At 31.5% G+C, this 57,671-nt stretch carries 41 protein-coding genes, 4 tRNA genes and 4 pseudogenes (2 of these 49 cut by a window edge); 28 read left to right on the top strand and 21 right to left on the bottom strand.

All coding sequences use genetic code 11. From position 1 onward, the window contains the following. Nucleotides 1-35, top strand: partial view of a hypothetical protein gene (locus tag EAG11_RS11280; protein WP_129539268.1) — the 3' portion only. The gene continues 448 nt to the left of window position 1, outside the view; only the last 35 of its 483 coding nucleotides appear in the window; the start codon falls outside the window, past its left edge; the stop codon is at nt 33-35. 77 nt (nt 36-112) lie between these two features. Here EAG11_RS11280 and EAG11_RS11275 read toward each other — a convergent pair whose 3' ends face one another. After that, nucleotides 113-1,207: a glycoside hydrolase family 18 protein gene (locus EAG11_RS11275; protein WP_129539267.1), complete on the bottom strand. Its 1,095-nt coding sequence runs from the start codon at nt 1,205-1,207 to the stop codon at nt 113-115. A gap of 282 nt (nt 1,208-1,489) precedes the next feature. On the opposite strand from EAG11_RS11275, the pseudogene EAG11_RS11270 reads away from it, so the two are divergent. Continuing rightward, nucleotides 1,490-3,501 (top strand): annotated as a pseudogene (locus tag EAG11_RS11270) (BCCT family transporter). A gap of 235 nt (nt 3,502-3,736) precedes the next feature. Here the strand turns inward: EAG11_RS11270 and EAG11_RS11265 are convergent. From EAG11_RS11265 to EAG11_RS11235, 7 genes are all read right to left on the bottom strand, one after another. Next, complete coding sequence (locus EAG11_RS11265; RefSeq protein ID WP_129539266.1) at nt 3,737-5,542, bottom strand: acyl-CoA dehydrogenase family protein; 1,806 nt, start codon at nt 5,540-5,542, stop codon at nt 3,737-3,739. A gap of 55 nt (nt 5,543-5,597) precedes the next feature. Then, nucleotides 5,598-5,948, bottom strand: coding sequence for a four helix bundle protein (locus EAG11_RS11260; RefSeq protein ID WP_129539265.1), 351 nt, complete (start codon nt 5,946-5,948; stop codon nt 5,598-5,600). A gap of 153 nt (nt 5,949-6,101) precedes the next feature. Next, entirely contained in the window at nt 6,102-7,283 is a 1,182-nt protein-coding gene (locus tag EAG11_RS11255; RefSeq protein WP_039118976.1) for an acetyl-CoA C-acyltransferase, read from the bottom strand. A 270-nt stretch (nt 7,284-7,553) separates the two neighbouring features. Next, on the bottom strand, nt 7,554-9,944 hold the full coding sequence (locus EAG11_RS11250) for a 3-hydroxyacyl-CoA dehydrogenase/enoyl-CoA hydratase family protein (protein ID WP_129539264.1): 2,391 nt from the start codon (nt 9,942-9,944) through the stop codon (nt 7,554-7,556). Beyond that, nucleotides 9,928-10,395, bottom strand: coding sequence for a MarR family winged helix-turn-helix transcriptional regulator (locus EAG11_RS11245; protein ID WP_129539263.1), 468 nt, complete (start codon nt 10,393-10,395; stop codon nt 9,928-9,930). The genes EAG11_RS11250 and EAG11_RS11245 overlap by 17 nt, the downstream gene beginning before the upstream one ends. A gap of 341 nt (nt 10,396-10,736) precedes the next feature. Then, on the bottom strand, nt 10,737-11,750 hold the full coding sequence (locus tag EAG11_RS11240; RefSeq protein WP_129539262.1) for a YafY family protein: 1,014 nt from the start codon (nt 11,748-11,750) through the stop codon (nt 10,737-10,739). A gap of 89 nt (nt 11,751-11,839) precedes the next feature. After that, complete coding sequence (locus EAG11_RS11235; RefSeq protein ID WP_129539261.1) at nt 11,840-12,454, bottom strand: hypothetical protein; 615 nt, start codon at nt 12,452-12,454, stop codon at nt 11,840-11,842. A 122-nt stretch (nt 12,455-12,576) separates the two neighbouring features. On the opposite strand from EAG11_RS11235, the gene EAG11_RS11230 reads away from it, so the two are divergent. The 11 genes and pseudogenes from EAG11_RS11230 (at nt 12,577) to EAG11_RS11185 (ending at nt 26,871) form a co-directional block, all read left to right on the top strand. Continuing rightward, nucleotides 12,577-14,094: a TROVE domain-containing protein gene (locus EAG11_RS11230; RefSeq protein ID WP_129539260.1), complete on the top strand. Its 1,518-nt coding sequence runs from the start codon at nt 12,577-12,579 to the stop codon at nt 14,092-14,094. Nucleotides 14,095-14,247: 153 nt separating this feature from the next. Further along, a tRNA-OTHER gene (locus EAG11_RS21740) sits at nt 14,248-14,381 on the top strand. Nucleotides 14,382-14,868: 487 nt separating this feature from the next. Further along, nucleotides 14,869-15,885, top strand: coding sequence for a T4 RnlA family RNA ligase (locus EAG11_RS11225; RefSeq protein ID WP_129539259.1), 1,017 nt, complete (start codon nt 14,869-14,871; stop codon nt 15,883-15,885). A gap of 1 nt (nt 15,886) precedes the next feature. After that, nucleotides 15,887-16,759, top strand: a complete 873-nt coding sequence (locus tag EAG11_RS11220) for an AAA family ATPase (protein ID WP_129539258.1) — start codon at nt 15,887-15,889, stop codon at nt 16,757-16,759. A gap of 472 nt (nt 16,760-17,231) precedes the next feature. Beyond that, nucleotides 17,232-18,032, top strand: a complete 801-nt coding sequence (locus EAG11_RS11215) for a TatD family hydrolase (RefSeq protein ID WP_129539257.1) — start codon at nt 17,232-17,234, stop codon at nt 18,030-18,032. Between the two features lie 153 nt (nt 18,033-18,185). Beyond that, nucleotides 18,186-19,337, top strand: a complete 1,152-nt coding sequence (locus EAG11_RS11210; RefSeq protein ID WP_129539256.1) for a hypothetical protein — start codon at nt 18,186-18,188, stop codon at nt 19,335-19,337. A gap of 68 nt (nt 19,338-19,405) precedes the next feature. Further along, nucleotides 19,406-21,058: a hypothetical protein gene (locus tag EAG11_RS11205; protein ID WP_129539255.1), complete on the top strand. Its 1,653-nt coding sequence runs from the start codon at nt 19,406-19,408 to the stop codon at nt 21,056-21,058. Nucleotides 21,059-21,463: 405 nt separating this feature from the next. After that, nucleotides 21,464-22,210 (top strand): nucleotidyltransferase domain-containing protein, encoded by a 747-nt coding sequence (locus tag EAG11_RS11200; protein WP_129539254.1) that lies wholly within the window; start codon nt 21,464-21,466, stop codon nt 22,208-22,210. Nucleotides 22,211-22,215: 5 nt separating this feature from the next. Next, entirely contained in the window at nt 22,216-24,087 is a 1,872-nt protein-coding gene (locus tag EAG11_RS11195) for a hypothetical protein (RefSeq protein WP_129539253.1), read from the top strand. Continuing rightward, nucleotides 24,087-25,808: a hypothetical protein gene (locus EAG11_RS11190; protein ID WP_129539252.1), complete on the top strand. Its 1,722-nt coding sequence runs from the start codon at nt 24,087-24,089 to the stop codon at nt 25,806-25,808. Before EAG11_RS11195 ends, EAG11_RS11190 begins: the two co-directional genes overlap by 1 nt. A gap of 5 nt (nt 25,809-25,813) precedes the next feature. Next, nucleotides 25,814-26,871, top strand: a pseudogene (locus EAG11_RS11185) (DNA polymerase beta superfamily protein). A gap of 62 nt (nt 26,872-26,933) precedes the next feature. Here EAG11_RS11185 and EAG11_RS22330 read toward each other — a convergent pair. Next, nucleotides 26,934-27,136, bottom strand: a pseudogene (locus EAG11_RS22330) (transcriptional regulator); the annotation flags it as partial. Between the two features lie 180 nt (nt 27,137-27,316). Between EAG11_RS22330 and EAG11_RS11175 the strand changes: the two are divergent. From EAG11_RS11175 to EAG11_RS11165, 3 genes are read left to right on the top strand one after another with little or no spacing between them, the layout of a single operon-like run. Next, a complete protein-coding gene (locus EAG11_RS11175; protein WP_129539251.1) occupies nt 27,317-28,657 on the top strand; it encodes a hypothetical protein in 1,341 nt (446 codons plus the stop codon). Then, nucleotides 28,624-29,238, top strand: coding sequence for a hypothetical protein (locus EAG11_RS11170; protein WP_129539250.1), 615 nt, complete (start codon nt 28,624-28,626; stop codon nt 29,236-29,238). Before EAG11_RS11175 ends, EAG11_RS11170 begins: the two co-directional genes overlap by 34 nt. Next, nucleotides 29,219-29,911 carry a hypothetical protein gene (locus EAG11_RS11165; protein ID WP_129539249.1) on the top strand — a complete coding sequence of 231 codons (693 nt, stop codon included), beginning with the start codon at nt 29,219-29,221 and terminating at the stop codon, nt 29,909-29,911. Before EAG11_RS11170 ends, EAG11_RS11165 begins: the two co-directional genes overlap by 20 nt. A gap of 280 nt (nt 29,912-30,191) precedes the next feature. Here the strand turns inward: EAG11_RS11165 and EAG11_RS22325 are convergent. Beyond that, nucleotides 30,192-30,305, bottom strand: a pseudogene (locus tag EAG11_RS22325) (transcriptional regulator); the annotation flags it as partial. 266 nt (nt 30,306-30,571) lie between these two features. Between EAG11_RS22325 and EAG11_RS11155 the strand changes: the two are divergent. From EAG11_RS11155 to EAG11_RS11145, 3 genes are all read left to right on the top strand, one after another. Further along, the gene (locus tag EAG11_RS11155) at nt 30,572-31,006 is read left to right on the top strand and encodes a hypothetical protein (RefSeq protein ID WP_129539248.1); all 435 of its coding nucleotides are present in this window, start codon (nt 30,572-30,574) and stop codon (nt 31,004-31,006) included. Between the two features lie 170 nt (nt 31,007-31,176). Beyond that, a complete protein-coding gene (locus EAG11_RS11150) occupies nt 31,177-32,499 on the top strand; it encodes a polymorphic toxin type 23 domain-containing protein (protein WP_129539247.1) in 1,323 nt (440 codons plus the stop codon). Then, complete coding sequence (locus EAG11_RS11145) at nt 32,496-33,194, top strand: hypothetical protein (protein WP_129539246.1); 699 nt, start codon at nt 32,496-32,498, stop codon at nt 33,192-33,194. The genes EAG11_RS11150 and EAG11_RS11145 overlap by 4 nt, the downstream gene beginning before the upstream one ends. A 281-nt stretch (nt 33,195-33,475) precedes the next feature. Here EAG11_RS11145 and EAG11_RS11140 read toward each other — a convergent pair whose 3' ends face one another. Then, the gene (locus EAG11_RS11140; RefSeq protein ID WP_129539245.1) at nt 33,476-33,880 is read right to left on the bottom strand and encodes a helix-turn-helix domain-containing protein; all 405 of its coding nucleotides are present in this window, start codon (nt 33,878-33,880) and stop codon (nt 33,476-33,478) included. Between the two features lie 311 nt (nt 33,881-34,191). Between EAG11_RS11140 and EAG11_RS11135 the strand changes: the two genes are divergently transcribed. From EAG11_RS11135 to EAG11_RS11125, 3 genes are read left to right on the top strand one after another with little or no spacing between them, the layout of a single operon-like run. Continuing rightward, nucleotides 34,192-35,133 carry a multicopper oxidase domain-containing protein gene (locus EAG11_RS11135; protein WP_242499148.1) on the top strand — a complete coding sequence of 314 codons (942 nt, stop codon included), beginning with the start codon at nt 34,192-34,194 and terminating at the stop codon, nt 35,131-35,133. A 17-nt stretch (nt 35,134-35,150) separates the two neighbouring features. Beyond that, complete coding sequence (locus tag EAG11_RS11130; RefSeq protein ID WP_129539244.1) at nt 35,151-35,576, top strand: hypothetical protein; 426 nt, start codon at nt 35,151-35,153, stop codon at nt 35,574-35,576. Between the two features lie 40 nt (nt 35,577-35,616). Then, nucleotides 35,617-37,080, top strand: a complete 1,464-nt coding sequence (locus tag EAG11_RS11125; RefSeq protein ID WP_129539243.1) for a tyrosinase family protein — start codon at nt 35,617-35,619, stop codon at nt 37,078-37,080. Between the two features lie 239 nt (nt 37,081-37,319). Here EAG11_RS11125 and EAG11_RS11120 read toward each other — a convergent pair whose 3' ends face one another. Next, nucleotides 37,320-38,648: an SWIM zinc finger family protein gene (locus tag EAG11_RS11120; protein ID WP_129539242.1), complete on the bottom strand. Its 1,329-nt coding sequence runs from the start codon at nt 38,646-38,648 to the stop codon at nt 37,320-37,322. 6 nt (nt 38,649-38,654) lie between these two features. Then, nucleotides 38,655-41,747, bottom strand: coding sequence for a DUF6493 family protein (locus EAG11_RS11115; protein ID WP_129539241.1), 3,093 nt, complete (start codon nt 41,745-41,747; stop codon nt 38,655-38,657). Between the two features lie 916 nt (nt 41,748-42,663). On the opposite strand from EAG11_RS11115, the gene EAG11_RS21735 reads away from it, so the two are divergent. The 4 genes from EAG11_RS21735 (at nt 42,664) to EAG11_RS11105 (ending at nt 45,695) form a co-directional block, all read left to right on the top strand. Next, nucleotides 42,664-42,734, top strand: a tRNA-OTHER gene (locus EAG11_RS21735). 21 nt (nt 42,735-42,755) lie between these two features. Continuing rightward, nucleotides 42,756-42,828, top strand: a tRNA-Asp gene (locus EAG11_RS21730). 1,174 nt (nt 42,829-44,002) lie between these two features. Continuing rightward, nucleotides 44,003-45,100 (top strand): slipin family protein, encoded by a 1,098-nt coding sequence (locus tag EAG11_RS11110; RefSeq protein WP_129539240.1) that lies wholly within the window; start codon nt 44,003-44,005, stop codon nt 45,098-45,100. Nucleotides 45,101-45,149: 49 nt separating this feature from the next. After that, nucleotides 45,150-45,695 carry a 3'-5' exonuclease gene (locus tag EAG11_RS11105; protein ID WP_129539239.1) on the top strand — a complete coding sequence of 182 codons (546 nt, stop codon included), beginning with the start codon at nt 45,150-45,152 and terminating at the stop codon, nt 45,693-45,695. A 211-nt stretch (nt 45,696-45,906) separates the two neighbouring features. Here the strand turns inward: EAG11_RS11105 and EAG11_RS11100 are convergent, their stop codons facing one another. The 3 genes from EAG11_RS11100 to EAG11_RS11090 all read right to left on the bottom strand — a co-directional run bounded on the left by EAG11_RS11100 (nt 45,907) and on the right by EAG11_RS11090 (nt 48,426). Then, entirely contained in the window at nt 45,907-46,377 is a 471-nt protein-coding gene (locus EAG11_RS11100; RefSeq protein ID WP_129539238.1) for a hypothetical protein, read from the bottom strand. A 255-nt stretch (nt 46,378-46,632) separates the two neighbouring features. Further along, entirely contained in the window at nt 46,633-47,025 is a 393-nt protein-coding gene (locus tag EAG11_RS11095; protein ID WP_129539237.1) for a hypothetical protein, read from the bottom strand. Nucleotides 47,026-47,043: 18 nt separating this feature from the next. Then, nucleotides 47,044-48,426: a hypothetical protein gene (locus tag EAG11_RS11090; RefSeq protein ID WP_129539236.1), complete on the bottom strand. Its 1,383-nt coding sequence runs from the start codon at nt 48,424-48,426 to the stop codon at nt 47,044-47,046. Between the two features lie 268 nt (nt 48,427-48,694). Between EAG11_RS11090 and EAG11_RS21725 the strand changes: the two genes are divergently transcribed. Together EAG11_RS21725 and EAG11_RS11085 are read left to right on the top strand one after the other, a co-directional pair. Continuing rightward, nucleotides 48,695-48,812, top strand: a tRNA-OTHER gene (locus tag EAG11_RS21725). Nucleotides 48,813-48,898: 86 nt separating this feature from the next. Further along, nucleotides 48,899-51,139 carry a hypothetical protein gene (locus tag EAG11_RS11085; RefSeq protein WP_129539235.1) on the top strand — a complete coding sequence of 747 codons (2,241 nt, stop codon included), beginning with the start codon at nt 48,899-48,901 and terminating at the stop codon, nt 51,137-51,139. A gap of 45 nt (nt 51,140-51,184) precedes the next feature. Here the strand turns inward: EAG11_RS11085 and EAG11_RS11080 are convergent, their stop codons facing one another. The 5 genes from EAG11_RS11080 to purL form a co-directional block, all read right to left on the bottom strand. Further along, nucleotides 51,185-52,309, bottom strand: coding sequence for an acyltransferase (locus tag EAG11_RS11080; protein WP_129539234.1), 1,125 nt, complete (start codon nt 52,307-52,309; stop codon nt 51,185-51,187). A 99-nt stretch (nt 52,310-52,408) separates the two neighbouring features. Continuing rightward, nucleotides 52,409-53,458, bottom strand: a complete 1,050-nt coding sequence (locus tag EAG11_RS11075; protein WP_129539233.1) for a proline iminopeptidase-family hydrolase — start codon at nt 53,456-53,458, stop codon at nt 52,409-52,411. A gap of 174 nt (nt 53,459-53,632) precedes the next feature. Then, nucleotides 53,633-55,408 carry a long-chain fatty acid--CoA ligase gene (locus EAG11_RS11070; protein WP_129539232.1) on the bottom strand — a complete coding sequence of 592 codons (1,776 nt, stop codon included), beginning with the start codon at nt 55,406-55,408 and terminating at the stop codon, nt 53,633-53,635. Nucleotides 55,409-55,603: 195 nt separating this feature from the next. Beyond that, nucleotides 55,604-56,041 (bottom strand): hypothetical protein, encoded by a 438-nt coding sequence (locus tag EAG11_RS11065; protein WP_129539231.1) that lies wholly within the window; start codon nt 56,039-56,041, stop codon nt 55,604-55,606. A gap of 270 nt (nt 56,042-56,311) precedes the next feature. Then, nucleotides 56,312-57,671: the end of a phosphoribosylformylglycinamidine synthase gene (gene purL, locus EAG11_RS11060; protein ID WP_129539230.1), read on the bottom strand. The gene runs 2,312 nt beyond the window's last position; the window shows 1,360 of its 3,672 coding nt (coding positions 2,313-3,672); its start codon lies beyond the right edge, outside the window; its stop codon occupies nt 56,312-56,314.

Genomic DNA, 57,671 nt, shown 5'->3' with positions numbered 1-57,671 from the left:
TTATAGGTGAAATTGAAAGATCTAAAGTGAACTAAAAAGGGTAATTTTAGTTTAAAGAAAATGCGTTAACAATTCAAGAAAGTGTTAACGCATTTTTATTTTTATAATGTTTTTATTTTTTTGTTTTCACTTCATAAATAGCATCAACCATTCCGTTTTTGAAAGTGTCTAAAGGTAATTCCCAGAACATGATACCTCCTAATTTTTTAGCTATAGCATATTTGGTTTTCTCTTTTATTGAAGGGAGATCATCTCCTGTAGCAAATTTTTGTTCTTTTTCATTATACCAATATCCTGCTTTTGCTGTATTGTCCCAAAAATATTTCCATCCATTAGCCTCAGTAAAAGTAGTTGCGTAATTTTTGAATGCAACACCTTCAATATGGACTCCCGGTTGATATAAACCATTATTTACATTTGCAACATCTTTCCATATACGAGTGTAAAATGCTCCACCAATTACTAATTTACTAGCTGGTATTCCTATTTTTAATAAATATTCTACTGCTCTGTCAGTAGATTGAGCATCTGGCGTTCCACCATATAAAGGAGCATGATGACCTGTTACAGTAGAGTATCCATTTACTAAATCATAGCTCATTATATTTACACGGTCTACTAATGGCATTACAATTTTCCATTCTATAGATTCATCTAGAAATTTTTGGAAACCTCCAGCAGCAAAACTAAGTTCATGTTTTTTTCCTAAAGCTGTACGTAGTGCTTTTACAAGTTCAGTAAAGTTTGGTTTATCTGCAGCTTGATATAAATGCCCCGGAAGACCTTCGATAGCTGGGTATTCCCAATCTAAGTCTAAACCGTCTGTTTTAAAATAATCATTAATTTCTTTAACTGATTTTGCAAAAACATTTCTTCCTTGTGCAGTAGAGAAAACTTCAGAACATGGTTCACATCCGCCCCATCCGCCAAGAGAAAGCATAATTTTAAGCTTTGGATATGTTTTTTTTAATCCAACCAAATGTTTGATTGCGATAGAATCTTTAGGAGTATCTACACTTAATTTACCATCTTTTAAATGACAGAAGCTAAAAATAATGTGCGTAAGTTTGCTTACATCATACTCGTTAATAAGTTTATCATCACCAGTATAGTAAGCAATAACGTCAATTTTTTTTGCTGATTGTGCAAATGTGTTTGTGGTAAAGCAGCATAGGAGAAAGAAAATAATGGGTTTTAATCTTTTCATGTTTAACATTTTTTAGTTTTTAATAGGTTTTTTTGAATGCTAAATATAAAACATTTCAATCGAAATAGTAATTAAATAGATACACAGTATTGAGCTTATTTGTTATAGTTTTTGTTTTGAGAAACAATTTTTACGGTGTTTTAGGGGGGGAATTATTTCTTTTTCATTAGATTTACAATTCTTCTGTATGAAATTATCAAAGTTATATTTATAAAAACTTCCTCAATCTGAATTTAAAATTTGGATTTACTTTAGATAATAACAGTGAAAAACCATTTTATCATGAATAAATCTAAAAGCTCAAGTGTCTTTAAAACCAATTTTACAAAATCAGTTGCATTACCCAGTTTAACTATAATTATTGCAATCTCATTGTTTTGTGTATTTTTTTCAAAGGATGCAGAGCAGGCACTTAATTTTGTAAAAGACATAATATTTAAAAACTTAAGTTGGCTTTATGTATTATTGGTAACTGTCTTTGTTTTGTTTTTAGTCACATTAGCAATTAGCAAATTTGGTAAAATCAAATTAGGAGCGGATGACTCTGAACCAGAATATTCATTTTTTCATGGATAGCAATGCTTTTTGCCGCAGGAATGGGAATAGGGTTGATGTATTTTGGGGTAGGAGAAACTATGGCGCATTATGCAACGCCAGCTAATGCTAATTTGGCGGATAATTTACGAGCAAAAGAAGCACAATTATATACTTTTTTCCATTGGGGCTTTCATGCCTGGTCTATATACGGTGTTGTTGGACTTTCATTAGCGTATTTTACTTACAGGCATAATTTGCCTCTTGCAATCCGAAGTGGGTTTTATCCGATTTTAAAAAATAGAATTCACGGAAAGTTTGGAAATATTGTAGATGTTTTTGGTTTGTGCAGTACTTTTTTTGGAATTGCAACAACTCTTGGTTTCGGTGTTGTGCAGTTAAGTGCCGGATTAGTAAGTCTTAATGTAATTCCAGAATCTAGTTTTAATTATCAAATTATTATTGTTTTGGTAGTAATGATAATTGCTGTTTCTTCGGCTATTTCAGGTTTAGGAAAAGGGGTTAAAAAACTAAGCGAGCTAAATATTATTATGGCCGTTTTATTAATGTTGTTTATACTTGTTTTCGGGCCAACTATTTATATTCTAAGCACATTTACTGAAGGCTTAGGCCACTATATAAGTCATTTTATTTCGTTGACATTTAATACGTATGCTTACGAAAAAGGAAGCCAGGAATGGTTTTCAAAGTGGACTATTTTGTATTGGGCATGGTGGATTTCCTGGGCACCTTATGTAGGGTTATTTATTGCTAAAATCTCTAAAGGAAGAACTATACGAGAATTTATTTTAGCTGTATTATTTATTCCTGCCTTTTTTAATTTTTTATGGATGACTGTTTTTGGAAGCAGTGCTGTATGGATTGATGAACACATAGCACATGGCGCTTTAAGTGAATTTGCTAAAAATCCAGATACACTTTTATTTGATTTCTTTACCTATTTTCCATTTACTACCTTTTTGAATATTTTATCGATTCTAATTATTTGCGTATTTTTTATCACGTCGGCAGATTCAGGAATTTTTATAATGAATGGTATAGCATCAAAAGGAGCTACAAGCTCACCAAAATGGCAAAGTATTTTTTGGGGAGTTTTATTATCGCTTTTGTCCTTGAGTTTATTACATTCTGGTGGTTTAGCTTCTCTACAGACAATGACATTAATTACCGCTTTACCCTTCGGAATAATTATGTTACTGTTATGTTATAATTTATGGAAAGCATTGGTTGTGGATAGTGAATACGGTGCTAAAAAATATTCGCATGGAAGTTTAAACTGGAATAATACCAACTGGAAGGAACATTTAGAAAAGATTGTGACAGTCTCTAAAAAGAAAGATATTCATGAATTTTTGAATAAAACAGTGAAAAAAGCTTTTGAAGAACTAGTAGTTGAATTGGCTAATAATAATATTGAGGCGCGTATAAATTCTTTTTCTTCACCCCAACAGGCTATCGAGTTAGAAATAGAATATGATGAGTTGCGAAACTTTAAATATGGCGTAATGGCTCAGGGGCAAGCAGTTTCAGAAACATTGCTAAAGGAAAAAAATACTCCAGATATGGATTTGGAAATCATTTTTCAACCAATTACTTATTTCGGAGATCATCGTAAAGGATACGATATCCAATATTTGACTAAAGATGGAATCATCTCAGATGTTTTGAGAGAATATGAACGCTTTTTAAATCTAAGTTCAGAAGGAGATCATGATTTGATTATGAAGCCAAATAGTTAATTAATAACTCAAGATTAAATTCTATCTAACTCTTTGTGAAAGGAACGCAGATGAAACGGATTCGCTAAAGTGAAAACACTGATGAAACGGATTTTATCTTTGATTATTTTTAAATTAGTTTTTAATCCGTGGCTTTACTTTTTTAAATCTGTAATAGCATTATAAAAAAAACCGCAGTGTTTTCGGGACAGCTGCGGTTTTGAACAAATTAAATTGACTAAAAACTATTTTTATTTTAGAAGCAGTATTCGTTTTCTGCAACTAATTTTGAAGTAATCGTTTCTCTAAGCGCTACTACATTTGGCATATTAGTGTATTTTGTAAAACGGCGTAATCCCATTAACATCATACGTTGTTCGTCACCTTCAGCAAAAGAAGCAATACCTTCTTTACCTCTTAGGTTTACGATATCAACAGCTTTATACAAGTATAATTTTGCCATTGCAATTTGCTCTTGTACTTTTGCTTCTCCTTCTTTTTTGGCTAATTTTTCAGTTCTAAGAATAGTACTTTCTGCCATATAGATTTCGATTAAAATATCAGATGCAGCCATTAATAATTGTTGGTGAGCATCTAAGTCTGGACCATATTTTTGTACAGCACTTCCAGCAACCATTAAGAAAACTTTTTTAAGGTTTGCAACGATTCCTTTTTCTTCAGCAAATAATTCAGAGAAATCAGGAGTGTCAAAAGAAGGAATACCCATTAATTCTTCAGATACTTTCATAGCAGGACCTAATAAATCAACATGGCCTTTCATGGCTTTCTTGATTAACATACCTACAGAAAGCATTCTGTTAATTTCGTTTGTACCTTCGTAAATACGAGCAATTCTAGCATCTCTCCAAGCACTTTCCATTGGAGTATCTTCAGAGAATCCCATTCCACCAAAAATTTGAATTCCTTCGTCAGCACAATTCTGAACATCTTCAGAAACAGCAACTTTAAGGATAGAACACTCAATTGCGTACTCTTCAACACCTTTTAATTCTGCTTCTTGATGAGAAGAACCTTCAGCTTCACGAGCGATAATTCTGTCTTCAATATCTTTTGCTGCACGGTAAGAAGCACTTTCTCCTGCGTAGCAATTTGTTGCCATTTCTGCTAATTTAGAACGAATTGCTCCAAATTGAGAAATTGCAGTATTAAATTGGATTCTTTCGTTAGCATATTTTACAGCTCCAGAAGTAACTCTTCTTTGTGCATCAAGACAAGCAGCTGCTAGTTTAATACGTCCAACATTTAATGCATTCATTGCAATCTTGAAACCGTTTCCTCTTTCAGAAAGCATATTTTCTACAGGAACTTTGGTATCATTAAAGAAAACCTGACGAGTAGATGAAGCACGGATTCCTAATTTATGTTCTTCTTCATTCATAGAAATTCCATTAGATGGATCATTTTCTACGATAAAACCTGTAATATTTTTATCATCACCAATACGAGCAAAAACGATAAATACGCTACAGAATCCTGCATTCGAAATCCACATTTTTTGTCCTGTAATAGAGTAGTATTTTCCATCTTCAGATAAAACTGCTTTAGTTTTTCCTGAGTTTGCATCAGATCCAGCTCCTGGTTCTGTTAAGCAATAAGCTCCAAACCATTCACCCGATGCTAATTTAGGAACGTATTTTTTCTTTTGCTCTTCTGTACCATATAAAGTAATTGGCATAGTTCCGATACCTGTATGAGCACCAAAAGCAGTAGAGAACGAACCTGTAGCACCTGAGATATAATCACATACCAACATTGTTGATACGAATCCCATTCCTAATCCGCCATACTCTTCTGGAACTGCAACTCCAAGAAGTCCTAGTTCACCTGCTTTACGCATGCTTTCTTCTGTAAAAGCGTAATCTTTTTTCTCGAAGCGATTTTTGTTAGGCCAAATTTCTTTGTCTACAAACTCTTTTACAGAGTCACGCATCATTAATTGCTCTTCCGAAAAATCTTCTGGTGTAAAGATGTCTTCGCACTTTGTTTCTTTTACTAGGAATTGACCTCCACGGGTTACGTTTTTTTCGATTGTATCTGCCATTTTGTTTTTGTTTTTTATGAAAGAAAATAGAATAAAGAGTATAGAAAATAGACTTTTACTTTAGTCCGTTTTGAAAACCCATTGTCATCCTTTGGAATTCTTCTATTTTAATTTCTAATTGGTTAAATTGTATCTCGTTTATATATTTTCTATGTTTCGCAATCAATAATTGTGTGATTAGTTCAAATGAAGAACCAAGAGAAATGTTTAAAAAATGACTGAAAGACTTATCTGTTCTTGAAGATCCTTCGGCAATATTACTAGGCATCGAAACAGAACATCTGCTTATTTGAGAACTCAAGTCATATCGTTCGTGTTTTGGAAATTCTATTAATACATCTGAAATTTCATTAGCAATTGCAATTCCAATCTTCCAAATCTTTAAGTTCTTATAATTATGTCTCATGTTTTTTGAGTCAAGTTAAGAAATTAAAATAAAAAAGTAAGATTAGTACTATTTTATTTGATTTAAAACATTTTGTCATTCCAAAAAGAGATTTCTTTATTCTCAAAAAACATCTATCTTCTTTATTCTGTTCTCTTTATTCTATTCTCTTTATTAAAGAACCTCGTAAATCCCAGCAGAACCTTGTCCTGTTCCTACGCACATAGAAACGATTCCGTATTTGCTGCCTCTGCGTTTCATTTCGTCGAATAATTGAACAGAAAGTTTAGCACCAGTACAACCTAGAGGGTGACCTAATGCGATTGCTCCACCATTTACGTTTACGATATCAGGGTTTAATCCTAACTCACGAACAACAGCTAATGATTGAGAAGCAAAAGCCTCGTTTAACTCCACTAAATCAATATCTTTTAATTGTAATCCTGCTTGTTTTAAGGCTTTCGGGATAGCTTTTACTGGTCCGATTCCCATGATTCTTGGTTCAACACCTGATGAAGCAAAGTTTACTAATCTAGCGATAGGCTCAAGGTTTAATTCTTTTACCATATCCTCGCTCATGATTAAAACAAAAGCTGCACCATCACTCATTTGAGAAGAGTTACCAGCAGTTACACTTCCGTCAGCAGCAAAAACAGGTCTTAAACCAGCCAAAGCTTCTTTAGAAGTTCCAGCACGTGGCCCTTCGTCTTTGTTTACAACATATGATTTTGTTTCTTTTTTACCATTTTCATTAATGAAAGTTTGCTCAACTGTAATCGGAACGATTTGTTTGTCGAATTTACCTTCAGCTTGCGCTTTTAATGCTTTGATATGAGAGTTGTAAGCAAACTCATCTTGATCTTCTCTGGAAATTTTATATTGGTTAGCAACCGCTTCAGCAGTTAATCCCATTCCCCAGTAATAATCTTCGTGACCTTCGGCAGCAAGTTTATAATCTGGAGTTGGTTTGTAACCTCCCATCGGAATAAAACTCATACTTTCGGCACCACCAGCGATGATACAATCTGCCATTCCTGATTGGATTTTTGCAGTTGCCATTCCGATAGTTTCTAATCCAGATGCACAGTAACGGTTTACGGTTACACCAGGAACATCTTCTACTTTTAATCCCATAAGAGAGATTAAACGACCAACGTTAAGTCCTTGTTCAGCTTCTGGCATGGCATTCCCTACCATAACATCATCAATACGTTTTTTGTCAAAATCAGGCAGTTCAGCCATCATATACTGAATGGTTTCTGCTGCTAATTCATCAGGTCTTTTAAATCTAAAAACTCCTTTTGGTGCTTTTCCTACCGCAGTACGGTATGCTTTTACTATATATGCTGTTTTCATTTGTTTTGTTTTTTAAGATCATAGAAAATAGATCATAGAAAATAGACTGTTACTTTGTCTCAAAATCTATATTCTTTTCTCTTTGTTCTATTTTTAAGAGTTTAGAAGATAGAGTATAGAAAATAGACTGTTATTTTGTCTCAAAATCTATATTCTATTCTTTTTGTTCTATTTTTAAGAGTTTAGAAGATAGATCATAGAAAATAGACTGTTACTTTGTCTCAAAATCTATATTCTTTTTTCTATATTCTTTTTTCTTTGTTCTATTTTCTAATTTCTAAGTGGTTTTCCTTTAGTTAACATATATTGAATTCTTTCCAATGTTTTTCTTTCAGTACAAAGGGATAAGAAAGCTTCACGTTCGATATCTAATAAATATTGCTCAGATACTAAAGTCGCTTCAGATAAATCACCACCAGCCATTACGTATGCCAGTTTGTTAGCGATTTTCTTGTCGTGCTCAGAAATGTATTTTCCAGCTTCCATTTGATCTGTTCCAACTAAGAACATTCCAAGAGCTTGTTTTCCTAATACTTTTACATCCGTTCTTCTTATTGGTTGAGTATAACCAGCTTCAGCCATTAACAATGCATGCTTTTTAGCTTCAGCGATCTGACGATCTTTGTTTACTACAATAATATCTTTACCATGTTGTAAAAGTCCAGTGTCAAAAGCTTCATAACCAGAAGTTGATACTTTTGCCATAGCAATAGTCAAGAAATATTCTTGAAGAACGTTTAATTCCACATCGTTTTTACGGAAAAGGTCAGATGCTCTTAAAGCCATTTCTTTTGATCCACCACCACCAGGAAGTACACCAACACCAAATTCAACTAATCCCATATACGTTTCAGCAGCAGCAACCACTTTATCAGCATGTAAGCTCATTTCGCATCCACCGCCAAAAGTCATTCCGTGAGGTGCTACAACAACAGGAATTCCTGAGTAACGTACGCGCATCATAGTGTCCTGGAACATTTTGATAGCCATATTTAACTCATCATATTCTTGCTCAACAGCCATCATAAAAATCATTCCGATATTAGCACCTACAGAAAAATTTGCTGCTTGGTTACCAATAACTAAACCTTGGTATTCTTTTTCAGATAAGTCAATTGCTTTATTGATAGCCTGTAATACATCGCCACCAATAGTATTCATTTTTGATTGGAATTCTAAGTTTAGGATTCCGTCTCCTAGATCTTGGATAATTGCACCACTATTGCTCCAAACTTTTTTGCTTTCGCGAATGTTGTTTAGGATAATGAATGCATCTTGTCCTGGAACTTTAGTTTGTGATTTTGTTGGAATGTTGTAAAAATAAGTAGCGCCTTCTTTTACAGAGTAGAAGCTTTTGCTTCCAGAAGCTATCATATCGTTTACCCATGCAGCTGGAGCTAAACCTTCAGCTTTCATGATTTCGATTCCGTTTTCGACACCAATAGCATCCCAAATTTCGAAAGGACCATTTTCCCATCCGAAACCAGCTTTCATGGCATCGTCAATTTTATATAATTCGTCTGATATTTCAGGAATTCTGTTTGACACATAAGCAAACATTCCAGCGAAACTCTTACGGTAAAATTCTCCTGCTTTATCTTTTCCTTTCACCAAAACTTTAAAACGATTGATAGGTTTATCAATTGTTTTAGTTAATTCAAGCGTAGCAAAATTTGCTTTTTTAGCAGCACGATATTCTAAAGTGTCTAAGTCAAGTGTAAGGATGTCTCTATCTACTTTTTTGTAGAAACCTTGTCCTGTTTTGCTTCCTAACCAATTATTCTCCATCATTTTTGTGATGAAATCAGGAAGTTTAAATAATTCGTGTTGCTCATCAGTTGGGCAGTTTTCATAAATACCATTAGCAACGTGTACTAATGTATCTAAACCAACAACGTCAACCGTACGGAAAGTAGCCGATTTTGGACGGCCAATAACTGGACCAGTCAATTTATCAACTTCTTCGATAGTTAATCCCATTTCTTTAACTAAGTGGAATAAACTCTGGATACCATAAATACCAATTCTGTTTCCAATAAATGCTGGAGTATCTTTAGCAACAACCGAAGTTTTTCCTAAAAATTTAGATCCATATTCATTTAAGAAATCCAATACTTCAGTTGAAGTTTTTGGACCAGGAATAATTTCAAACAATTTTAAGTAACGCGCAGGGTTAAAAAAGTGTGTTCCGCAGAAATGTTGTTGAAAATCTTCGCTTCTTCCTTCGCTCATAAAATGAATCGGAATACCAGAAGTGTTTGATGTTACTAAAGTTCCTGGTTTACGGAATTTCTCGATTTGTTCAAAAACTAATTTTTTAATATCCAGACGTTCTACAACAACTTCAATAATCCAATCAACATTGGCAATTTTTGCCATATCATCAGTTGTATTTCCAGTCGTGATTCTGTTTGCGAATTTCTGACTGTAAATAGGTGATGGTTTAGATTTTAATGAGTTAGCAAGATGTTCATTTACAATTCTGTTTCTTACGGCTTTGCTTTCTAGAGTTAAGCCTTTTTTAGTTTCGGCCTCGGTTAACTCACGTGGAATGATGTCAAGGAGTAAAACTTCAACACCAATGTTAGCAAAATGACAAGCTATTCCTGAACCCATAATTCCAGATCCAATTACGGCAACTTTTTTAATTGTGCGTTTCATTTTCTGTTTTTTCTGTTTGATTAAATATATTTTTATCTTGTATTAATTCATTTATTATTTCTGAAACCTCAATAAAATGTTTTAATTTTTCTTCAGAAATGTGGTTTCTAACTGTTTCATTAAATTTCAAGACTGTATTTTTAGATAACTCTCTTTTTTCTTTTCCAAATTCAGTTAGATAAATTAAAACCCCTCGGCCATCGGTTGGATTTTTCTTTCGAACAATCAAGCCTTTGTCTTCCATAGATTTGAGCGTTCTGGTTAAGCTGGTAGCTTCCATTCCCATTCTAGGACCTAATGCTGTCGATGGAGTGCCTTCCTCTTTATCGATGCTTAATAGCGCAAAACCAGTAGCCATTGTCCCATCATATTTTGCAGCCTCTTCATTGTACATTCTTGATACAGCTTGCCAGGTTGCGCGTAAAATATAATCTATAGTCTTTTCTTTCATTTGGTAGATTGTATTTGATTATTTAATTTTAATGTGAAATACATTACGATAGTATCTTTTGCATTAATTTAAATCGAATTCGTTTATTGGCAACTATATCGATTTCAAATATAATAAAAAAATATTATGCATGCATAGTATTTCAAAAAATATTTTTTAGTTTGTTAAATGTTAGCTCTGAAATAGAGTTGGTTAAGTTTTCTATTTATCGAATGAAATATAATATTTTTTTTGAAATTTTAGATGTTCGATTATCTGAAAAGTTACATCAGCTCAGTAAATTAGGATCTCGGATTGATATGTCTTGAAAGATATTTCTTTAATTTAAAAAACAGAAAAAATTATTCTCCATATTTAAGTAAAGCTTTCTTTAGTTTATCTTTTATCCGCAATCGCAATCCATTGGGACTAATAACTTCTAATCCATCACCAAAACCCAAAAGCAAGCGTTCTATTTCATAATTAGTCTTGAGTTTTAGTGTAATAATGATGCTTCCGTCCTCATTTTCTTTTTCTAGCTTTTGCGAAGCATGAAAAGGCTTTGTTAAAACATAAGGAGCATTTTCTTTATCAATCCAAAGTTCAATTTTTCTAGCGTTCATTCCTTGGTTCACAGTTACCCCAACCACATCCTTATAAAAATCCTCGGCATCAAATACTTCTTCTATATAAGGGAGGTTAAAATCAAAATCGATACTGGTAATTCGGTCAAGAGCTAAATTGGTTATCGGCTGCCCCCCTTTTTTCTTTCCTACCAAAAACCAACGATTGTTAAACTCCTTTAAAATAAAAGGATGAAAATTAAATTTTTGTTCTTCTCTGGATTTAAAAGATTTATAGGTGATAACAAGAACAATTTTTTTGATGATGGCTTGATAAATTTCATCTAGATAATGTAATCCTTTTAAGTTTTCATTTTTATCAAGATAAATTACCGAATTAGTATGCGATTTCTCCGAATAGATTTTATCTTCCAAACGCTGTAAAATATCCGAAACATCACTAAATAAGGAGAAATCCTTAAACTGTTTTAGCATAGAAACTGTTTCTGTTAGAACATTCATATCAGTTTCTGTAAGTGGAATATCAGTAATTGAGAAATCCTCTTCATCGTACTTGTAAAACTTTTTATCATAAACTACGATAGGAGCATTGTATCCGAGTTTTTCGCTACGCATAAGTTGAATATCCATTTGTATGGTACGTTTGCTTATTCGGTTCTCACGACCTTCATATTCAAATAATGCATCTGAACAGGCTTCGATTAAATCGTCGAGAGTCCAGGTCCTGTATTGGTTCTGCAGGCATTTATCGATTGTTTTGTAGCGTATTAAGGCATTTTTATTTTGTGACATACTATCTTTTTTTGTTGAAAAGTTACACTCCCAATAGCTATCGGGAGTGGCTTAAAAAATAAAACTCTGCGACTTTACGAGATTCAATTTTAGCTTAATAACTTTATTTCTTTTTGAATATTCATTCTTGCTTTCTCCTCATATAAATTCCTGAATTCGTCTGTTTGAAAAATAGATTCATTTTCCAGAAAATGTTTTAAAGCTTTTGCGCGTCCGGGTTTGTATAATAAATCAGGATAAATGCGGTATTCTTTTCTTATTTGTTCAAAGTAAACTTGATAATCTTCCCAATCTCGGGCAAGAATTTTTAAATCAAAATCGATTAGCCAATTAATATCTTCAATTGCATTGTGTTGATGTTGCTGTGTTGCACAAATAGTATCAAAAACCAATTGTCTATCAAATGAAATATTCTCGGGTAAAACGGATAACGCATATTGGGCACTTTTGAGTTCATTATCTTTTTTACGGCTATTGTATATGTAGTCATGATAAAAAATAGAAAATAAAATTTCGTTTGGTTTTTGAAGTTTATCAAGATACGTTTCAAAACTAAAAATCATATCCTTTATATGAGTCAAATTGTGGTAATGTCTTGATTTATTAGAATATGCCTTTTCAAGATCGAACCAATTTTTCTGAATCTCATTTGTTGAAAAACCAATATGTATAAGCAGTTCAGTATATTTTTCTTTTAGATTCATGTTGTTTTTTTACTCAAATATAAAATTCTTTTTTTGCTACGCAAAATAACTGCGCACTACTTCAGAAATCTTTGCTCAAGAAATAAAACGATACTGATTGTCTAATTTTAAAACCAGAAATTATGAAATTCAATTTTTTAAATAAAGAGAAAAAAAATATAGTTAATTACGAAAATGCTGTTGCTTTTCCGTTAACACCAGAATACGAATTGTACGGAGCAGTTGTGACAACAAGTTTGAATGCATCGTTTTATGAGAAAGATACAACACGTTTGGATCGAATAAAAGATTTAATTCAAAAAAGCAACCCAGTATTCGTAGCCAAGTTAGCGGTTTATGCCCGTAATGAAATGCATATGCGTTCAGTACCATTAGTTTTGATAGTCGAGTTGGCTAAAATATATTCAGGAGATGCTTTAATCAGTAAAATGATCACACATGTAATCCAACGTGCAGATGAGATAACCGAATTATTAGCGTATTATCAAATGGCAAACGACCGAAATGGTGTTAAAAAATTAAACCGTTTGTCTAAACAAATACAAAAAGGTTTGGCGTATTCATTCAATAAATTTGATGAGTACCAATTTGCAAAATACAACCGAGATGGTGTGGTGAAATTAAAAGACGCTTTGTTTTTGGTTCATCCAAAAGCGAAAGATGAAGCACAACAAGCGTTGTTCAATAAAATAGTGAACGATACTTTAGAAACACCTTACACTTGGGAAACCGAATTGTCAAAATTAGGTCAGTCTAACTATAAAAATGATGCTGAAAAACAAAAAGCATTCACTCAAAAATGGGAAGAATTGATCGATAGCAACAAAATAGGTTATATGGCTTTGATGCGTAATTTGCGAAACATCATGGAGGCAAATGTGTCTGGTTTTCATATCGAAAAAGTATGTGATTACCTTGCTAATGAAAAAGCCGTTTTGAACTCGAAACAGTTACCATTCCGATTCTTGGCTGCATATCGTGAGTTAAAAGACTTGCCATCAAAATACACTTCAATAGTTTTGGATGCTTTAGAAAGTGCTGTAATGGTCAGTGCTCAAAACATAAAAGGTTTTGCCACCAATACAGCTGTTGTGATCGCTTGCGATGTTTCGGGTTCTATGCAACAAAACATATCACCGAAAAGTAAAGTAATGTTGTATGATATAGGTTTAATGTTAGGTATGTTGATGCAAAGTCGTTGCAAAAATGTGGTGAGCGGTATGTTTGGTGACCGATGGAAAATAATCAATATGCCAAAACGAAGCGTATTGTCTAATGTTAATGAATATTACAAACGTGAAGGTGAAGTAGGTTATTCTACAAACGGTCATTTGGTCTTGGAAGATTTAATCTACCGAAATGAAATAGTAGATAAAGTGATGTTGTTTACAGATGTTCAAATGTGGAATAGTAATATGACAAATGATTCATTTGCAAAATCATGGAATCGATACAAAAGTATTGCACCAAATGCGAAATTGTATTTGTTTGATTTGGCTGGTTACGGTCAGGTACCAATAAATATAGAAAAAAACGATGTTTATTTAATAGCTGGTTGGTCAGACAAAGTGTTTGATGTATTGCATGCTTTAGAAGATAAAGGAAGTGCATTAAATTACATTAACCGAATAGAATTGTAAAAATAAAAATCTACTGCGCGAAATAATTGCGCAGTAGTATTTGAATCTTTGCAACAGAAAAAAAATAAAAACAAGTGTCGTAGATAAGTGTTACTTCGCATTGATAACGCCCAGGACGTGGATTCGAACCCCACCAATTCTGTTTAATTACAGGAATGTAGCTCAGTGGTTAGAGCAGGACATGTCACCTATTACTAGTTGCCTTGTTTTAAAAAAAAAGTATTGGTTTCGTAAATAAGAGTTACTTCTGGGGAATTGTAGTACAGGTTCGAATCCTGTTCTGTTTAGACTGATAGTGAAATGGTAACACACAATTATATAGTCTCTTATTGATTATTATCCAATATTATAAAATAAAAGAATGTCGTAAATAAGAGTTACTTCGTCCCATTAAGGGGAGGAATAACGAAGTTGTAGAATCAGCAAGGTTATCCAGTTCGACTCTGGCTAGACATGCCCCGTTTCTCTTATTGCTTTTTACTTCTTTTTTTACCGAAAAATGTCGTGTGTGAGAGATACTTCGTTCCAAAAAGACTTTCATCAATTGTTACTTTTTCAAATTTTAGTAGATGCCGTGTATAAAGTGTTACTTCGTCTCTTAATGAAAATCATCACTTATACAATATTGCTCTTAAAAAAAGAGTGTCGTCAGGAAATGGTTACTTCGTTCCAAAGAAAATTAAACCATTCCTAAACATTACCTCTTTTAAAATTAAAAACTGCGCAAAATAAATGCGTAGTAGTTTTTGAATCTTTGTTTAACAAAAAGAAGAAATGAATACAGTATTATTAAAAGAGATGATTTCCAAAAATTATATTAGAGTAAACAAACACCCTAATTATGATTTATACATTTATAATTATACCCAAAGTGCCCAATTCGAAAGAATATGGAATGAGGTTACATTAAACTGTAGAGGATTAATTCTTGATGAAAATTTTAATGTGATTGCAAGACCATTTCCTAAGTTCTTTAATTTAGGAGAAATGGAAAACCAAACAATTCCTAATACAACTTTTGAAGTGTATGATAAAGCCGATGGTTCAATGGGGATTTTGTATTGGATAGATGAAATACCATTTATAGCCAGTAGAGGTTCGTTTTCAAGTGATCAGTCAGATAAAGCAAACAAAATGTTACATGGGAAATACAAAAAATCATGGTCGCATTTGGATAAAAATAAAACTTATTTATTTGAGATTATATATCCTCAAAATCGAATTGTTTTAGATTATGGAGCTGCAGAAGAATTGGTTTTACTGGCAATTATCGATATCCAATCGGGAGAAGAGTTTGCGCTGGAAGATATTGGTTTTCCTATTGTAGAAAAATACGACGGAATTAACGATATTGGTTCATTAGCAGCAATGAATAAAGACAATAAAGAAGGGTTTGTTATTAAATATTCGAATAATTTTAGAGTCAAAATCAAATTTGAAGAATATCTTCGTTTGCACCGAATCATCACTCAGGTTTCTAATTTGAACATTTGGGAATATTTGAAAACCAACCAACCAATACAAGAAGTTTTGGAACGTGTTCCTGATGAATTTTTCAATTGGGTGAAAGAAACAAAAAGAGATTTAGAAAATCAATATGCGGTAATCGAAAATCAATGTAAAGCAGATTATAAGGTATTCGAAACTGTCAAAGAAACAGCCTTGTATTTTCAAACATGTAAACATCAGGGAGTATTATTTGCAATGCTTAAAAACAGAGATTATTCAGAAATAATTTGGAGAATGATTCGACCAACATTCGAAAAACCATTTAATAGAGAAGAAAACTAAAATGAGAAAAGTAATTTTAATGAAAGGATTGCCTGGAAGTGGAAAATCGACTTTGGCGAAAAAGATAATCTCAGAGAATCCAGAATCATATAAAAGAATCAATAGAGACGATTTACGAGCAATGTTCGATAACGGAACAACAAGCCAAAGCAATGAAAAGTTTGTAAAAAAAGTACGTGATATTTTAATCGTAAAATGTCTGGAAGAAGGAAAAAGTATCGTGGTAGATGATACTAATTTATCCGAAACGAATATGAGACGAGTTACACAATTGGTTCAGGAATACAACACAAAATACAACGAAAAGGTTATTGTTGAGGTTATCGAAGTAAATACAGATGTTGCAGTTTGTATTGAGCGAGATGCATTAAGAGAAAAACCAGTTGGAGAAAAAGTGATTCGAAAAATGCATGAACAATTTTTTAAAGATTCACCAGAATACGCAATCCAAAATCCAGAATTGCCAAAAGCAATTATCTGCGATCTAGATGGAACTTTGGCATTAATGAATGGGAGAAATCCTTTTGATGCAAGTAAATGCGATCAGGATGAATTAAATGAACCAGTAGCTAATGTGTTGAGAAACTACAAGAAATTAGGATATGAAATATTGTTGGTTTCAGGTAGAGAAAATAGATACAAAGAACCAACGTTGAGGTTTCTTGAAAAACATACAATAGAATTCGATGACCTAATCATGCGAAAAAGTCAGGATAACCGAAAAGATTCGATCATCAAAACCGAAATCTATAACGAATCTATAAAAGATAAATACTTTGTAGAGTTTGTTCTCGATGATAGAAACCAAGTAGTAGATACATGGCGAAAAGATCTGAAATTACCGTGCTTCCAAGTGTATTATGGGGATTTTTAGATTCTTTTTAAGGCTCAATGGTTATGTAGAGTAGACACTGAGGGAAATAAAAATAATCCAACAGACGGAGGTTCAAATCCTTCCTGCGCAGCTAATAAGTCGCGGTAGTTTAGTATGGGAAAATAGTTGGTTATTTAAAGGTTCAAAGGTTTTTAACCGCAAAGTTCGCAGTCCTGATTACGCGAAGTGCGCAAAGAATTATTCTCATTTTATGTCATTTCGACGTAAGGAGACCCGAGCGATAGCGAACAGGCGAAGCAAATCTCCACAAGTGACTCCGTAACGAAAGTCTAATCTTGGTCGAGTTTCTCGCGAAGATTTCTCCTTACGTCGAAATGACAATTTTACGCTTAAAAAATTTTACGCCTACGTGGCAAAAAACAAAAAATAATAAAAAATAAATTTAAGGTAACAGAGAGGAAAAAAAACTCAGCATCTTAGCCTCTCAGAATCTTAGAACCTAAAAAAAAACATGAAAACATATATAGATATCGGAATTAATTTAACCAATAAACAATTCCACAATGACATAGACGATGTCATACAAAATGCATTAGATGCCGATGTATCGCAAATGATACTAACAGGAACAAGCGTAAAGAATAGTGAAGCTTCGGCTGAACTAGCAAAAGAATATCCAGGAATATTATACGCAACAGCTGGAATTCATCCGCATGATGCGAAGAGTTTTGATGCGCAAAGTATTTCAAAACTACGAAACTTATTAAAGCAGAAACAGGTAGTTTCGGTAGGCGAGTGCGGACTCGATTTTGATCGTGACTTTTCGCCAAGAAACGTACAAGAAACCTGTTACAAAGCCCAATTAGAATTAGCAATCGAAGTACAGAAGCCATTGTTCCTGCACGAGAGAGCTGCTTTTACACGATTTATGAGTATTACAAAAGACTATTTGCCACAATTGCCAAAAGCGGTGGTGCATTGTTTTACAGGAAGCTTGCAAGAAGCCAAAACTTATCTCGATAACGGATTCTATCTTGGTTTTACAGGAGCAATATCCGACAGCAAACGTTTTGACCATTTAAAAGAAGTGATTCAGTACGTACCGCTTGACAGAATGATGATTGAAACCGATGCGCCATTTATGCTTCCCAAAAACGTTCCTAACAATCTCTTGAAGAAATACCACGAACGCCGTTGCGAACCAGCTTTTCTGCCTTTTGTAGCAACAACAGTAGCGCAGTTTAAAGGAATCTCGGGAATTATAGTTGCAGAGGAAACTACGAGGAATGCTAAAGAGTTTTTTGGGATTTAGAATTAAAAATTTAATTTGTCTTAACCGCAAATTTGCAAATTTATCTTGTGAGTTTGTGGTTTTTTATTTGTTAATTTGAAACTGTATTACAAATTATAAATGCTAAAAAAATAATTAAACTTAAATACTTTAACAGATAAAACAAATCGATTGATGAATTGGAAATCAGTGTACTTTCAAAGTAATAAAATAATGTTGCTTGCATTTATTGTCTTAGCATTTTCATGTAAAAAAGAAGTAAAAGCAGTACATAAAAAGAGTATTAAAGACACCATTTCGGCTGTAGAACCAGAAGAGGAAAAAGTAATTCCGACCGAAATAGAAAGTAACCTTTTAAAAAGACTTATTAAGGAAGAGATTGGCACCCAGAAATATGAGGAAATGCAAATATCCGAATCGCCTTATTATGTTTCATTTGCAAATGATGGCGATCCTTATACAGTTTCATTTTCAATTTTTGAAAAAGGAGATTTTAATAATGATGGAATCATTGATTATGTAATTAACAGATCATCTGAAGGAATGTTGGGAGGAAATGCAAACACAAATCAAGATTTTATTTTTTATATTATGAAAGATGAAATTAAGGAGAAAGAATCGCATAGTATTCTTGGATATGCTCCTTTTTCTTATAATATAATTGATGAAGCAAATTTTATTGATAATAAATTTAAAATTAAGGTTTCACAAAATTTCAGAACATATTCTAATTCTGTAGGAAATTTAAAATCGGCTTCATTATCATTTATATACAAGAATGGTAATCTATATGAAGAATCGTATTTGACGAGTTGCAAAGTTGCAAAATTAAAATCAAAAACCATTTTTAATGATATTCCTGGAGTAGAAACGCGTACCAGAAGTATCGAAATACATAATTATACCGAAACTATCTTAGAAATATACAAAAAGAATGATACCATAATTAATGCAAGTGTAGGAGGATGCGATAATTTAATGTTAGAGTTTAATGCGTTTTATAAAGTAGATCCGGATAAAATAAACGATACTGAATTTAGAGAAGAAACTGCCATGCAATTTTTAGAATTCTTAGCTAAGAATACGCAGTTTTCAAAAGAAATTAATGTTGCGATAAACTATTATGAAAACAATGACATAACCGATAAATACATCGAAAAAATAAAAGGATATGGTTTTAGGATTTTTATTCGAACAAATCGTGAAGACAAAGAGGAATTAGATATTTCAGTTCAAATTGATAAATTAGATAATCCATATCAAAAAGAGAATTGGGAAATTACAACACGCAATAAAAAACCAACAAAAGTTGATGATGAATATTAGTCTTGATGAGGTTCGTTTTTTAGAAGTATAATAAAATAGTAATAAGGATTGTTTAAAATAGCATATAGATGAGAAAGGTAATTTGTGGTTTTGTTTTAGTTTTTACTTTGTTTTCTTGTAATAAAGAATTGACCGCACAGCAGAAAGTATTTTTAGATTTTGCAAAATTAGAAGATTCCTATTCAGGAGGAGGGGGTTTTTATAATTTAGATTTATATAGTAGTTATGCTGACGAACCTGTTTATAATGATAGTATTTTTAATTTCGAAAAATTAAAAGCAGAATTACAAGGTTCTACAAAGATTTTTAAAAATGATAATGGAAATATTACAATAGATCATTCAGAAGTAAGTAGCATACAATATCCATTTAAACTTGTATTAACCAAAGAACAATCTAATTCTTATAATGTAAAAGTGTTAATTTTTATACCAGATGGATATGAACGGTTTTCTATTGATGAATCTAATATAGGCGAAAAAATTTCTAAAGATGGAGTGAATATAACCGTATTAGATTTTAGAAATGATGCAACAACACTAGCGATTGAAAATACGTCTAAAAAAAGTGATTATTCATATACATATGGGAAAAGAAATGAAAAAAAGGAAAAGGATTCTTTGAATAAAATAGCCGTGGGTTATAATGATTATTTGTTTAGAAACGAAAGGCTCGAAATTCCAAATTATAGATATAGTAAAGAAAGCACAAATGGCCAAAATACAGAGATGCAATTTGATTTTGACAGATTAAATATGAGTTTAGTAGATGATGATGGTAAAACTATTGAAAGCGAAGGACGAATTACAGATTTTAGACATTATTTATGGTATCGAAATCATGATATGCCTTATCCAGATATGAGGAGTTCGTATTTTGATCTAAAAAACAGATATAAAGAAGAAGATAAAAACCCTAATCATTTGTATAATGGGATTGATATAGTCACTATACGAGGTTTAGGAAAAATTAAGAAGCTCAATTTCTTTTTACGATCTAATAAAGGACAAGTTAAGACAATTGACTTGGGAGCAATACCAGTTCTGGAAAAGAAAGAAGAAGATAAAGAAGAAGATAAAGAATATGCATATTATTCCAAATATAGAAGTTTTGCGAATTTAAATGATTCTATTGTAAGAAATGATTTAAAAATAGGTATTTCAACTTTAAAAAAAGAGAATTCATATATGATTTATGCTTCATTGCCACCAAAATACTCCGGAAATTTAGATTTTTCATTTTCTGATATGTATTTAAAAATAAGTGAAAAAGACTCGCTAAGGATATTTAATTATGAAAGCGCGATGTCTAGAATAGATATATTTGGACAATATTCTCCTTCTAATATTACCGCAATTGAAATAGAGAATAGAAACAATGCTTATGACAATGTTGTAGGGGAAATTAATATAGAAAAACCTGTATATGAAGAAAAAATATATAAGATTAATAATTTGCCTAAAGGATATAGCTACGACACTAAAAATAAATCGTTGAAAATTAAATTTGAAGATGGTTATTATAATGATTACACTATATATGGAGTTGCAAATTTAAATTCTAAGAAAGCAATACCTAATATTATAGATATAATAAAGGGTGATCAAATTCAGTGTAAGTTTAAAAACTCACCCTCACATATAATTATACGACACAGAAAAAGTGTAGCAAATATATCTGTCCCATTCAACCTCAAAATGGTAAAAGAACAGAACAATTAAAACCTGCTTTTTTTGCTACAACAGTTGTGCAATTTAAGGGAGTTTAAGGAATTATAGTTGCAGATTCCTATTTAGGGGCAAAGAGACAAAGGCACAGAGAGACAAAGCATAAAACTTAAAGCAAGTAGTATAAAATAAAACCAAGAGTATAAGGAACTTTAGTTTTACACAAAATAATCCCAAACTTGTCATTTCGACGTAAGGAGACCCGAGCGATAGCGAACAGATGTAGTAAATCTCCACGAGTAGCTCGACAATTTAAGAATAAAACTTTGCGACTTAGCGTCTTTGCGAGATTACAAACGAACCAAAAAGCAAAAAACTTAGCGTCTTAATGCCATGAAAAATCAGGTGTTTGTACTGGGTTTAAAGGCTATTTGTTTTAATTACATTTGAAAACCAACCATGAAAGAAAAAATACTAGAAAAATTAAAAGAAATAGAAAACGACAAGCAAGTCGAAATACTTTTTGCTTGCGAATCGGGTAGTCGTGCTTGGGGATTTGCGTCTCCTGATAGTGACTATGATATCCGTTTTATATACAAACACAAACCAGAATATTATTTATCGCTTTGGGAAAAACCAGATGTTATCGATTTTATGACCGAAGATGATTTGGATGGTTCAGGTTGGGATTTGCGGAAAGCCATAAAGTTATTATCAAAATCTAACGCACCTTTGATTGAGTGGTTGTTTTCGCCTGTGGTGTATTATAAAAACGATGCATTTTTGCAAGAAATGCAAGAGTTAGCCAGAGAATGTTTTTCGCCAATAGCGACTTTACATCATTATTTAGGAACGACTAAAAACTTTATGGATGTTTGCGAAATGGAAGAAGTAAAACTAAAAAGTTATTTCTATGCTTTACGAACTGCTTTAGCAGGGAAATGGATTATAGAAAACAATACTTTTCCGCCTGTTGCTTTTGCTGATTTATTACCAATAGCACCACAAAACATACAAGATAAAATAATAGAATTACAAAATATAAAAGCCAATCAAGACGAAAAGTATTTGCACCCAAAAGAAATTTTAATAACTGATTTTTTATTGGGAACTGTGAAGTTTAATCAAGAAAATACAAGTACCTTAGGAAGCGGGAAGAAGATGAATGAGGAGTTGGATTTGTTTTTTAGAAAGATGATAGAATAACATTTATGAAAGAACTAAAACAGATAGAAAATTTATTCACACATATTTTTAAAAGGAGAGAAACTTCAATTGATTCTCAAGAAATAAAAAAATATTCTGAATTAGAAAAAAAAAGTGTAATTAAAGCAAATACTCAGGGTAAATATGAAGTCGATTTATATTCCATTGAAGTATATAACTATTTGAAAAAGTTAGTTTCAACAAAACTAAATAGTAGCTTATCTGAAGATATTAGTGAATCTTTTAAGACTATTTATACGCTTGAAGAATTAATAAAAGTAGAGAATGAATATGAAAATATAATAAATGCTTACTCTGAAATATTTAATGCATTTAAAGTTAGTTATTTAGTAGAGTTAGATAGTAAAGGAATAAATATTTTTTCATATTACAATGAACTGAAAAAACAAATAAATGTTATTTATGAATTAAAAAATTTTGATAGCTTATTTTATAATTTTCTTGCATTCAAAGATATAGAGATAGATCAAATTATTGAATTTTTAGAAGTAAATAATGATGAAAATAGCAGATACCATTTAAACAATTATCTCCATTCAATTGTTGAAAAAAAAGAAAATTTTTCAATAAGTTTGATTCAAAATCTTATAGGCAAACACCAAGAAGAAACGCCTCACTATTTAGTAATTCTAATTATTTCAATAATCAATAAAGGTAAAATAGAATATTTAGAAAAACTAAGAGAAAGGTTAATAAATAATACAAAGGAAATACTATGGGCTTATTCATTATTAAATTTAAACTCTCACTTAGTTTATGATGAACTATTAAAAATCATTCAAAAAGATAATAGTACTGAATACTTATCCCATAAAACTAAAATTATTGAAAGTTTGATGAATTCTCAGTTTTTTTCTTCTAAAGATTCTGAAACGATACCAAACAAATTATTTGAATATTTTAATAACCCAGATGATAATGAGGTAAATAGTTATTTTGATATACTTTCATATAGTTTTGAAAATATGGAAGAATTAAAATACGAACTTTTACTTGCCTACTTGAGTCGGACAAAAAATATTAAAGTGGTAAGTACTTACTTTAATAATTTTAAAGAACCAAAATATCTATTTCATTTAATAAGTGTTATTTATAATAATGGTGGACATAGAAAATCAATTAATATTTTTGAAGAACCATTATCACATTTTTGGTCAAATTCAAGAGAAAAAATGGAAGAATTCATTTTATCACTAATATCGATAAAACTAAAAAATGGATTACTACCAATTGAAATAATAGTGGCAGGGAGAGAAAATTCAATGCAAATTGATTTGTTAAAAATACAGACAGAAGAAGACCAAATATTAGCAATACTAATGATTTGCAGTTACCCTCATTCGTTTGATAAACTCTTACCCGTACTACTAAGATTAAAAGATTCTAAATTTTCAAAAGTAGTTGAGAGCCTTCAAAGAGAATTAGGTACTCTTGTTTATGAATGTTATCACGAAAACCTAATAGAATGGTTAGAAAATTTAATCCCTAAATCAAGAAATAAAGCAACTTTTCTAAAACCAATAAAAAAAACTCTTGATTTATATAGAGAAAATAAAAAATTAAAATATAAGAATAACGACTTGAACCCATATTATAACGAAAAATCATTTATGGATCTATATTATAGTTTAGAAAACGAAAATAGAGCTAAAATGATGGAAAGTATTAGGAATAATCCTTCTGGTCTTTCTAGTTTTTTTAAAAACACATCAATTATTAGAGGAAATAGTTGGCGTTTTGAACATGAAGAAAATGTTATGCCTTTAGGTAAAGTTGAAACTCAAATGTATATAGATACAAGAGCTTATAAAAACCCTGAATTATTTGAATACCAACTTGAAAGATTCAATAAATAATGAACATCAAACCAACAATAATAAAGGAATATTTACAATCTTTAAAGGAAGATAATGAATTAGATGTAATTTTTACAATTCTACTTCAAACGCTTGAATATGAAATACTTTCAACTCCTAAAGAGTATAAAGGTTTTTCTCAATATGGCAAAGATATAGTAACAGTAAGAATAGACCCAACGGATGGTGTTAAAAAACGTTTCTATTTTGAATTAAAAGCAGGCGATATTGATAGCCAAAAATGGAATATGCCTGGTAACGGTGTACGAGATACTCTTACAATGACTGTTGATGCTGATTTCAAAACTACCTATAAGGATTTTGATAAATTACCTATTAAAGTTATTTTAGTTTTTAACGGCATGGTTAGTGAAAAAATTCGAACAACTCTTAATGGATTTTCACAAAAAGAATTTATAGATAAAGGCTTTGAATTTGAAGAATGGAATATTTTTAAAATATCAGAATTATTATCAAATGAAATATTTAACAAATATCTTTTGATTAATGATGAGAATATAAGGCTTTTTAATAGAGTTTTAGTGAATCTAAATGTTGTTGAGAATGTATCAAATGATTTTGATGTATTAATAGATAATTTGTTGTTTAAAAATTCATTTTCTAAAAAGAAAGGCAACCTTAACCGTAAACAAAAGCTCATATTTCAATCTATTAATTTAATAGCTTATATAATTTATACAGAATCAAAAAACTACAATAACTTATCAATTGCTAAAAAATACCTAACACATTTAATATTAAAATATTGGTTTTGGATTTTAAAAAACAAATTAGATACCAGTAAGGAAATAATAGGTTTATTCAATCAATTTTATAAGTTTTACAACACAGTTATTGAAGAATATCTAGAAAGAAATTTAAGACTTTTAGAGTTAAAAGATGGTTTGTATTATGAGGATAGTGGTAGATATGAACAAATAGGCTATACAACCAGAAGTTTTGATTTCATTGTTGTTTTAAATTCTTTTATATTTTCTATTAAAGACAAAATTCAAAAAGAAGAATTTAAAGGGTACATTGATAGAATAAACAATACTTTACAAAATAACAATGTATTATCAAGACCATTGCTTGACATACATTCTATTCCAATAATTGATTCACTAAACTTGCTAATTTATTTCGGAGATAAAGAATTTGCAAAACAATATTTAATGAATGTTTTAGGATATTTAAAGTTTCTAAAAAAGAATTACAATAAGTTTCCTGATGCTGCTAATAACATTAAAAGTGTTATTAAATATACTGTTACAAGTGTAAAACCAGTGTATTATATAGATTCAATTTCTCCATTGTTAGCTGTATTGATGGAATATATTGTAATTTTAGATTTAGAACAAACATATTATGATACAAGAAAATTTGTAATTGAAAATGATATTACTTTAGGTTTATTTGTTCCACATCAAGGTATTAATTCTAATTCAAAGCATCTCATTGAAGATTGCGAAAATGACTTAGAAGAACAATTATTTTCTAAATCTGTATTTGATGGATATCAAATTGAAACCAATATGTTCTCTGATTTCAATAAAGAATTATCCTATGAAGATTTCAAGAAGAAGCTTTTAAAAAGAAAAGATGAATTTCAATATGAATATAAAACTGATAAATGTGGATTTTCTTCACTAAGAACGATTGCTCACTATTACTATAAAACACCATATTTTCCTGATTATTGGCGCAATCATATAAATTAATTAAAATGACCATCCAAACCCTAAAATCCCAAAACCTAATCTTATTCGAAGTAATTTCGGGAAGTAAATCTTTTGGGTTAAATACACCAACATCAGATACGGATATAAAAGGCGTTTATTATCTGCCGAAAGAAAAGTTCTTTGGACTCAATTATATTCCGCAGATTGCAAATGAAACCAATGATGAGGTCTATTATGAAATTGGTCGTTTTGTAGAATTGTTACTAAAGAACAATCCAAATATATTAGAGATTTTGGCTTCACCAGAGGATTGTATATTGTACAAACATCCGTTGATGGATAATTTGAAGCTAGAAGATTTTCTGTCTAAATTATGTAAAGATTCTTTTGCTGGTTATGCGGTTACACAAATCAAAAAGGCGAGAGGTTTAAACAAGAAAATTGTAAACCCAATGCCAAAGGAAAAGAAAAGTCTTTTGGATTTTTGTTATGTCTTAAAAGGTTATGAAACGATTTCATTAAATAGTTTTTGATAGAAAATAATTGGAATCAGGAGCAAATAGGTTTAGTTAATTTGCCGAATTCAAAAGGAATGTTTGCGATGTTTTATGACGAAAATAAAACGTTAGGCTATAAAGGAATAATTCAGAAAGAAAATTCTAATGAAGTTTCGCTTTCGTCAGTTCCTAAAAACGAAAAGCTAATTGGTTATTTATCTTGCAATCAGGATGGTTATTCTAAATATTGTAAAGAATACACCGAATATTGGAGTTGGATTGATAAACGAAACGAAGAGCGTTACAATACAAACCAACAACACGGGAAAAATTACGACAGCAAAAACATGATGCACACGATTCGTCTTTTGCAAACTGCCGAACAAATTCTGGCAACAGGAAAATTAAATATTAGAGTTCCCAATCGGGAAGAATTACTCGATATAAAAGCAGGGAATAAAGATTATGATGCTTTACTAGAAATGGCTGATAACTTAATTGTTTCTATCGAAAATCATTATCAAACATCTACTTTACCTGAAAAACCAGATGAGGATAAAGTCATTCAAACACTAATTGAGATTCGAGAAGAACTGTATAAATAAAACAAAAAAAGCGCAAACCTCAAAGATTTGCGCTTTTTCAATTATATAAAAGAAAAAGAATATTATTTCCCTTTCATCAATTTTTCTAAAAATTCAACTTTGTCTTTTTCAGCCTGAACCAAACGTTCGTAAAGTTCTATAACTTTATCAAGAGGATTGAAAGTGCAATTATTATTATTAGGACCATTTACCTGACCATTATTAAAATAAAGGTATTAAAAACAGATTCGTCTGTAAATTCGACAAAACAAGCCTCCAGTGACACATGCTTTGCAAGATTTGGGTTTTAGGCTATATTTAAAAGATGGTTTTATATTTTAAAAATTTGTGTTTGTCTGAAAAATCTTTTATTTTTATTCCTCAACCTCACCAAACAACAGAAGAACATTACAAGAAACTTTTTGAGCTACACATAACACAAAAAACATCGAAAAATTATAGAATTATGGGAATATGCAAAAAAGCCAAGAATATGTATATCAATGTAAAAGGTACACATACAGTTATTGCAGGAGAAATATTCGAAATCGCTGAAAAAATATCAATAGTAGCAACAAAGGATGACTTAAAGTTAATCTCAAATAAAAAAAATATAGTCAAAGGAAAAGATGGTGTTGTATTTGGTGAACCAAATTTTGAAATACCAAAAAATGAAATTAAAGAAAGTGAGTTTAAGCTAGAAAGTACTTATATTCACGATCACATTAAAAGTGTAGCTTCTGAAATGGTTACAAAATTTACTGAAGACAATACAGGTATTGTTTACAAATTGTACAAAAAAATTGCAGATGGAAAAGTTGTTAATCCATCAATTATAGTTTCTAAAAATCCACATTCAAGTGATATTGCTTTTTATGATGTACAAAATGAAAAAATTGTAGTTTGGGAACATGATTTAAAAAATATAGAGAAAGACAATGACAAAAAAATAAAATTAGCTTCAGGACTCACAACATCTTATGGGAAATATATCGATACACTTCTAAAAGACGATTTAAGCCCCAAAGATAATTTAGAAATATATGACTACGACCTTTTCAAGTTTGACGCTTTGGGTAATACCATAGTAATTATTGCAAAATTGGAATCGCCAAACTATAACGGAAATTTAGAAATTAGTTTCCCTAAAGAAGAAACCATAAAACCGCAAACAAATCATTATAGACAAAATAGAAATACACGAGGGGGTCCAAATCCAGTAGATTTTGATGACTATGAAGATTCAAGTGCTAGTCTTGGTCCTAGTGACCCACCTTTAAATATGGGATTGAAATTTAGTTTTAGTCTTAATGGTGGTTTTTCAGCAAGTTTGTATGCAGGAATTTCAAAAGAAGTGGCAAGAGCAGGCGATATGCATTTAATGCCAAGTTTAAATGCTGCTTTAACTTATTATGGTTACGGTGCCCCTGGTACTTCATCATTAAGCCGTAATTTATTTAATGCCACACTCACGCCTGCTGTAACATTGGGAGTTACAACCGGAAACTCTCTCAATATGAATTTGTTTACAAACTTTACTGGTTCGGGGATAAACAATCCCTATGAATATGCTTTCACTGTGGGTTCAACAGGAGTATTAAGTTCAGGAAAAGGTACTAATAATTATGATAAAGCTGGAAATAGAATAAAAGACCCGTACAATTCCCAAGACAACCCAAACAGAAATCAAATTGTGGGTGGTGCATCTATCAAGTTAGGCAATTTTATGATTTCGTCTTACAATGACATTTATAAACCCCACTATTTCTTGGCATGGATTCCGACCAATACTGGTCAGCAGGTGTAAATATGCAAGCCAAATTAACTGGTAAAATAAGTATGGCTTACGCTTTCGATTTATATTACGGAAAATCAAATAATAAAAACCCTTACAATCTTGATAAAATGATTAACGGTCAAAACTATGACCATCAACAATTGTTTGATGTTTTGTTAAATCGTGGACAAGAAACATTTTCTTTCACAGATGCCGATGGGATTTTAAACACATCAACTAAGTTTGGTTATGGAACATTTTGGCCATCGAATAAAATGCATGATACGATTAAGTTTCCAACGATACCAAAAGAACCAAAAATGCCAATTAGACGAGATTATAAAAATGATGAAACATATTATGAAGATAATGTTCAATATGAAAAAGATAGAATTCAATATGAAAGAGATTTAGAAAACTATAATCAAAGTAAAGATTTAAAACGAAATCCAACTTTTCATCATCTTTTTGTTGTGTACAAGGAAAATTCGAAAGAATCCGATTTAGAACGAGTAAGAACATATTTGGATGCAGGTATACCCGAAAAAACAAAATTATTACAAGAATTTTATAAAATAGAAGATAATAATAATGAAGATCAAAATAAATAAAATAATTTTAAATCTATTAGTCCTTATACTTTTTAATAGTTGTACGGCATCAAAATCATTTGGATATACAGATACAGCTTTTAAACAATATTTAATAGATACTAAGAAAATGGATAAAGATGCAGCTATTAATGATAGCTACTATGATAAGTATTATTTAGAATACATGAGATATGAGAAGAAACAACAAATAACGAGTAACCCTTATCTAAAAGTAAATCAAGTTTATGTTCATTATAGAACAAACAATTCTGTAGAATTCTCTGTCTATTCTGACGAGGGTACTTTCTGTATAAATACTTTTGATTTAGATATGAATGGGGAAATTTTGAGTCTTCCTGAAAACGGGATAGTCAAAGTAATAAAGCCAATTCGAGTTGAAGACTTTGGAGATTTTGAAATCACAAACGATTTTATTAAAACTAGAAAAAGAAGTAGAACACCGTTTAGAGAATGGTATGATTATGTTAATGGTACTATAAAAAATAATACCATTCATTTTACAGAAAAATATATTGGAACAAACCGTTATAAGTTAAAAAAAAAATGGCTTGTAAAAACTCGTAAAACAGATCTAAAAGAAATATATCAGCCCAATTTAAAAGCCACAAAATATAAAGACAAATATGGTTTGGTATATTTTATAGTTACTGGAGAGTTTAATGTGGAGTAGTAGTTATATAATACACCACTAAAAAAGTAAGGCTTCTTGTAATAGCTACTACAACGGATTTGGGCATTTGGCTTAATGGAAAGTTGGTTTTGTATCTGGGATATTTCGGCAAATCCGAAAATAAGACTTAATTTAATTCCAAACCACTTGTAGTAAGGGAACGTTATGCTGGATTGCCCTCGCCCAGCGAAAACTCTCAACTTTCGTAGCAACAATTTAAAACAAAAAAAGCGCAAACCTCAAAGATTTGCGCTTTTCTATTATATAAAGAAAAAGAATATTATTTCCCTTTCATCAATTTTTCTAAAAATTCAACTTTGTCTTTTTCAGCCTGAACCAAACGTTCGTAAAGTTCCACAACTTTATCAAGAGCATTGAAAGTACAATGATTATTAGTGTTATTTACCTGACCATTATTAAAATAAAGGTATTAAAAACAGATTCGTCTGTAAATTCGACAAAACAAGCCTCCAGTAACACATGCTTTGCAAGATTTGGGTTTTAGGCTATATTTAAAAGATGGTTTTATATTTTAAAAATTTGTTTTTGTCTGAAAAATCTTGTATTTTTATCCTTCAACCTCGCCAAACAACAGAAGAACATTACAAGAAACTTTTTGAGCTACACATAACACAAAAAACATCGAAAAATTATAGAATTATGGGAATATGCAAAAAAGCCAAGAATATGTATATCAATGTAAAAGGTACACATACAGTTATTGCAGGAGAAATAATCGAAATCGCTGAAAAAATATCAATAGTAGCAACAAAGGATGACTTAAAGTTAATCTCAAATAAAAAAATTATAGTCAAAGGAAAAGATGGTGTTGTATTTGGTGAACCAAATTTTGAAATACCAAAAAATGAAATTAAAGAAAGTGAGTTTAAGCTAGAAAGTACTTATATTCACGATCACATTAAAAGTGTAGCTTCTGAAATGGTTACAAAATTTACTGAAGACAATACAGGTATTGTTTACAAATTGTACAAAAAAATTGCAGATGGAAAAGTTGTTAATCCATCAATTATAGTTTCTAAAATCCACATTCAAGTGATATTGCTTTTTATGATGTACAAAATGAAAAAATTGTAGTTTGGGAACATGATTTAAAAAATATAGAGAAAGACAATGACAAAAAAATAAAATTAGCTTCAGGACTCACAACATCTTATGGGAAATATATCGATACACTTCTAAAAGACGATTTAAGCCCCAAAGATAATTTAGAAATATATGACTACGACCTTTTCAAGTTTGACGCTTTGGGTAATACCATAGTAATTATTGCAAAATTGGAATCGCCAAACTATAACGGAAATTTAGAAATTAGTTTCCCTAAAGAAGAAACCATAAAACCGCAAACAAATCATTATAGACAAAATAGAAATACACGAGGGGGTCCAAATCCAGTAGATTTTGATGACTATGAAGATTCAAGTGCTAGTCTTGGTCCTAGTGACCCACCTTTAAATATGGGATTGAAATTTAGTTTTAGTCTTAATGGTGGTTTTTCAGCAAGTTTGTATGCAGGAATTTCAAAAGAAGTGGCAAGAGCAGGCGATATGCATTTAATGCCAAGTTTAAATGCTGCTTTAGCTTATTATGGTTACGGTGCCCCTGGTACTTCATCATTAAGCCGTAATTTATTTAATGCTACACTCACCCCTGCCGTAACATTGGGAGTTAAAACAGGAAACTCTCTCAATATGAATTTGTTTACAAACTTTACTGGTTCGGGGATAAACAATCCCTATGAATATGCTTTTACTGTGGGTTCAACAGGAGTATTAAGTTCAGGAAAAGGTACTAATAATTATGATAAAGCTGGAAATAGAATAAAAGACCCGTACAATTCCCAAGACAACCCAAACAGAAATCAAATTGTGGGTGGTGCATCTATCAAGTTAGGCAATTTTATGATTTCGTCTTACAATGACATTTATAAACCCCCACTATTTCTTGGCATGGATTCCGACCAATACTGGTCGGCAGGTGTAAATATGCAAGCCAAATTAACAGACAAAATAAGTATGGCTTATGCATTTGATTTGTACTACGGAAAATCAAATAATAATAACCCTTACAATCTTGATAAAAATATTGACGGTCACAACTATGACCATCAAAAATTATTTGATGTTTTGCTAAATCGTGGGCAAGAAACATTTTCTTTCACTGATGCCGATGGTAATTTGAACACATCAACCAAGTTTGGTTATGGAACATTTTGGTCATCTAACAAAATGCACGATACAATTGCTTTTCCTTCTGTGCCAAAAGAACCGAAAATGCCAAAAGAACCTTTAGACAACTCAAATGAGAAGCTAAATAAAAAATATAATGAAGACAAAATTAAGTATGAAAATGATTTAATAAAGTATAAAAAAGACAAACAAAACTATGAAATAAGTATGAGTTTAAAGTCTAGCCCAACTTTTCATCATTTATTTGTGGTGTACAAAGAAGATTCAAAAAAGCCCGATTTAGAAAGGCTAAAAACTTATTTGGATGCAGAAATCCCAACAAAAGCAAAATTATTGCAAGAATTTTATAAATTAGAGGAAGAAAACAAAAATAATAGATGATAAATAAAATAATTGTATTTTTATTACTGTTACTTTTTATTAATTGTAGTAGTAAAAAAATAGATATTAATGATGAATATCGTAGTTATCAGATTGCTAAAGGACTTGACCCAAGTGTTAAAAGATCTTTTCAACATTTTAAAGACTTTTTAACCTATAAAGATTCTATTAAAAAACAAAACGTAATCAAAAGTCCATTTCTAAAAGTAAACCAAGTTTATATTTATTACAGTCAAACCGAAACACAAACGTTTGGCACATTTATCGATGAAGGCAAACAATCTGTAACATTTGTTATTTATTCTGACGAGGGTCGTTTTTGTTTGAGTACATTTGATTTGAGTAGTACGTTTTTTAGTCCTCCTGAAAATGGAATTATTAAATTAATAAAACCTGTGAGCGTTGAAGATTTTGGAGGTTTCGAAATTACAAATGATTTCATAAAAACAAGTAAAAGAAACAAAACTCCATTTAAAGAATGGTATGATCATGTAAATGGGAGTATAAAAAATGATGTTATTTATTTTACTGAAGGATATATTGGAAAAGAATATAAATTTGAAAAAAAGTGGTACGCCGTAAAAAAGAAATTTGATTTTAAAGAAGTTTATCAACCAAATTTAAAAACTGAAAAATTTAAAGACAGTTATGGTCTAACTTATTTTAGAGTTACTGGGGAGTTTAATGTGGAGTAGTAGTTATAAATACACCACTAAAAAAAGTAAGGCTTCTTGTAATAGCTAGTACAACGGATTTGGGCATTTGGCTTAATGGAAAGTTGGTTTTGTATCTGGGATATTTCGGCAAAATCCGAAAATAAGACTTAATTTAATCCCAAACAACTTGCAGTAAGGGAACGTTATGCTGGATTGCCCCCGCCCAGCGAAAACTCTTAACTTTCGTAGCAACAATTTAAAACAAAAAAAGCGCAAACCTCAAAGATTTGCGCTTTTCTATTATATAAAGAAAAAGAATATTATTTCCCTTTCATGAAATTTTCTAAAAATTCAACTTTTTCTTTTTCAGCCTGAACCAAACGTTCGTAAAGTTCCACAACCTTATCAAGAGGATTGAAAGTACAAGCATTATGATTAGTGTTTCCATTTCCCTGACCATTATTAGCACTATTATCGTAAAAGTTATTAAAGAAATTAAAAACAGATTCTTCCGAAAAGTTTTCGATAGCTTCTACTGTAACGCCAAGTGCTTTTGCAATTTCAACCAGTTTTTTAGCATCCACTTCTTCGCTACCTTCAATTCCGGAAATAGCTTGTTGGTTTGAACCAATGGCTTGTGCAAGCGCTTCTTGTTTCATACCACGAAGTTCTCTAATTCGGCTAATATTTCTGCCAATGTGTTTGGGTTTAGTTGCTGTGCTCATAAATTCAAAGGTATTAAAATTTTTTAAAAAAATAGAGATTCGTAAAAAACACAATTAATCTATAAAATAGTATTCGAGTTGTTTTTTGCAGAATGTAAATATATGCTTTTTCTTACTTTAATTTTAAAAGTATTTTTTGTTTATGGAAAGCTTGGGAGATAATTATGTTTCATAAATTTAATTAAATTTATTATTTTTGTTGTTGTAAATCAGGTATTTATACGCTGTTTTTAGCTTTTAAATAGCTCTAAATTTGAATTGTAATATCGAATAACTTGGTTGGATATTAATTTATTAATTTGAGTTTATAAATGAAAAAACGAAATAAAATTATAGTAGTATTTTCTTTTTTATTCGTTAGTACATTTTTGGTTGCTCAAAATGAAAGATTAATTATTGGCAGAACAACAGGGCAATTAGCTATTAGTAGCAATTTAAAAATAAGAACCTTTGGCTTTGCTAACACGCTTTCGGGACAAGTTACTCTGCCAGGATCTTATATTGATGTGAGGGTTGGAGATAGTGTAAATATCGATTTTTGGAATATTTCTCAAGGTAATCCTGTCTCTTTGTATTGTAAGGAAATTGAATTCTTACAACTGAATAAGGAAAAGGAACTAATGAAGATAAAAGAACCAGTTCATCATATGGAGCATGGTTTTTATTCTTTTCAGGCTAAAAAAGCAGGAACCTATCTTTATTATAGTCCAGAAAATTATCCTTTTAATCTTCAGGCAGGTATGTTTGGAGTGATAGTTATACGTCCAAAAGAGAATCATGCTACAACAGTTGAACCCTTGAGCGAAGTGCTCTGGTGTAGTTACGAAATAGATACTAAATGGCATACAGATGCCATTATGGGTACAGAATATGATTATACAAATAAGCCAATAATTCTTCCAGTTTATAAGCCTAATTACTTTTTTATTAATGGTGAAACGGTTCTTAAAAATAAAGGTTTACAATCGGTAACACATAAAAAAGAACCAGTATTGCTTCGTTTGGTAAATGCTGGATTATACCTTCATGAAATAGTGTTTCCATCTAATACAAAACTTCAGTTAATCTCTGGAAACGAGACTAATATAATGAAATTGTCTGATGGATATAAAGTACAGCTTCAACCAAGTGAATGTATTGAATTACTCAGTTCTTTGGAAAACGTAGGAGAGAAGGAATCTATTATGTATCATTTTATAGATCCGATTTCAAAAAAGGAGTATTACAAGGCTAGTATTCCAGTTTTCTATTAAAATTTAAAAAGCCAATTATGAAAAAAATATACTGCTATTTTATTCTTTTATCTTTTTCCATCACGTTTGCACAAAGCAAGCCTACTTTTTCTGTGGTTGGTAATGCAATAAATAAGGAAAGTTTGTTAAAGAATAAACGATTAGATGTTTCGAAAATTAAAGTCGAAAATATTTCTAACAAACCCATATACCTTGTTTGGGAAACAGTCTCGAATACATTTCCTAAAGAATGGGATTGTTCGATGTGTCAGCATGGAGCTTGCCAGATAGGAATACCAAAAGGATCAGCTTTTAGTAAGTTAAATCCAGATCAGCAAGGATTTATTGCTATTCATGTAATTCCTGTAAACAAAATAGGTAATGGAACCGTGAAATTTAAAATTTATGACAAAGCAAACCCTGCTTATTCTAAGATTTTAACTTTTGAAGTCGAAGTACTTTAATATAAATAGACAATTTAATATTCACCCTAAATCTAATCAAATGAAAAAAATTACTAACTTATTTTTAATTATCCTGATTACAGGTTTATCCTATGGTCAGAGTAAAGCCAATGCAAAATATACGCGTTGGAATGTTAATACGTTCGAAGGAAGGGCTAATCTAGAAGCAATGAATATCGCCTTTGAAAAAATGCGTGCATTAGGTTGTGAAAACGGCATTTCTTGGTATTATCAAGGGGCAATACATAGTGTTCCGAAAACAATTAATGGGGATAATAAACTTTGCCCAGAGTATAAAAACATTAAAGATAAATTATGGGCATGGGCAGATTGTACACACAATGGATCTGATAGAGCTGCTTTAAATTTTCTTTTATGGCATAGAATGTACATTTGGTATTTAGAGAAAATTGTTCGTGAATTATCTGGGAAAGAAGATTTTGCTCTCCCATATTGGAATTACGGAAGTAGGGAAAAGGTAGATAACATTATGGCGGCACCCATAAGAAATAAATCGGGCTCTTTATATACTGCAGCGAGATATAGTATTCTTAACGATGGTAAACCAATACTTCCTAATCAGGTAAGTGAGATTCAATCGGCACTTTCAGAATTGCAAAAAAATCCTTCTTTTGGCGGAAAGGGTGGATTTACTAGAAGCCTAGAAGGTGCGCCTCATGGATATATGCACAATCTTATAGGTGGAGGATATGCAATACCAAGCGAAACCTATTATAATGAAATATTCCAAACAAATACTTCGGGTTTAATGGCAAATGTTGAATCAGCAGGATTTGACCCTGTTTTTTGGTTACATCATAGTATGATTGATCGTATTTGGGAATCTTGGGATGTGTCAGAATATGGCCAGCGTCCTACATTAGCAGAGTTAGAAGCTAACCCTTGGTCTTATGAATTTATAGCTCCCAATGGAGACCACATTACCTACACGATGAAGGAAGTTTACGATATCGTTTTTAACCTAGATTATCAATATGATACGTTGCTTTATGGATCTAAAACTCCGGTTGTAGCGGTAAATGAGACAGGAAAAAATAAAATTTCATTTCAAGATGCTAAAGAAGAAGTTATTTGGGAACAGAAAGTAGGTAAGGTACTTGAGCCAACTGGTTTTACTCAGAAAGTAAGCAGTACATTAGCAAAAAGAACTAATAAAGCTTTTAAAAGTGCTAATTCTAAAATGCTACTAAATCTAGATGTAGTAGTTTACAAAGAGCCTAAAGATTATTATACGGTTTATCTTCGTTATCCAGGAAAGGCGGATCAATATGTTGGGACAATGACTTTCTTTGGGATTGCCCATGATCACGGAATGGATGAGGTACATTCAAAATCAGAAAGTGGAGTAAAACTTAATTTTGCCTATTATATTTCGGATAATTTATTAGATACTGATAAAGATTTTGAAGTAATTATAAAAAAGAGCGGGGGTGGAGATGCTAAAGTAACACTAGAAAAAATTAGTGTAGTAAAAGCAAACTAACACAGAAACTAAAAAGTAAAAAATCGCCCGAATCAGCTATCGTATGGACACAAGTACAAAACAAACACGAATTTCACTAATTAACACTAATTAGTTTGTGAAATTAATTTCACAAACTAAATCAATCTATTAAGATTTGTGCAAATTCGTGAAATTCGTGTTCAAAATTGATTACTAATATTTGTGTCCAAACGGTAGTTTTATCAGGGCGATTTTTTATAGGAGTAAAATCTAATTCTTTAAGAAATTGTCATTTTAACTCCCAAAATATGTTTGCAGATTCCTCTTTTGCCTTGATAGGCAGTAAACCAATCACAAGTACATCTTTGGTTTAATCCTTCGATAATCACTTTGTGTATTACGCCTGAACCTTTTACTTTGGCTTCAATATAATCGGCTCTGCGTTCTACGATTTCAATGTCTTCATTATCGATTAATTTTTTGGCATTTTTGAGTCTTGGATTTAAAGACAAAATACGTTCGGTTTTAAAAGGAAGACGTCTATAAAAATGTGCTTTTTCGCTTAAATCATAGCCTAATAATCCCATTGAGGATAAATTAGAAGTTAGATTATCCATTGTACCAAAATCAATATCGTTTTCGATAGAAAGCATCGTAGGATCAAAAGTTTCATTCGATTTTAATAAACTGTTCAATCCGTAAACCCATTCTATTGGTAAGTTTTCGGTCATGGTTTCAAGAACATTTCCTTCGCCCGAAAATCCACGGTACGAATCGGGAGAAAAAGCCATTAACAATTGCATTTTCCCAAATTCAGAAACTATCGCACAAGTTTGTTTATCTGAAGATTCGTAGATGTAAATTTTATCTACAATTGCCAGAATTCCTTCTAACAATCGCAAACGCTGTACACCGCCAATTCGTACGCTATCGTTTGTAGCCAAAGTCGAGAACATGAATTTCCCCGCTCTTTTGGTGATAAAAAAATCTCCTTTTACGCTTCCCTTTGGCAAACTTTGAAATAACTGAATGGTCTGAATTTTATTCAATTCATATTTAACATCCATGTCGGCAAGATAAAGCTGCACACTCGTTAAACCTTTAATCCATCGCATGGGTAAAGTCACTTTCTTTTCGGTCACTTTAGCTTTGGTTGTAATGACCTGTACTTCTTGCTGACCAACGGCAAGGGTTACTTTTTCGTTTTTTTGAATGGCATTCAGTGCATTTAGCATTGGGTCATTAAAATCGACATTGGTTGTTCCGTTGGCAATAAATTCGCCATCAATAGCTTCGGGTTTCATGTCTAATCTTACATAAACACCATTGCAGGACGAAAATCCTTCAAAACGCAATCGTTCAGCTCCTGCCGATACAATCGGATCACGAAGACTTGGAGGAACAGGGCCAAAACTAGAACGAACCACTTTGGCAATTGTACTCCAACATTTTGCAGTAACATAAGGATCGGTTAAACTTCCCCAGAAAAAGCAAGGGATATTATTAACTTCTTCTATTTCGGTTTGATGTGCCAAAACCAAATTATTAATTCCTTTGGATTTGCTATATGTAGAGATTCCTTTATAATTATATTCTAAATCAGTCATTTTTCTTTATTTTAAAATTTGCTTAATCAATGATTTAAGCGAAGCATTATCTTTCCATTGCTCAAAGAAAACAGTTGCTTTAGGCGATGGTTTTTGATTTGTTTTGGTTAAAACATCTAGATAGTTTTCGACGATTTTTTTGAAGCTCGTTGGTAACTTGTCTTTTAGATCAAGATTTTCAAAAAAGGAATTGAACAACTTCAGTAAAGCATCGTTATGCAATGGCGAAACATCTTTTATAGCAATTAATCCATCAACCATTCGTAAGAATACGCCATATTTTCCAGTTGCTAAGAAAGCCAGTTTCTGAGCAAAAACATCCATATCAATCGCTTGTTTTTCGATCAAATTAATCAAAACCTCAGAAGCCATTAATCGGATGTCTTTCTTTTCCTGAAAGAAACTACAAGCATATAAAAGCAAAGAAGTGTCTGAAAATGTAAACTCAGGACGATTTATAATATCCAGAAAACCTTTTAAATCAGGTTTTGATCCATCGCCAGTACCACAATTTTGCAATAGCGTTATAGCAAGTGCATCATCATTTTGTGGCGTTAGACTGTGCCAGTAATTGGTATTTCCTGCTGAATTAAGTAAATAATCCCAACTATTAGGGCGCTGATAGATATCCAGGCTGTACAATAAATAATTTGGAATTTTTGAGTAATTAGGCAAGTCAAATCGGAGTTCATACCAAGATGGAGTTCTCTCTTTTTGTTTGGTTTGATAGTTGGTCCATTCATTCCATTTTTCTTTAAATTTAACCTGAGGTACAAATGAAGAAACTACAAAAGGAACCTCTTTTAAATATGTATTTTCAAATTCGGTGAAAGTATCATTTGGATAAAATGTTCTTGCTGCTACAGCCCAAAGAGATAATATTCCAGTTTCTTTGGTTGTTTTTCCCATTGTTGCCAATAGTTTCGAAAATAGAGATTCGGAACCTAAATTTAATTTTTGATCTACTCCCAAACAAAAGGATAATAACTGTTTCAGTTCTCCTTCTATTTTATCCAATAGCGGCATAGCTTCTTTGGTATTTTCCCTTGGCATTCGCGAAATAGCAATGCTTAAATCTAGAAAATCAATTTCTTCGTTTGTATTTTGATAGGCAATAACCCTTTCTAATAAAACCTTAGGAGCAACCCAATACGGTTTATGGCTAGGGAAAGAGAGTAGAGGTAAAACCGAATTTTCATTTATTTTTTGCTGTACTTTCTCCAATAATGGTTGTGCTAACAGCAGCGTATTGATTTTAGAATAGTGTTTATGCTTGCTATTGAATTTATTTTCGATGTTTATAATTTTATCCATCAAAAAGGTTTTCACATAATCTTTATTTACACTTTCAAAATAGCTCTTTTGCAGTTGTTTTAAATAAGGTTGTAATTGTGCTGAATAATCAGAAGGGAACAAATCCCTTTGCATGATATATACGTTCAATAGAATTTCAGTATCCAGTACTTCTTCTGAACCGATAAAGTTTCCGAACTGAAATACAACGTCATTCCAATCAGTAGGAAGCTGTACTTCTTCGATAAGTAAGACTTCTTTTTTAGGAGCAAATATATATTCTTCGAGATTAGAATCGTCAACCGCTAAAGCTTCATTATCAATAAAATTGCTTAATCCCGATTTAATATTTCCTTGCATCAAAGTAACATAAGAAGATAGTTTCTCTTTAAGTACAGCGTCTTTTTCGGTTGCAATTTTTACAATTATCTTACTCGCTCGTTCTTGTAATGCTAAATCTGAAATTACAAAAACGTCAGCTATAATTGATGCAATCGTTTTGTTTAATTTAGGATTCGATTTACCAATTTTTTCTAAAACAGGCAGTACACTTTTAATCGCAGCTTTGCAATCACTACGCATCATTAAAGGTTCTAGCCATTCAAAAAATGATTTGGTTTTGAATTTAGGATGCTCGTACATTTTTTTAACAAGCTCGATTCCGTAACTTGTTATTGGCGGATACGGATTATGTAAATAAGAGAAAATATTTTCCTGATGGATAATAAGTTCTTCTGCTGTTACATTAAACTCTTCGATTCTTTTTCTGAAAAAAGATTTCAGGTTATTGTTCCATTCTTTGGTTTGAATCAGGATGGCATTTTCGATAAAGAAAGTACGTTCCATTTTATTATCGTCTAATAACGATTTATAAAGTACTGCCCAAGTTTGAAATTCATCATGTGCTTGAGAATCATTATCTCTAAAGAAACTGTTATGAAGAATCGTTTCATAATTAAACAATTCCGGAATATCTCTTTGGTACGTTAGCTTGTCATTTAATGAATTAGTAATGAACTTTCGAGTTTTCATCTTGGCTCGCCATTCATTAGTTGCCGCTAAAGTTAAAGCATATAATTCTGGATTAAATTGTAATAAATCCTGATCTTCTAGTTTTCGTAGAATATGATAATTAAAGCCAACCCAATCTTGTTTTTTTATCTTGTCTAGTATAAAAGTTCCTATCCAGTTGGGTTTTGCCCATAATAAAATATCCAGGACTTGCTTTTTTTCGTCTATTTCGTTTAATAAATTTAGAGTTTCATCCCAGGAATTAATGTCAGTTTTATCAAATAATGCAATAGCACTTAATGTAATGATATCACTTTGTATTTTATCTCCACGAGTTCCCCATCCGTAATCATGTTTGCCTTTTTTTACGTAATCTGGATCTTTAGACAACTCAGTGTACGTCATCCAATAGCGTTTGTTTTTCTTGATGTGCTTTTTTAAGGCTTCAATATTTCCTTTTGATTTCTCTTGCAGGAAAGGCAATATTAAATCAATGTTTTTAGATTTTATAATGGCATCGTATTCTTGTAAAATTAGATCAGCATTTGCGCTTTTGGCTGTTTTTGGTTTTGAAGCTATTGTGACATCACCAGTTTCTGAGTATCCTTTTTTTTCTTTTTCGGCTACTAATTTTTCGGCGGTTTTTAAACATTCATCAGCTGTTGCAAATTTTTTTGTTTGGGATGTACCACTGGTTCCATTTTTTCCATAAGTAACAGTGTATTCTAATCCTGTAACTTCAATTTGCCAAAATTTATCGGAATTCCCATCTATGTATTTTAGGTGTTTTTTCATGCTATTATAGGGACTGAATTGATATAGAATCTTATAATTAGATATTTAAAAATATGGAATTATTCTGACGTAAACCAAAAAAACATGTGGGATTATTGGTCGCTATTTTTGATAGAATGATAAATGTTTCAGGATTAATTACATAGGATTATTTAATTATATTAATAAAAGACCTACATTTGCCCTCGAAATGAAAATAAAGAATATACATATGAACCTGTTAGTAAAACAATATAGCGATCGTTTGGTAGGGAGTTTCCCTGCTGATGGTTATGGATGTGATATGTATTTTATAGAATTGAAGAGTAGATTGTAGTTTCAAATTCAACATAAAAATATAAAAGCGTCCTGATATCGGGACGCTTTTTTTGTTTTTGATACATTTTGGCTTCGCTTAATGTGATCATAATGCAGTTCAACATGATGCTAATTGGACTGGAAATAACTTTTAAATAAAAATAATTGAAAAAATAAAGGATAAAATGTTTAATGATTAAACCTAATAGCGAAATATAATCTTGAGAAGTAATCTGATGAGAGACAGTCATTTGATACAATTAAGGATCTGCTTATGTAAGCGGACAGGGATTTCTATGATTTTAAATAGGAGTTAATCAATTGATTACCAGTAAAATAAATTTAAAAATGATTTGGATAATTGATTTTTTAGACTTTATCTTTGCCGAAGAAAATTTGGAAAACGAATTTCTAATAATGACAATGATTTCAATATATAATAAAATACACAAAATGAATTTCACTCATAACACATATAAAAAACAACTATTAAACCCGAGTTTCGATCTTGGATTTATTACAATACAGGTGCATAGATACTGGCAATAAGATACGTATATCTTATCAAATCTCACGAAGCACCTTTAATCGGGTGCTTTTTTTATGCTCGAAAATAAATAATTCTGTATTTCAATTGGTAGAAGGGAGGTTAATTAACCCTGAATGGAGGTTCGAGTCCTTCCGGAATTACATTGTTCTCTAGAAGGAACTGGCTCATTGGGGTTACTGGCTAACCTTCCCGACTGTCTCTCGGGAGAAACGGGTTCGATTCCCGTATGAGCCGCTAATTTTTTTTGAAGGCATAGAGGAGGAAAGGTTCAAAGGTGCAGAGGTACAGAGGTACAGAGTTCCGATAGCTGTCGGAATAAAGATTTTAAAACTTAGCCCCTTGGCGTCTTTGTGAGAAAATAATTTTACGCATTATATTTTATCAATCTCTCGCTAAGTCGCAGATACGCAAAGTGAAACGAAGTGGTTTTGTACTTTGGTTGACATTTTTTCAAGAGCTTAAAAGTCTCTTTTTAGATGCTAAATAAAAAAGTTTTCTAGTTTCTAATTGTCTACGCAGAATAGTTGCGCAGTATGATTTGAATATTTGCTCAAGAAATAAAATACGTTCTTTTAAATAAAGTAAATAAAGAAATTGTAGACAAGATGGTCTATGGTTTTAAAAATATCAAACAAGTCCTGTTGCGTGTTTCTGTATAGCACCATTGTAGGGAACTTTTCGCGAAAGCGTATTATGTTTTTCTATGCAACTTGATTTGGAGGTTTTGATTGTTTTCCAAAAAACGATCTCCTCTATCGGTCGTGGGTTCGACTCCCACTCACAGCAATGTGATAGTTCAGTCAGGTAGAACAATAGAAAGTAGCAGGTTCGAATCCTGCGCCGGAGTCAGATTCGGTTGGACGATTGGTATGTCAACAGACTTTTATCTGTGTTTAGAGCGCATCACTCTTAAAAAGATGCATAACCAAAGAAAACTGATTTGTCTTTGTCTGTGGAACTAGGATTGTAAAGTTCAAAATTTCACACTCATGATAAAACCAGTGCGAATAGCAATGTATTTTGAAAAACTCGTTTTCTTTTCGATTTGATTGTTCGAGTGATTTTTTTAGAATTTAGAATCGCTTTTACAAAATAGAATCGCAAAACAATTGGAGTAAACAAATAACAAACTATTGGTCCGTTTTTCTCTGAGGAGAGAGGCAATGAAGTTTTTTTATTTAAAGATTAGGATAGAGAATAGAGGATAGAGAATAGAGGAAAGAGAATAGAGTATAGAAGAAAGACGATTTATAGAGATTAGAGAAAATCATTTTAATCCTTGAAATCTGTGGCAAAACAAACCGTTAAAAAATTGAAGTCAAGCATTTGGCTTTTGAAATAAATAGTAAATAAAATAGAAAATCTTTGTTTGAACTTGAAACAAAGAAAACTAAAAACAAAAATAGTGATGATAAATAGAATTAAAATTAATGCATATCAAGTAGGGTTGGTATTCGAGAACAGAAAATTGGTTAGAGTATTAGAAGAAGGTTTGCACTGGGTTTTTGGAAACAAAAATGTTATGATTTATGATATGGGATTGCCATTTCAGGCTCCATATGAATTGAATATAATATTACAAAATGACGTATTGGCTTCTATGCTTGAAATAGTTGAGGTAGCCGATAACGAAATTGTAATGCAATTTGTAAATGGTAACTTTAAAGAAGTTTTAACCGCAGGTAGATATGCTTTCTGGAAAGGAATCGTGAAAAATGAATTTACTAAAATAGATTTATCTAAAATTTATATCACCGAAAATATTCCAATGAATTTATTGGAGAATGCAAAATTGAGGTTGTACATAAGAAAATTCATTGTTGCCAGTAATGATAAAGCATTGTTATTTGTTAACGGAGCCTTTACAACCGAATTAAGAGCTGGAACTCATTATTTTTGGAATAATGCGATTACAATCGAAGTAAAAACAGTTGATGCCAGACAGCAGCATGTTGAGATTTCTGGTCAGGAGTTATTGACTAAAGATAAAGCAGGATTGAGAATTAATTTCTTTGTGCGATACCAAGTGGTGGATGTCATGAAAGCTTTGGTTGATAATAAAGATTTTGAAAAACAATTGTATGTTGCCATGCAATTAGCTTTGAGGGCATTCGTAGGAGGTTTAACTTTGGATGAATTGTTAGCTAAAAAAGATACGATTGCAGAAAACATTTTAGATGAAGTAACAACTAAAATAAATGAGTTAGGATTGGTAATTTCTGATGCAGGTATTCGAGATGTAATCTTGCCAGGTGATATGAAAGAAATCATGAATCAGGTTTTGGTTGCTGAGAAAAAAGCACAAGCCAATAGCATTATGCGAAGAGAGGAAACTGCTTCAACAAGAAGTTTGTTAAACACAGCAAAGTTGATGGAAGAAAACGAAATGTTGTGGAAGTTGAAAGAAATGGAATATGTAGAAAAAATCGCAGATAAGATCGGTGAGATTACAATTTCAGGTGGTGGAAACGTCATTGGTCAATTGAAGGAAATTTTCGTTAAATAAAGGCTCTTTTAAATGAAAGAGAAATTTAAAATATTAAAAAAAAGAAAAAATGAAAACTACAGATAAAATTATTATCATAGATTTAGAAGCCACATGTTGGCAAGGTGAAGTCCCGAAAGGGCAGCAAAATGAAATTATTGAAATTGGATTAGCCGTCTTGGACTCCCAAACAGGAATCATTACTAAAAATCAGGGTATTTTAATAAAACCACAACGCTCCAGTGTGAGTCCGTTTTGTACAGAATTAACGACCATTACTCAGGATTTACTGGATAAAAATGGAGTAAGTTTGGAAGAAGCGATCGAAAAATTGACAGATGAGTATCAACCCGATTTATATACTTGGGCAAGTTACGGTCAGTACGACCTTAATATGCTTAAAAAACAATGTAGGTTGTTTGGTGTTCCATATCCAATGGGAGAGGAGCACATTAATGTGAAAGTTCATTTTGCAGAGAAATTCGGTTTACAAAAGCCAACGGGAATGAATGGTGCTTTGCATTTATTAAATATTCCGTTAGAAGGAACACATCACCGAGGTGTTGATGATGCAAAGAATATCGCTAAAATTTTGCATTGGTCTTTGCATAATTAAAAGTATGTTATGTCATGCATTAAATAAGAAAAACCACGAATTTACTATTCGTGGTTTTACAAAAAAATAGTAGACAAAAGCAATTATACTGATAGACATACTTATATAAAAATAATTTTATTGTTTTATGTTTCTAATTGTGTAATAGGTTGATATAACACTTATAAGCATAACTATTGAATGCGATTCATCGTCTTTTACTATACTTAAATTAAAATGTTGAATATATCCAATCTACTTCATATTTAAGAAAAATATTTCCCTTCGTTTTTTCTATTACATATACTTTAAAGTATTTGTGATTTCTTGATATTGGCATTGCATTAGATAAAGGAATCTTTGTTTTTGTTCCTTTTTGAAACTCACTTATTTTTTTTTTGAAATATAAATATTCATTATCTACTAGATTCTTAGGATCTTCTAAATGATATTTTTTGAAATTTTCAATACTTAGAGTATTTATTTTAGAATCAAAAATAAAAGACTCTCCCTGCATGTGAAAATATATTTTAGTACCATCTTTTATTTTTTTGTCTCCCTTTGACTCATCAAAAAAGACATGTTTAATTGGTTTATTATAATTTTCATCACCACTATAAAACTTATCAAAACAAGTTTTATTTGTTTGTGCTGTTATTATACCAAACACTAAAATCATGAGTATGCTAATTTTTTTTTTCATTTAATTACAATTTTTAGGACCATTATAAAAATTATTCCTAATTAAAATATTTATATCTATTTTTTGACTAGGAGTTAAATTATCCCAAGCTATTGTAGTAAGTCCTCTTTCTTTATCTAAGACTCCTAAGCCTACCCATGTAATCGCTCGTTTTTTTAATTTTCACAATATCAAGATTTATGATCTTTTCTGAATCTATTTAATTTTTTTTATCAATATGGAAACACCAATCCTAAGTGAAATGTTGTTCCTTTATTATTCAATCGAAAAAAATGGTTCAACCTGAATATATTCTGTGTTTTTACCTTTTTTGCGTACTAGAAAAATGACGTATTGATCAAAATACCCTGTAAGTTTATAATCCTGTAGTTTTTCTTTTTTGTCATAAAAGTTAGATGCTCTAATAAACTTTTTTAAACATAATGTATTTTTGTTTTTAAAATCATTAGTAACGTTTACTTCTTTAAAGAAAAAAGCACCTTTACTGCCACCGCTACTATCTTTTAAATAGTAATCCGTAGGTGCTTCAATAAAGTTCCGTATATAATTACTGTCATATTCGAAAAAAATAGAGTCTTTTTTTATTTGTTGTGCTCTTGAAGAAATAAAACAAAATATTGAGAGTGTAATTATAATTGTTGTTTTCATAATTAAAATTTTATAATGTTAGTTTGAGCAAGTAACTGTTTTTGTTAATAAGTTACTTCTTTTATCTAAATTAGCAATTTCCTTTTTTCTTTCTTCTGATAAAGATGTCCATGCATCAACACCACTTTCTTGTAGTCCGTGCCATGCCATTGCTTCGTAAAATAAATCACTTGGTTCTTCTCCAAAATATTTTTTATAACCATTATAATCACTTGTAAGGACATCTTTATGAAATTCTTTTAATGCAGTCTTCATACTTTGTAAATATAGTGTAGCAATGTTCCCGTGATCATTTTTATATTTATCATATGTTTTTTTAAAATCTTCTCCTGAGTCACCAATTTCGTCAGATTTTGTATTAAGTTTTCTAAAAAGATCGGCATGTATATATTCATGTAAAATTGTTCTTGCTGCTTCCAAAGAAGAATTTTCATTTGTTTTTGATGTACTTATTTCAATTGTTATTACCTTATTTCCCACTCTATGGATTGTTCTTCCATTTATTTCTCTAAGAATACCATTCTTATCAGGATTAATTACTTTGTCTTTAGAAATGATTTCAATATCAAACTCAGATGTTGGTCCTTGGAAGTTTGCTAGTAGTTTTTTTACAAAAGAACTTCCCCTTTCATCTAATAAAGTGTTCAAACATTTTGCTTTGCCTGTTAGGTTATTTATTATTTGTTCTACTGAAGGAGAACTTGAACCACCACCACCACCACCGCCTCGAGGAGGATTTGTATATTCAGGTGGATTAACCACACCACCAGATGAGAGGCCACGCGGGATAAAAGTCATAGGAGGGAACGATGGTGGTGCTGATGGAGATGTAATTATAACCTCTCTAAGCGGTATTGGAGAACCACCGCTACCACCAGTTGGTTCTTCTTCATCAGGACAATAATAACAAGGGTCAGCTACCATTTTGCTTTGTTCATTGTTACTGGCAGATGATAACATTGCTATTATCCCTTCTTGAACAACTTTATTGTTCTCAAATTGAGCCGCTTTTATAAAACCATTTTTCAAATCCCAAGAACTAATGTATCCATTAAAATCACCATCATCTATTGATTGACTACTTTTTTTTGATTTTTTATCGGGAAATATCTCAAAGATTATTGCTTCATAATTATTTTCACTTATCTTATAAAGATACAAATTTTGTTTCCAAATTTCTGATGAATTTCTTTTGCGTTCAACGATAGGAACAATAATGGTTTCAGTCCCATCTTCTGAGGTTGTTATTTTGGCTTGACTCCAATTGTATTCTAAATCTTGAAATAAATCAAAATTTGGGCTTTCAGCTTCGTACTTTTCAAACCAAGTTTGAACATCTAAGGTTTGATTTGATGTAGTTTCTTCAGTGCTACAGGAGCAAACAAAAATAAAAAAAAACAAGAAAAGATAAGATATAATTTATTAATTTGTAAGTATTTTTATCCATGTTTATAATTTTTAAATCACAATATAAGATTTTTTTTACTTAATTGAAAATAAATTTAATCTACGCAAAATAATTGCGTACTTTAATTTGAATATTTGCTTAAGAAATTAAAAACACGTTCTTTTAAATACAATAAATGAATTGATCAGGTCAAGTTAAAGTTACTTCAATAACCTTTAAGATATACTTTGACAATTACCGATTAATACATTTATAAATAATGGGGCAGTAGCTCAGCGGTTAGAGCAGGTTAGTTTTGAAATTATCACTAAAGGTCAATCTTAACTTACTTCTAGCACTTTTAATGCCCAGGTCGTGGGTTCGAATCCCACCTGCTCCACAAAATTAAGGTCAAGTGTTTCTTACTTCAAAAATCTTTTAGGTAGAACCAGAAACACAATTATCTAATTATTAAAATCATTAAAAATGAAAACAAAAGAATTTTTAAAAATAAGTTTACGTCAGAATGCAATTTTTATTCCAACAGAATTAATTGCAAATGATGTTGAAAAAATATCTAGAACAACATTGGCTTTAGCTGCCAACGTTTCAAAACTGGGATTCACTTTTTCTGAATCGTTATTACATGCTTTAAACAATGTAAATCCAAATTATAAAGTTGAAGTTTTGGAGGTTTTAAAAGATGTTTTAGGAACTAACAAAAATTGGACACCATTAGTAAAAGAATGGAATGTTCCTACTGGAGAATCTATTTTAGATCATATGGTGACTTTGTTTGCTAATCTTTTTAAATCTAGTAACGGAATTACTTTGCAATGTGGACATATTATTCCTAATGGTACTTTTCCTTTAGAAAGATATAATGGCTGTCCTTTTTGTGGAACTCCATTTGAGTTTGGAGAAATTGAAAATTTTGGACAAGGAAGCAAACTAAAAGTTTTAGAGTTATGGTCGGAAAAAGAGTTGAATGATTTCTTTGTTTCGTTATTAACATCAAAAACAGCTTTGGATGCTACTCAGGTAGAAAGTTTAAAAACTTTAATTGCGCATTTGCCACTGCCAGATGTTGCTATTGGAATGAAAGAAACGTTGATGCTTGTTATCGACGCTTTAATCGAACAAGATCAAGCCGAAAAAGCAACACAATATTTTAAAACGCCAACAGATATTTTGAGGTATTTATGGTATAAGAAAACCAATTTATTGCAAATTATAGATCCAAAAACAATCATTCAAAGAGTTGAAAAAAACAATCAGCATTTGGCTCATTTCTTGGATAATAGTGCTAAGTCTAAGTTGACAGCTAAAGAGAGCTTAAAACTTAAATATTCTAGAAAAGAATGTTTGATGGTTGCCAATTGGTTGAATAATCTTGAAATGAGCGCCGATGCTGCTTGCGAAATCATGCATCCAAAAAGAGGAATGTGGGTTCGTTTTATACGAGCGTTACGTTTACCAGAATATAGTAAAAGAAAAGGCTTTGAAAAATTAGCCGTTTTATTAGATACTTTCTATAACCAGACTTACGAAGTTTGGCAAGGCAATCTGAATCACTTTCGTTTGAAATTAGATGCAGATAAAACTTTTGCTTTGCTAAAACAACGCCCAGGATTATTCGCTCGTTCGTTATTTTCGAATATGCTTTGGTTTGGAGCAGATGAAACAATTGCACATTTTAATGAAATTATAGATAAAGTACCAGCGCGTTTGATTTTTACTTTGAATATGTATGCTCAAAATTATTTTGATAAAACGATTCAAAGAAGTGTGAAACCATTGGGAGGTACTAATAAAAGAATTGAACCAAATCGATTATTATCATTATATACTGATGAGCAATTGAATGCAATGAAAAAGCAAATTGAAGATATGTGTGTCTTGGCGATGAAGAAAAGATTTGCGGCTATGCCAAATGATAATAAGACAATTTATATAGATCCACAATTGTTTAATATGCCAGTTTCAATAGGAGATAGAAGCGAAACTGTTCAGGATTTACCAGTTGCTTTAATGGGAACACGTTTCCCGATTGAAGGTAATGAAGTACGATTATTTATGCAATGGGGTAATGATTTACCTGCACAACATCTGGATATGGATTTAAGCTGTCATATTGCTTATGAAAATAGTGCCGATATTTGTTCTTTTAGCCGATTAGAAACCACAGGTTGTAAGCATAGTGGAGATATCAGATATATTCCGAATAAAATTGGAACAGCTGAATATATAAACATTAATATTGCCGAATTAGCAAAAGCAAATGCCAAGTTTGTAACCTTTACATGTAATGCGTATAGTAACGGAAGTATAACTCCAAATTTAATAGTAGGTTGGATGAATAGCAAACATCCGATGAAAATATCTGAGAAAACAGGAGTTGCTTATGATCCATCTTGTGTAGATCATCAGGTACGAGTAACACAAAATGTTGCAAAAGGGCTAGTTTTTGGAGTGCTGGATGTAGCCAAAAAAGAAATTATTTGGTTAGAGATGACTTTTGGAGGCCAAGTTGTACAAGGATTAGATTATAAAGGTGTAAAAGCGTTATTGTCTAAGCTAAGCAGTAAATTAAACATAGGTAGTCTTTTGACTCTTAAAGCCGAAGCACAAGGATTGGAAATTGTAGAAACAACAACTGCCGATGAGGTGTACGATGCAAATTGGGCAATCAATTCGGCTGCAGTTACTCAATTATTAATAGATTAAAAAAAAGAAAACCACGAATGTACTATTCGTGGTTTTTCGATTTAATTATAAGACTTTCTTTCGTAGCCAGTTTCTAATCGGTATATCATAGCATTTCATCGTAAGATAGGCTACTGCTATAGAAACGATAACAGTTAGTAAAAAATAAGGCCATGATTGTGCTAATGATAGTTTATTATTGGTTACCCAAGCCATATATACATAGGCAATAGGGTAATGAGTTATATAAACAGGATAAGATATATCTCCCAGAAACTTACAAACTCCAGCTGCTTTCTTTCCTTGTACTTTTCCTCCAGCACCTAGCCATATAACAAAAGGAAACAATATGATTATGCAAAAACATTCAAATAGACGATTCCAAATATTATTATCTCCTCCTAAATGCGGTACAGATAAAAATACAATTAATAATAAACTCGCAGATAAAAATGCATTTTTAGTATAGCGTAGTTTCCCGATTCGGGCTAATAATAATCCTGCTAAAAACGGAAATGTTAAGCGGGTAAAACCTATTCTTAATTGTGTAGGATCATCAATTGTCCATCCTCCGATAATATTACCAGCAGGATTCGTTAAAGCATAATGAATGGTTATTCCAGCAGCTAGTATTGTTAGAATAGATAAAACTATTTTAGATGTTTTTCTTAAAACAAGTGCATACGCAATATTAGCAATATACTCGAAGAATAAAGACCAAGCAGGGCCATTTAATGGGTGCATTTCACTCCATCCTCTTATATCTAATCCTCTGCCTACAGGAATTACGGTAAAGCCAATTAACATAACTAATAGCATTTTCCATAAAGGAACATCATGTATGCCTCCCCAACCCATACCAGCTGAATCCTGAAAATAGAATAATATTGCCCCGATTAGCATTCCTGCTATAATCATTGGCTGTAAACGAACGATACGACGCTTGAAGAAATCTTTTAATGACATTGTACCCCAACGATCATCATAAGCATACGCAAGTACAAAACCAGATAGCAAAAAGAAAAAATCAACAGCTAAATAGGCATGGTTAATAATTAGTTTTGTAAAATCGCCATGAGAATGGACTTCAAAAACATGAAATATAACAACCAAAATAGCTGCTACACCTCTTAAACCGTCAAGTATTTCATAATGTGGTTTAGAACTTTTTAAATCTGTCACTTCTTTCATTAAATAGTAGATGGATTAGAAATAATTATTTTTTTTCGTAAAAATATAATAAAAAACCACGAATATAAATTCGTGGTTTCAATTTTTTGTGATAAAAATTTATCCTTTTTTAAAGCTTCCGTTGTCTACATCTTTTAAGAATTTTATTACGCCAGGGAAATAATGTTTAGGATCATCATATTGAGAAAGATGACTTCCGTCTGGACAAAATAAAAAGCGACCGTTTTGTACTTCGTTTGCGATCCATTTCATATGTTCCGGATCCATGGTATCGTATTTAGAGCCAATTGCCAAAGTGGGAATTGTAATTGTTTTTAATCTTGATTTGATGTCCCAGTTTTTTAAAGTAGCATTTCCAGTTATCCCAAATTCGCTAGGGCCTTGCATATAAACATATACACTCGGGTTGATGTGTTTAAAACACCTGTTTATAGATTCTGGCCATTCTTCAAGAGGCATTCTTAGAATATGCTGTGTGTAATAATTTTTAAAAAGGAGTTCGCTGTATTTTGGATTTTCAAAATCATTCTTAGCTTCAATATCCTGTAGTTCTTTTAAGATTTTTGGATCCATTTGTGGAGCGAGAACATCTTTGGCATATTTATTATATTCAGGAACACTAGCCATCATATTGGAAATGATAAGGCCTTTTAAGTTTTTCTGATATTTCAGAGCATATTCCATAGCAAGGATTCCGCCCCAGGATTGACCTAAAATATAAAAGTTAGAATTGTCTAGCCCTAATGCAATACGTACTTGTTCAACTTCTTCAACAAAGCGCTCATTTGTCCACAAGCTACTATCAGTAGGCTGATCACTATAATAAGAACCTAATTGATCATAATAGATGTATTCGATACTTTCGTTAGGGAAATAACCGTCAAAGCATTCATATAATTCATGAGTAAGTCCAGGGCCACCATGCAGTAATAAAACTTTTATAGTAGGATTGTTACCAACAGTTTTTGTCCATACTTTAAATTTTCCTTTTGGTGTAGTAATCGGAATCATCTTTATCCCACCAGTAAGTTGGTCATCGCGTTTAGAAAAATCTAAATAAGTTGCTTTAACGGGATCGATTTTAGTTTCTTCTTTACAACTAGAAAATAATATAATGCTTAAGAAACAAATGATGAATTTTATTCTCATGATTTTTATTTTTATGATTGTTCGGAACGAATCTAATCTTTTTATTGCAAAAAATTCCACGAATTAATAGAAATTAATTGGTGGAATTTTTATTTAATATCAGATTTACAGTTTCTTATGTGTTAACTAAAGAATGAACTTTTAAATCTATTATGTGATAATGAGCGATTGTATTTATTCGCCGTAGATTTTCTTATAAAGTGGCGCGTAAATTTCTTTGATTATTTTACGTTTTAGTTTTAAAGTTGGTGTTAATTGACCACCATCAATAGACCAAACATCTGGAGTAAGTTCAAAACGTTTGATTTTTTCCCAATGTCCAAATTTTTCATTTACAGATTCAACTTCTTCATTGATACGCTTGATTACTTGAACGTTTGTAATGATATCATCGTTAGAGTTTCCTAAAACTATTTTATGAATTTTAGCCCATTCTTTTACAAATTCAAAGTTAGGCTGGATAAAGGCAGCTGGCATTTTTTCGCCTTCACCAATAACCATTATTTGTTCGATAAAACGAGATTGTTTCATCATGTTCTCAATCATTTGAGGAGCAATATATTTCCCTCCCGAAGTTTTGAACATTTCTTTCTTACGATCAGTAATTTTAAGGAAACCTTCGCTGTCGATTTCTCCGATATCTCCTGTATGGAAATAACCATTTTGTAAAGCTTCTGCAGTTTTTTCAGGATCTTTATAATAGCCCAACATCACGTTAGGTCCTTTACAAAGAATTTCTCCGTCTTCAGCAATTTTCACCTCTACATTCTGAATTGGTTTTCCAACAGTTCCAATTTTAAAACCTCTGTTTCTTGTGTCATTTACAGAAATTACTGGCGAAGTTTCAGATAGTCCGTATCCTTCCATAACTGGTATTCCTGCTGCTGCAAAAACACGAGTTAATCTTGTTTGCAATGCGGCACTTCCAGAAACCATTAAATCGATATTACCACCTAAACCTTCTTTCCACTTACTGAAAATTAATTTACGCGCTATTTTTAATTGAAATTCATACCAGAAACCATTTGCACCATATGGTTCATATCTTAGACCTAAATTAATAGCCCAGAAAAATAATTTCTTTTTGATTCCAGTTAAATCAGCACCTTTTGCATAAATTTTATCATATACTTTTTCAAGAAGTCTAGGAACAGCTGTAATTACATTTGGTCTCACTTCTTTTAAGTTATCACTTAACTTATCAATAGATTCACCAAAATATACCGAAATACCATAATATTGATAAATGTATAATATCATTCTTTCAAAAATATGACAAATAGGAAGGAAGCTTAATGCTACACTGTGACCTGGTTCAAATGGGATTCTTGGTGCACTGTCTAAAACATTCGAAACTATGTTTTTGTGTGAAAGCATAACACCTTTAGGACGTCCAGTTGTTCCTGATGTGTAAATAATTGTAGCTAAATCGTCAGTAACAATACTGTCTTTTCTTGCTTCAACCTCATTTTGATTGCTTTCGTCTGCACCTTGGTCTAATACAATAGTCCAGTTTTTTGCACCAGCAATTTCATCAAAAGTAAAAACATCTTTTAGAGTTGGTACATTTTGTTTAATGGCCAATACTTTGTCTAATACTTCTTTATCAGAAACAAAACAATAGCTACTGCCACTATGGTTTAAAACATATTCGTAATCTTCCTCAGATATAGTAGGATAAACAGGAACGGTTTGTGCTCCAGTTTGTAAAATTCCAATATCCATGATATGCCATTCCGTTCTGTTTGTAGAAGTGATTAAGGCAATTTTATCATCTTTTTGAATTCCCATACGCAACAATGCTCGAGAAATGGCATTGGCTTTTGCGATATACTCTTCAGTTGAGGTTTTCTCCCAAACACCATTACGTTTGGTTACTAAAGCATCTTTTTTATTATATTTTTCTTTCTGATAATAAGGAAAATCAAAAAGTCTCGTAATTGTAACCATGGCGTTTAGATTGAATTTTACCGCAAATTAATAAAATTTATCGTTAATTTTTCTTTTTAATAAATTAAATATGAAAACTTTAATTTTATTTATTTTAAATTACGAAATCGATTTCTTTGTGCGGTATATTTTTAATATTTATATAGCTAATATGCAATACAATAATGTTGTTTTTGTTTGTAAGTCGAAATTTAGTTATTTCTTTACCTCTTCAACATATTCTTTTACTCTTTCTCCAGAAATATACATTTTCTTTTTATTGAAATGAATAGAGAATTGTGCGTAAACCCATTCGTTGTCTTCTTTGTCATTGGTTTTGTACCAAAGTGAATAAGATGCACTATCAAATCCTTCTTTAAATATAGGAATGCCAACTTCTGAACATTCGAATCCCCAAGTGATGTTTTTTTTAGTTAGATCTTCATATTGAAAAATACCAGTTCCATTTGCATTTAGTTGCGTAATTGGTTCTTTTTTTCCATCATAATGATAGATTCCAGTTACAGGATAAGCAATAGTTGTGGTGATGAAACGTTCTTGGTTTTTAGCATTAATTTTTTCAGTTTTAATTTGAGAATAAACAGTTGTTAAGCAAAGAAAAAAAGTAACAAAAAGTAGGTTCTTGATGTTCATTAAGATGGTATTTAGAATTTTATTTTATTTGTTTTTGGAGCATAATAAATAGTGGTATTTTTCATGCGGGAGGGCAAAACTAATAAAATCAGGTCAAAAAAAAAGGCAAAACTAGCACGCTAACTTTATCTTTTTTATACAGAAAATGAGATGTATTGAGAATTAACTTGTTGTGTTTTTGCTGTTGAAGTTTGCGTATGAGAGTAGTCTTACTTAATAAAAAAAAACTCATTCAGTTACGAATGAGTTTTTTTTGTATGAGTATAAAAATTAGATTTTTTCAATCCATTTTCTTGCGTTTACAAAAGCTTCATGCCAAGGAGAAACTTCGTCGTTTCTGTCTTTTGGATAATGCGCCCAGTTCCATTGGAAAGTTGAACGCTCAATGTGTGGCATCATAACCAAATGTCTTCCTGTTTTATCACACATCATTGCTGTGTTATAGTCAGATCCATTTGGGTTTGCAGGATATCCTTCGTAAGCGTATTTAGATACGATATTGTAGTTTTCTTCTGCTAATGGTAAATTAAATTTTCCTTCACCATGAGAAACCCAAACTCCAAGGGTGCTTCCTGCAAGAGATGATAACATCACCGAGTTGTTTTCTTGTACTTTTACAGATGTAAAGATACTTTCGTGTTTGTTACTTTCGTTATGAAGCATTTTTCCGTGAACTTCATGTTCTGGATTGATAACTTCTAATTCCATAAACAATTGACAACCGTTACAGATTCCTACAGATAGAGTGTCTTCTCTCTTGAAGAATTTATCTAAAGCTGTTTTTGCTTTTTCATTATATAAGAAAGCTCCAGCCCAACCTTTGGCTGAACCTAAAACATCTGAGTTAGAGAATCCTCCAACTGCACCAATAAACTGAATGTCTTCCAGTGTTTCACGACCAGAAATTAAATCGGTCATGTGAACGTCTTTTACATCAAATCCAGCCAAGTACATTGCATTTGCCATTTCACGCTCAGAATTACTTCCTTTTTCACGAATAATAGCCGCTTTTGGTCTTGGTTTTGAAGCATCGATTACTGGTTTTTTTCCTGTAAAATGTGCTGGGAAAGTATAGTTTAAAACTTGATTTTTATAATTTTCGAAACGTGCCTGAGCTCTTCCGTTTTTAGATTGTTTTTGATCTAATAAATAAGAAGTTTCAAACCAAATGTCTCTGTATTTAGGAATGCTTAATGACCAATCTCCAACTTCTAAAGTTTCTGTAGTTGTTACAGTTCCAATTTTGAAGAATTCGATGTTGTTTGTGTTTAATTTAGTTTCAACAGCTGTGTCAGATTTTGCTTGGAAAACAATTCCGATATTCTCTGCAAAAAGGATTTTCAATAAGTCTTTTTCTGCGAAAGCAGCGAAATCAATTTTTGCTCCTAGATTTATATCAGCAAAACATAATTCTAGTAAAGTTGTGATTAAACCACCACTTCCGATATCGTGTCCAGCAAGAATTTGATCTTCACCAATTAATTCCTGAATGGTATTAAATGCATTTTTAAAGAATGAAGCGTCTTTTATAGTCGAAGTTTCATTCCCGATAGTATTTCTGATTTGTGCAAAAGAAGAACCTCCTAATTTGAATGCATCTTGTGATAAATTGATATAATAAATAGAGTCA

The sequence above is a fragment of the Flavobacterium sp. 140616W15 genome, assembly GCF_003668995.1.
GTDB lineage: Bacteria > Bacteroidota > Bacteroidia > Flavobacteriales > Flavobacteriaceae > Flavobacterium.
Note: the sequence above shows the minus strand (reverse complement) of the source record. Positions and strands in the feature narration are given on the sequence as shown.

What these genes read in the sequence shown, in the direction of transcription:
- EAG11_RS11275 (WP_129539267.1), bottom strand. Translation starts at nt 1,207, where the DNA reads ATGAAAAGATTAAAACCCATTATTTTCTTTCTCCTATGCTGCTTTACC.
- EAG11_RS11265 (WP_129539266.1), bottom strand. Translation starts at nt 5,542, where the DNA reads ATGGCAGATACAATCGAAAAAAACGTAACCCGTGGAGGTCAATTCCTA.
- EAG11_RS11260 (WP_129539265.1), bottom strand. Translation starts at nt 5,948, where the DNA reads ATGAGACATAATTATAAGAACTTAAAGATTTGGAAGATTGGAATTGCA.
- EAG11_RS11255 (WP_039118976.1), bottom strand. Translation starts at nt 7,283, where the DNA reads ATGAAAACAGCATATATAGTAAAAGCATACCGTACTGCGGTAGGAAAA.
- EAG11_RS11250 (WP_129539264.1), bottom strand. Translation starts at nt 9,944, where the DNA reads ATGAAACGCACAATTAAAAAAGTTGCCGTAATTGGATCTGGAATTATG.
- EAG11_RS11245 (WP_129539263.1), bottom strand. Translation starts at nt 10,395, where the DNA reads ATGAAAGAAAAGACTATAGATTATATTTTACGCGCAACCTGGCAAGCT.
- EAG11_RS11240 (WP_129539262.1), bottom strand. Translation starts at nt 11,750, where the DNA reads ATGTCACAAAATAAAAATGCCTTAATACGCTACAAAACAATCGATAAA.
- EAG11_RS11235 (WP_129539261.1), bottom strand. Translation starts at nt 12,454, where the DNA reads ATGAATCTAAAAGAAAAATATACTGAACTGCTTATACATATTGGTTTT.
- EAG11_RS11230 (WP_129539260.1), top strand. Translation starts at nt 12,577, where the DNA reads ATGAAATTCAATTTTTTAAATAAAGAGAAAAAAAATATAGTTAATTAC.
- EAG11_RS11225 (WP_129539259.1), top strand. Translation starts at nt 14,869, where the DNA reads ATGAATACAGTATTATTAAAAGAGATGATTTCCAAAAATTATATTAGA.
- EAG11_RS11220 (WP_129539258.1), top strand. Translation starts at nt 15,887, where the DNA reads ATGAGAAAAGTAATTTTAATGAAAGGATTGCCTGGAAGTGGAAAATCG.
- EAG11_RS11215 (WP_129539257.1), top strand. Translation starts at nt 17,232, where the DNA reads ATGAAAACATATATAGATATCGGAATTAATTTAACCAATAAACAATTC.
- EAG11_RS11210 (WP_129539256.1), top strand. Translation starts at nt 18,186, where the DNA reads ATGAATTGGAAATCAGTGTACTTTCAAAGTAATAAAATAATGTTGCTT.
- EAG11_RS11205 (WP_129539255.1), top strand. Translation starts at nt 19,406, where the DNA reads ATGAGAAAGGTAATTTGTGGTTTTGTTTTAGTTTTTACTTTGTTTTCT.
- EAG11_RS11200 (WP_129539254.1), top strand. Translation starts at nt 21,464, where the DNA reads ATGAAAGAAAAAATACTAGAAAAATTAAAAGAAATAGAAAACGACAAG.
- EAG11_RS11195 (WP_129539253.1), top strand. Translation starts at nt 22,216, where the DNA reads ATGAAAGAACTAAAACAGATAGAAAATTTATTCACACATATTTTTAAA.
- EAG11_RS11190 (WP_129539252.1), top strand. Translation starts at nt 24,087, where the DNA reads ATGAACATCAAACCAACAATAATAAAGGAATATTTACAATCTTTAAAG.
- EAG11_RS11175 (WP_129539251.1), top strand. Translation starts at nt 27,317, where the DNA reads ATGGGAATATGCAAAAAAGCCAAGAATATGTATATCAATGTAAAAGGT.
- EAG11_RS11170 (WP_129539250.1), top strand. Translation starts at nt 28,624, where the DNA reads ATGGATTCCGACCAATACTGGTCAGCAGGTGTAAATATGCAAGCCAAA.
- EAG11_RS11165 (WP_129539249.1), top strand. Translation starts at nt 29,219, where the DNA reads ATGAAGATCAAAATAAATAAAATAATTTTAAATCTATTAGTCCTTATA.
- EAG11_RS11155 (WP_129539248.1), top strand. Translation starts at nt 30,572, where the DNA reads ATGGGAATATGCAAAAAAGCCAAGAATATGTATATCAATGTAAAAGGT.
- EAG11_RS11145 (WP_129539246.1), top strand. Translation starts at nt 32,496, where the DNA reads ATGATAAATAAAATAATTGTATTTTTATTACTGTTACTTTTTATTAAT.
- EAG11_RS11140 (WP_129539245.1), bottom strand. Translation starts at nt 33,880, where the DNA reads ATGAGCACAGCAACTAAACCCAAACACATTGGCAGAAATATTAGCCGA.
- EAG11_RS11135 (WP_242499148.1), top strand. Translation starts at nt 34,192, where the DNA reads ATGAAAAAACGAAATAAAATTATAGTAGTATTTTCTTTTTTATTCGTT.
- EAG11_RS11130 (WP_129539244.1), top strand. Translation starts at nt 35,151, where the DNA reads ATGAAAAAAATATACTGCTATTTTATTCTTTTATCTTTTTCCATCACG.
- EAG11_RS11125 (WP_129539243.1), top strand. Translation starts at nt 35,617, where the DNA reads ATGAAAAAAATTACTAACTTATTTTTAATTATCCTGATTACAGGTTTA.
- EAG11_RS11120 (WP_129539242.1), bottom strand. Translation starts at nt 38,648, where the DNA reads ATGACTGATTTAGAATATAATTATAAAGGAATCTCTACATATAGCAAA.
- EAG11_RS11115 (WP_129539241.1), bottom strand. Translation starts at nt 41,747, where the DNA reads ATGAAAAAACACCTAAAATACATAGATGGGAATTCCGATAAATTTTGG.
- EAG11_RS11110 (WP_129539240.1), top strand. Translation starts at nt 44,003, where the DNA reads ATGATAAATAGAATTAAAATTAATGCATATCAAGTAGGGTTGGTATTC.
- EAG11_RS11105 (WP_129539239.1), top strand. Translation starts at nt 45,150, where the DNA reads ATGAAAACTACAGATAAAATTATTATCATAGATTTAGAAGCCACATGT.
- EAG11_RS11100 (WP_129539238.1), bottom strand. Translation starts at nt 46,377, where the DNA reads ATGAAAAAAAAAATTAGCATACTCATGATTTTAGTGTTTGGTATAATA.
- EAG11_RS11095 (WP_129539237.1), bottom strand. Translation starts at nt 47,025, where the DNA reads ATGAAAACAACAATTATAATTACACTCTCAATATTTTGTTTTATTTCT.
- EAG11_RS11085 (WP_129539235.1), top strand. Translation starts at nt 48,899, where the DNA reads ATGAAAACAAAAGAATTTTTAAAAATAAGTTTACGTCAGAATGCAATT.
- EAG11_RS11080 (WP_129539234.1), bottom strand. Translation starts at nt 52,309, where the DNA reads ATGAAAGAAGTGACAGATTTAAAAAGTTCTAAACCACATTATGAAATA.
- EAG11_RS11075 (WP_129539233.1), bottom strand. Translation starts at nt 53,458, where the DNA reads ATGAGAATAAAATTCATCATTTGTTTCTTAAGCATTATATTATTTTCT.
- EAG11_RS11070 (WP_129539232.1), bottom strand. Translation starts at nt 55,408, where the DNA reads ATGGTTACAATTACGAGACTTTTTGATTTTCCTTATTATCAGAAAGAA.
- EAG11_RS11065 (WP_129539231.1), bottom strand. Translation starts at nt 56,041, where the DNA reads ATGAACATCAAGAACCTACTTTTTGTTACTTTTTTTCTTTGCTTAACA.